Raw genomic sequence first — 49,408 nt, forward strand, 5'->3', positions numbered from 1 at the left:
CGCATTTATCGTAATGAACAAATAATCGTCTTTAATTGTTTTATGAAATGGCGAAGAAAATTTCATCTAAGGAATACTTCGCCTTTCCTTATGCCTATAATTGAAGGGCAAAATTCCTTTAGAATTTACATCTTACTAAGATTCCAATCATAAATGATTTGAACTCTAAGCTCTTGAAGGGAGTGAAACAATCGTGTTTTTAGACTATCTATCACTAGGTGAAGCAGCTCATGTTGGCGTGAACTGGGGAGATATCCTGGTTACATTAATAGTTTTCATCGTCCTAATGCTTCTTTTGAAAAAATTCGCATGGGGTCCATTGATGGGAATTATGCAACAACGTGAAGAACAAGTTGCTGGTGACTTAGACGCAGCTGAAAAAAGCCGTCAAGAAACTAAACAATTATTAGAAGAACAACGTAGCCTTCTTAAAGAAGCTCGTGTAGAAGCGCAAGCGATTGTTGAAAACGCTAAGAAACAAGCAGATCTTCAAAAAGAAGAGATTGTTTCAGCTGCTCGTAATGAAGCAGTGCGTTTACAAGAATCAGCAAAACGTGACATCGAGACTGAAAAAGAAAAAGCAATCGCCGCTGTTCGCGAAGAAGTGGTTTCACTTTCTGTCCTTGCAGCATCTAAAGTACTTAATAAAGAAGTCTCAGAAGAAGATAATCGTTCTCTAATTGAAGAAACGATTGCGAAGGCAGGGGAAAATCGATGAGTCAATCGACTGCAGCGAATCGCTATGCTAAAGCTTTGTTTCAATTAGCACAAGAACATAATCTTCTAAATGAAGTAACAGAAGATTTACGTGAAGTAAAAATCGCATTTGAAGAAAACCAAGAACTATTTAAGTTACTTGATTCTCCAAAAATCGATGCAGAACAAAAGAAAGCAAACCTTTCTGAATTGTTCGCTTCTGTACAACCAATCATTGTGAATGCATTAAAACTTTTAGTTGATAAAAAACGCATTCATGAAGTAGTTAATGTAATTGATGCATTCGTTACTCAAGCTAACAATGCTCAAGGTGTTGCAGATGCAATTGTTTTCTCAACACGTGCACTAACAGAAGATGAAACACAACGCATTTCTACTGTATTTGCTCAAAAAGTAGGAAAAAATGCGCTTCATATTACAAACGAAATCGATGCAACACTACTTGGTGGAATTCGAGTTCAAATCGGAAACCAAATTTACGATAACTCAGTCGCAACAAAACTTGCTGGCTTACAACGTGAATTGATCGGTTAATCCAATAATCATTTGAGAGGTGACAAACGTGGGCATCAAAGCTGAAGAAATCAGTGGACTTATTAAAAAACAGATGGAAAATTACCAATCTGAAATGCAAGTTAGCGAAGTTGGTACAATCATCACTGTTGGTGACGGTATCGCTCGTGCTCACGGCCTAGACAACGTCATGGCTGGAGAATTACTTGAATTCTCTACTGGTGTTCTTGGTATGGCACAAAACCTAGAAGAAAATAACGTTGGTATCGTTATCCTAGGCCCTGCTAAAGGCATCAAAGAAGGCGATGAAGTTCGTCGTACAGGTCGTATTATGGAAGTACCAGTTGGTGAAGAACTAATTGGTCGTGTTGTAAACCCACTAGGTTTACCAGTTGATGGACAAGGTCCAATCAATACTACAAAAACTCGTCCTATCGAAAGCCCTGCTTTCGGTGTAATGGCTCGTAAATCAGTTGATACACCACTACAAACAGGTATTAAAGCAATCGATGCTTTAGTTCCAATTGGTCGTGGTCAACGTGAATTAATCATTGGTGACCGTCAAACAGGTAAAACATCTGTTGCAGTCGATGCAATCTTAAACCAAGCTGACCAAAACGTAACATGTATCTATGTTGCAATCGGTCAAAAAGAATCAACTGTACGTAGCTTAGTTGAAACTTTACGTAAAAACGGTGCATTAGACTACACAATCGTTATTACTGCAGCAGCTTCTTCTCCAGCTCCATTATTATACTTAGCTCCTTACGCTGGTGTATCAATGGGTGAAGAATTAATGCTTCAAGGTAAAGACGTATTAATCGTATATGATGATCTTTCTAAACAAGCAGCTGCTTATCGTGAACTGTCATTATTATTACGTCGTCCTCCAGGTCGTGAAGCTTACCCTGGTGATGTATTCTACCTACACAGTCGTTTACTAGAACGTGCTGCTAAATTGAACGAATCTTACGGCGGCGGTTCAATTACTGCTCTTCCATTCGTTGAAACTCAAGCAGGCGATATCGGTGCTTACATTCCAACAAACGTAATTTCAATCACTGATGGTCAAATCTTCTTACAATCTGACTTATTCAACTCAGGTGTTCGTCCAGCGATCAACGCAGGTCTTTCTGTATCTCGTGTTGGTGGTGCTGCACAAATCAAAGCAATGAAAAAAGTTGCCGGTACACTACGTCTTGACTTAGCTGCTTTCCGTGAACTTGAATCATTTGCTGCATTTGGTTCTGATCTTGATGCCGCTACTAAAGCAAAACTTGAACGTGGTAAACGTACAGTAGAAGTACTTAAACAAGATCTTAACAAACCTATTAAAGTTGAAAAACAAGTTGTAATTCTATATGCATTGACTAAAGGATTCTTAGATGATATCCCAGTTCAAGACATCGTTCGTTTCGAACAAGAATTATATGCTTGGTTAGATGTTAATGATGAAAACGGCGCCGGCGTTTTAAATCAAATTCGCACTACTAAAGGCCTTCCATCTGATGAAGATATGGCTTCAACAATCAATGCATTCAAAAAAACTTTCGCTCCTTCAGCTGAGTAAGATTGCATAAATGTGAATTTTAAAATAAAACGGTAAGGTGGTGAAATACCAGTGGCATCATTACGCGAAGTAAAACAACGTATTAAATCTACAACTAGTACAAGTAAAATTACGAACGCAATGCAACTCGTGTCATCTTCAAAAATGTCACGTGCTGAAGCAAATGCTAAAGCATACGTTCCATATATGAATAAGATTCAAGATGTTGTTGCAGCAATCGCTTCAGGAACTCAAGATGGCGCACATCCAATGTTAGTCTCTCGTCCTGTAAAAAAATCTGCTTACCTTGTGATCGCTTCAGATCGTGGTTTAGCAGGTGCATACAACTCAAATGTTATTCGTAAAGCACTTGATGGAATGGAAAGTCGTAACCAATCAAAAGATGACGTCGTTATTTTTGCGGTTGGTCGAGTTGTTCGTGATTTCTTTAAAAAACAAGGTTTTAACGTAGTTGATGAAGAAATTGGTTTACCTGACCAACCTTCATTTTCAGATATTAAACAAATTGCTCGTAAAGCTGTTGGTATGTTCACAGATGGTACTTATGATGAACTTTATATGTACTACAGTCACTTTATCAGTGCAATTTCTAACGAACCAACGGAGAAAAAAGTACTTCCAATTACTGATATTACTCCAACAAGCACAACATCAGCTTCTTATGAATTTGAGCCATCTGGCGAAGCAATTCTAGAAGTATTGTTACCACAATATGCGGAAAGCTTGATTTATGGTGCGTTATTAGACGGTAAAGCGAGTGAACATGCTTCACGTATGACAGCAATGAAGAGCGCTACAGATAACGCTCATGACTTAATAAATGACTTAACAATTCTGTATAACCGTGCACGTCAAGCGGCTATTACACAAGAAATTACCGAAATCGTTGGTGGAGCTGCGGCCTTAGAATAGGCCACTCCCTAACCTTTCTGTAATTAGTTTGATAGGAGGGAAATACAAGTATGAACACAGGACACGTTCTTCAAGTAATGGGTCCAGTTGTCGACGTACAATTCGATAACAACACATTACCAGAAATCAATAACGCGCTAACTGTAGAAATTAAACGTCCTAACGAAGACGCTGTAACACTTACTTTAGAAGTAGCTCTTCACTTAGGCGATAACGCTGTTCGTACCATCGCAATGTCATCAACAGATGGCTTACAACGTGGCGCAGTAGTAACTGACAAAGGTGCTGCAATCTCAGTACCAGTTGGTGAAGTAACATTAGGTCGTGTATTCAACGTATTAGGTGATACAATCGACTTAGCAGATCCAATTCCAGCAGAAGCTCGCCGTGATCCAATTCACCGTGAAGCTCCTACTTTCGAAGAACTTTCAACAAATGTTGAAGTACTTGAAACAGGTATTAAAGTAGTTGACTTATTAGCACCATATATCAAAGGTGGTAAAGTCGGACTATTCGGTGGTGCTGGTGTAGGTAAAACCGTATTAATCCAAGAACTTATCAATAACATCGCTCAAGGACACGGTGGTATTTCCGTATTCTCTGGTGTAGGTGAACGTACTCGTGAAGGGAACGACCTATTCTATGAAATGAGCGATTCAGGCGTTATTTCAAAAACAGCAATGGTATTCGGTCAAATGAATGAGCCACCAGGTGCTCGTATGCGTGTAGCATTAACTGGTCTTACAATGGCTGAATATTTCCGTGATGAAATGGGACAAGACGTTCTATTATTCATCGATAACATTTTCCGTTTCACTCAAGCAGGTTCTGAAGTATCTGCATTATTAGGTCGTATGCCTTCTGCCGTAGGTTACCAACCAACACTTGCAACTGAAATGGGTCGTTTACAAGAACGTATCACATCAACAAACAAAGGTTCTGTAACATCTATCCAAGCGGTATATGTACCAGCCGATGACTATACTGACCCGGCTCCAGCTACAACTTTCGCTCACTTAGACGCTACAACAAACCTTGAACGTAAACTTTCTGAAATGGGTATCTACCCTGCCGTTGACCCATTGGCTTCAACTTCTCGTGCATTGTCACCTGAAATTGTTGGTAAAGAACATTATGATGTTGCTCGTCAAGTACAAGCTACATTACAACGTTACAACGAATTACAAGATATTATCGCTATCTTAGGTATGGATGAATTATCTGATGAAGATAAATTGACTGTAGCACGTGCTCGTCGTATTCAATTCTTCTTATCTCAAAACTTCCACGTAGCTGAACAATTTACAGGTCAAAAAGGATCTTACGTACACGTAAAAGATACAGTTCGTGGCTTCAAAGAAATTCTTGAAGGTAAGTATGATAAATTACCTGAAGATGCATTCCGTCTTGTAGGTTCTATCGAAGAAGTTGTTGCTAAAGCAAAAGATATGGGCGTAGAACTTTAATACTAGGGACTTGGAGGAAAAAATATGAAGACGACTGTAGTCAACATTGTCACTCCCGACGGCCCAGTATACGATTCAGAAGTTAGCATGGTTATTGTGAAAACTGTAACTGGTGAAATGGGAATTCTGCCTGGACATATTCCAACAGTTGCTCCATTAGCAGTTAGTGCTGTTCGTCTTAAAAAAGACAATAACACTGAAGTTGTAGCAGTAAGCGGTGGCTTTGTTGAGATTCGTCCCGATAAAGTTACAATTTTAACTCCTTCTGCAGAAATTGCCGATGATATCGACATTGCTCGCGCAAAAGAAGCTGTTAAACGTGCAGAACAACGACTTCAAAGTAAGCAAGATAACATTGATTTCAAACGTGCAGAATTATCTTTAAAACGCGCGATGAATCGTATCAACGTTAAAGAGGGTAACATCTAAGTAATAGATGAATTTTAAAGCGAGCAGAATTTTATTTCTGCTCGCTTTTTTAAAAGAAAAAAGGGAGGACTCTATGGATTCAATAACAGCTTCTTTAGGACAAAATGCGTTAATTGGAATTTGTTCGCATATTTTCTTTATTGCAATAACATTTTATGCATTACAAGCAATCATGTATGAAAAAGTTTTTAAGAAAAATCATGTCTTTCAAATTCAGCTACTGTTAATTTTAGTAAGTATTGCTATCGGATCAACTGTGTCGAATTTCTTTATTGCCATTTCAACGTGGTCTAAACAATTACCATATTTATTTAATTAAATGTATTCTGTATGCAAAAGAAATAATGGCACAAACTTATTGTAGAAATTATTTCAGTATTAATCCATTTTATATTACAATAAAGTTATGTGCGTTTTTTGGTCGCATTATGTGTTTACATTATTCCTTTTGCATATAGAGTAACTAATTACCCAGGAAATATTTTGTTGAAACATGTTTAAATTTCTCAAGTATTGTTTTTCTTTAAGCGCAAATGGAAATTTATTAACACACTTCTAGTTTTTTAACGTAATATAGTATTACTATAGTTATTTATTTGTAGAAATCTAAAATAGTGTAATCGGTTCTTGTCAACAACATGAAAAAAAGGTATTATGAAAGTTGCTTTGTTACTAATTATTTACATTGAACAACTTAAAAAAAGAATTTTATGAGCTGAAATATAAGAAAGTTTATTTAGAATAAGTTCGGAGGGACATATTGTGGAGAAAATTGTTGTAAAAGGCGGCAAGGTTTTACACGGAAATGTAAAAGTAGAAGGAGCAAAAAATGCAGTTCTACCAATACTTGCAGCATCATTATTAGCATCTGAAGGAAAAAATATTATAAATAATGTACCGAACTTGGCAGACGTTTATACAATCGATGAGGTATTAAAAAGCTTAAATGTGGACCTTTCGTTTTCAAGCGCTGAAAATATTGTCGAAATCGACGCATCTGGACAGATTTCGTCAGAAGCTCAATTTGAATATGTACGTAAAATGCGTGCATCTATTTTAGTAATGGGACCACTTTTAGCACGTAATGGTTATGCACGTGTTGCAATGCCAGGTGGATGTGCAATTGGTTCACGACCAATTGATATTCATTTGAAAGGCTTTGAGTTAATGGGAGCGAAAATTTCTACAGGACATGGATATGTAGAAGCTTCAACAGAAGGCCGCTTAAAAGGTGCTAAAATTTATCTCGACTTTCCTAGTGTAGGTGCTACTGAGAATATTCTTACTGGTGCAGCATTAGCAGAAGGCACAACAATCATTGAAAATGCCGCAAAAGAACCTGAAATAGTGGATTTAGCAAACTTTATCAATGAAATGGGTGGTAAAGTAGTTGGTGCTGGAACAGATACGATTCGTATTGAAGGTGTCGAAAAATTACATGGTACAACACACTCAATTATCCCTGATCGAATCGAAGCTGGAACATTTATGATTGCTGCAGCGATTACAGGTGGCGATGTATTAATCGAAAATGCAGTTCCTGAGCATTTAACTGCGCTTGTTTCAAAAATGCGCGAAATGGGCGTCGAAATTGAAGAAGAAGCTGAAGGTTTACGTATCCGTGCAACTCATCCTTTGAAAGCAGTAGATATTAAAACTATGCCTCATCCTGGATTCCCTACAGATATGCAATCACAAATGATGGCACTAATGCTAGTAGCACAAGGTGCAAGCGTCATTACAGAAACTGTTTTTGAAAATCGATTTATGCATGTTGAAGAATTCCGTCGTATGAATGCAAATGCGAAAATTGACGGACGTTCTGTTATTATTGATGGACCATGTAAGTTACAAGGTGCCGAAGTTGCGGCAACCGACTTACGTGCAGCTGCTGCATTAATTCTCGCTGGATTAGTTGCAGAAGGCGTTACACGTGTTTCAGAGCTAAGACATTTAGATCGTGGATATGTTAATTTCCACAAAAAGCTAGCTTCACTAGGTGCAGAAATTGAACGAATTTCATCAGAAGAAGTATTTGAAAAAGAACTTCAAACAAACTGATTTTTCGTTAATATGGGACCCACTACATACATATGCATGTAGTGGGTTTTTATATGCTTAAAAAGAAAATCTTTTCAAAAAAATCATAAAAAGCAATGCAATCTCATATTCATAGATTATGAAAAAAATACATCTCTATATTCTACTTATTATCGCCGTTTTATTCATATTGCCAACTTTTTTAAACAAGGACAAGGAGACCAAATCCATTCCATCCTCAGAAGCTGCAGGAAAACAGACTCAGGGGAAGGAAAATACAGTAAAGGACGATGAATGTAATATTCAAATTCAGATTCAAGGAAAAAAAGAAACGTATTCACTTGAAGAGTACCTAGTAGGGGTTTTAGCTGCAGAAATGCCTGCTTCTTTCCCTCTTGAAGCCTTAAAGGCACAAGCTATCGCCTCCCGAACGTTCGCTTTAAAACGTACCAATTTTGGTGAAAATGCGATAGAGCCAAATGTATCAGCTCAAGCATTTGCCAACAAAGAGCAAAGAAAAAAGGGCTGGGGAAAAACTTTTAAGAAAAATGAAAAGAAAATAAGAAAAGCAGTAAAAGAAACAAAAGGACAAGTATTAGTTTATGAAGATGAACTAATTACAGCTATGTTCTTTTCAACAAGTAATGGACAAACAGAAAGTGCAAAAAGTTATAGTGGTCACGCCATTCCTTATCTTCAATCGGTCTCTGTTCCTACAAATGAAAAAGAATCACCAAGATATCACACAACTTATAATTTCACACTTCAACAATGGAATGCAGCCTTCAATGAGACATGGACAAAATCACAAATACAAAATATGAAAATCTCTCATAATAGTTCTGGAAGAGTTGAAACCATTAAATCTGGAGACTATAAGTGGTCTGGTAGAGAAGTACGCCAAAAACTGCAATTAGCGTCAACAGACTTCACGATTAAATGGAATACGGACAAAAATACGATTCAAGTAAAAACAACCGGATACGGCCACGGAGTAGGGATGAGTCAATATGGTGCCAAGGCACTCGCAGAAAAGGGGGCAGGTGTAAAAGAGATCCTTCATCATTTCTATCAACACGTAAAAATAGAAAAACTAAAAAAATCTTCTTCTCTATGTTTAAACTCTCAAGCTATTGACAACAATAGCAAATGAGGTGATGAAAATGAGAGAGGAAAATAAGAATAAACCTACTCCAAAAAAAGGAAATGTTACAAAACAGCGCTGGTTTTGGCCGGTAATTTACGCAAGCTTTTCGATTCTACTAGTCGCAGGTGTTTGGGGTTATTCGGCATTAACGAACTCTTCAAATGAGACAGGCACTAAGAAAATAACAGTTTCAAAAGAAGAGACTCCATCTGTAGAGACAAACGCAAAAGCCGAATCTATGAAGTATCCATTTAAAGAAGCACTCTTAAAAGATGCAAAAGTAATTCAGGACTACTACGATGTTGAGGCAAGTGAAGAATCTAGAGAAGGTGCCCTACTTGTATTTAACCAAACGTTTACAACAAGTGATGGTATTGCCATCTCAGTTAACGGTGAGGGCTTCGATGTTCTTGCTGCACTTAGCGGAACAGTAGAAGAAGTAAAAGACGACTCGTTTATTGGAAATGAAGTTACAATATCCCATTCTAATGGTATGACTACAAAGTACAGTTCTGTTGGTGATATCAAAGTTAAAAAAGGGGATAAAGTAGAACAAGGACAAACACTTGGTAAAGCAATTTCCAACGAATACAATCCAACTGCTGGAACACATCTTTACTTTGAAGTAATGCAAGAAGGTAAACTTATCAATCCAAAAAGCTTACTTGCTTTTTAGATAATTCTGACGACTAGGTTCTAAGTATAAGGTTTTAGACATAAGGTGAAGAAACGTTCGTACATTGTGGAAAGGAAGAGAATGTGCACGAACATATTCGCAATCGATGTCTAAAACTTGGTTTAATGCTTAAAGAGTCGCAACAGACTGTGAGAGCCTTAGCGCAAAAAACAGGTTACTCCAAGAGTACCATCCATAAGGATCTTACAGAAAGATTGTCACAAGTAAACGAGGAGTTAGCAAAAGAGGTAAGTGAAATACTGGCTTACCACAAATCCATCCGTCATATTCGCGGAGGAGAGGCAACACGCCAAAAATGGCTTTCTCGTAATGCAGAAAAAAAGACACCCTCGCATTTAGAATAGTGAGGGTGTCTTTTTTGTCTTTTATTTAAAAAGAAGATTGCTAACTACAGTACTGAAATATCATATGTATGGGAATAATAAGTAAAAAGGCATATTTTATATATATAAATGCCTATATATTAAGGAAATATTAGATGTAATTAAATCAATGCTATGTTAAAATATTCTAGATACATATCGAATTTTTTAAGTAAGAATTGATAAGGAATGAAAGGGGAAAAAACATGTTTTCTAAAGATATTGGGATCGATTTAGGAACAGCAAATGTATTGATCCATTTAAAAGGTAAAGGAATCGTGTTAAACGAACCATCTGTTGTTGCAATCGATAAAAATACAAACAAAGTACTAGCTGTTGGAGAAGAAGCACGTAAGATGGTCGGTAGAACACCTGGGAACATAATCGCTATTCGCCCATTAAAAGATGGCGTTATTGCCGATTTTGACGTAACAGAATCCATGTTAAGATACTTTATCAATAAATTAAATATCTCTGGTATTATGTCAAAGCCACGTATATTAATATGTTGCCCAACTAATATCACAAGTGTAGAGCAAAAAGCTATTCGTGAAGCAGCTGAAAAGTCAGGCGGACGTAATGTCTTCTTAGAAGAAGAGCCAAAGGTAGCAGCGATTGGCGCAGGAATGGATATATTCCAACCAAGCGGAAATATGGTAATCGATATTGGTGGTGGTACTACTGACGTAGCGGTACTATCAATGGGTGATATCGTAACATCTGAATCCATCAAAGTAGCGGGTGACTTATTTGATAATGATATTTTGCAGTATATTAAAAAAGAGTACAAGCTCTTAATAGGCGAACGTACTGCAGAGAATATCAAAATTCAAATTGGTACCGTCTATCCTGAAGAACGAGATGAAAGCATGGAAATTCGCGGACGTGATCTCGTTACAGGATTACCACGTATAATCGAAATTCATTCGCATGAAATTGAAAAAGCATTACATGAATCTGTTTCACTTATCGTGCAATCTGCAAAAAATGTTCTTGAAAAGACCCCACCAGAATTATCAGCGGATATTATTGATCGCGGTGTAATGGTTACAGGTGGTGGTGCTTTACTTCATGGCTTAGATCATTTATTAACAGATGAACTAAAAGTACCTGTCTTTATCGCAGAAAATCCTATGAACTGTGTAGCTGTTGGAACAGGCGTATTGTTAGAAAATATTGATAAAACACCAAAGAGTCGAAAAAAATAACCGAAATAAAATAAGAATATAAATCTTATTTTATTGAAAGGATGAAAGCGATGTTTCGTGGATTTTATACAGTTGCTTCAGGAATGATTGCACAACAGCGTCGTACTGAACTTTTATCAAACAATATCGCAAATGCAAACACACCTGGTTATAAAGCAGATCAATCTACCATCCGCTCATTTCCCAATATGTTATTATCGCGTATTACAAAAAGTGGAACTGCTAATGTAGAAAACGGCTTTGAAGGTAGTTCATCTAAACAAATTGGTGCACTTGGAACAGGTGTTTATATGCAAGAAACATTACCAGATTATTCACAAGGACAAATTACTGAAACAGAGCTTCCAACAGATGTAGCACTAGTAAATGGTAACTTACCAGTGAACGGTGAAACAGGAAAGCCTGGCGCTGTTTTTTACCGTCTTCAAAATCCAACAGGCGGAGAAGCGTACACCCGTAATGGCAACTTCACAATTGATGCTGCAGGTAATTTAGTGAATGCTCAAGGGTATTATGTACTGTCAGATCAAGGCAAGAAAATTACACTACAAAGTGAAGATTTCCAAATTACAGAAGACGGCTCAATTATGGAAAATGGGCAACAGGTAGCACGCTTAGGCGTATCTTATTCAGCACAACCAGATACATTGGCAAAGCGTGATACTGGATTATACTACACAAGTGATGGACAACCACTTCCATCCGCTTATAACGTAAATAATGTTAGCTTTTCTGTAAAACAAGGTTACACAGAACGTTCGAACGTTGATGCAGCTCGTACAATGACCGATATGATGACCGCTTATAGGGCCTTTGAAGCAAACCAAAAAATACTACAAGCGTACGATAAAAGTATGGATAAAGCTGCAAACGAAATTGGCAAAGTATAATATCTACTCTGCTAAAACAGCAAGCTAGTACCGTAGATTTAGTATTTTGGGTTACTTAGGAGGTTTACGTAAATGATACGTACAATGATTTCGGCTTCAAATACAATGTCACAACTACAACAACAGTTGGATACAATCGGTAACAATATGGCAAATAGCAATACACATGGCTTCAAAGCAAAGGAAGCTAAATTTGGCGAATTGCTATACCAAGAATTTAAAAACGATGAAGAAGACAAAACAAAGCGACAATCACCAGTCGGTATTCGTATAGGTGTGGGAGCTCGTTTAGCTCAGGCACAATTGAATACAAAACAAGGTGGCCTTCAACAAACAAATCGTGCACTCGACTTTGCATTTACAAAAGAAAACCAATATTTTAATGTGTTGATGCCAGATGGTAAAAATGGCACAAAAACAGCTTATACAAGACAAGGCGACTTTTATCTTTCGCCTATAAAAAACGGTAATGTAATGCTAGTCAATACAGATGGCTATCCAGTAACAGATGCCAATGGTAATGCCATCGTGTTGAAAGATGGGGCAAAAGACTTTGCTGTTTCGGAGGACGGAACGCTAAATGTTCAGTATAATAATAATACAAGCGTCAAAATTGAAATGGGTATCACACAGATTAAAAAGCCTCAATTGATGGAACATATATCTGATACATATATTGGATTGCCTAATAATTTTAATCAATTGGGTGTTACAAGAGCTGATGTTTTGCAAAACTTACAAGGTGCAAATCGTACACAAATAGGTATGCAAAATGGTAGCCTTGAAATGTCTAACGTAGATATTTCAAAAGAAATGACAGAACTTATTAATACTCAACGCTCTTATCAATTCAACGCTCGAACGATAACGATGGCCGATCAAATGATGGGACTAGTTAACGGAATAAGATAAGTAATTGTTTATAGAGGAGATTATGTAATGACAAATAATTCAACTGAACAGAGAACTGAAAAACCAACACCGCAACCGCGTACTCGCAGAGAAGCAAAGCAAAATAAAGAACTTGCTGATGAACGTATAGGTGGAAAATGGATCTCATCAAGCCTTTTTTCAATCAGTCTCCGAATCATCATTGTAGTTGTATTACTTGTCATTGCAGCATTTGCTGGTTCGGCGATTGGTTATGGTGTCATTGGTGATGGGAATCCGCTAAGCGTACTAAACCCAGCAACATGGCAACATATGCTTGATATTATGAATGGCAAACAATCCTAATAAGCAATAGGGGGAAGAAAATGCTAACTGTAGATCAAATTCAAAAAATACTTCCGCATCGTTATCCTTTTCTTTTAGTGGACCGTATTATTGAAATCGAAGAGGGGAAACGAGCTGTAGGTATTAAAAACGTTTCTATAAACGAACCATTTTTCACTGGCCATTTCCCTGGATATCCAGTAATGCCAGGTGTACTAATTATTGAGGCAATGGCGCAAGTTGGTGGGGTAGCACTACTAAAATCGGAAAAATTCCAAGGCCATTTAGCGTTTCTAACAGGTGTTGATAACGCACGCTTTAAACGCCAAGTAACACCAGGAGATCAACTTCATATTGAAGTTGAGTTTACAAAACTTCGCGGTGTTATGGGAAAAGGTCATGGTAAAGTAACAGTAGATGGTGAGCTTGTGAGCGAAGCAGATATTCTTTTTGCAATTGGACCAGCTCAACAAAACGAAGACTAATAAATGATACCGTTTCGAACATACTAAGTTTGAAGCGGTTTTTTATTTGGCAAGATTAAATGTTGAAATTTGTTCTTATAATGATGCCCATAATAACTAAAATCATTTATCAATTTTCAGGATAGTTTCATTTTTTTCGCGCATCCTATTTTTGAATCGCACACAGCGTGTAGTGATTTAAAAAATATGATGGAAGGAGGAAATAAAAATGTGGAAGCAGTCAGCTGCGATCTTACTTTTTTCCGGACTTTTATTGGTAGGATGTAACAATAAAGCCGTCGAGGATACTCGTACAGAAACACCTATGGAAGATACAAATAGAGGTGTTAACGAAGGTGTTACTGATGATGGCATCACTAATGATGGTGTAAATGATAGTGTGAATCATCCTGTTGAACGAGGTATCAACGAAGGTGTCAATGACATTGAAAATGGCGTCAATGATGTAACAGATGACGTTAAACGTGGTGTCAATGATGTTACTGATAATAACGGTGTAATGGATAATAACAAAAGATAAAAAAACTTAGCATATCCAATCTAGGATATGCTAAGTTTTTATTTTTTGGTTTGAGTCGAACTCTTTAATCGCGGTCTCGTTCGCATATCGGATTTGAATTTTTCAAGAAGCTCATTTCCCTTTAATCCTTGTTCAACAAGTTCTAAAAGTAATTGTTCGGCGTATTGACGTCGACCTGAATTTAAAGTTCCCTTTAATAATACCGAAACATGCTTATGATCTGGCATTTCGATGATGTCTTGAACAACTACTCGAAAAGTTGCAGGCTCATTATCTGGATAAGAAATTACAGCACGTACATTTAAAATAGTATCTGTCCCTTTATAAGGGGCAAAGTCAGTGGCATATTGTCGATCTATATACATCTCTAAAATCCAAGATTTATGACTACTCTCTTGATTAATAATGATTCCATCGGTTAGTGGGTAGGATTGTAATTTTTCATCTTTCAATAGTTCCAACGACAACATTTTAAATGTCTTCACTGAATGAACTCACCTAGCTTTCGACCAATTTTTTTAATAATTATAACATATAAAAAATTAGCTAAAATAGTATTTTGCATAGTTTTTGTAAATTAAGAAACCTAATAATGGCGCAATTTACAACAAAATGTGTGCTTTTAAAACGCAATTTTGTACATAAAAAGAAGTACAAAATCATTATTTCGCCATTTTGCGCAAAATACGCAATGTCATTATGATATGGATAAGTTAGAAGAAAGGAGGTGACAGCTTGAACCAAGTTGCCCTTGTTGGACGGATTACAAAAGATCCGGAATTACGACAATTATCAGAAGGGAGGGTGCAAACCAGTTTTATCATAGCAGTCAATCGAAATTACAAAAATGCTCATGGAGAGATTGATGCAGATTTCGTCCCATGCTCTGTTTGGGGTAAACTAGCTACAAATGTAGTGAAGTATTGCGGTAAAGGCTCACTAATTGGGGTTGGAGGCCGACTGCAAACAAGGTCCTACGAGCGTGATGATGGAAAAAGAGTCTTTGTCGTTGAAGTAGTTGCTGAAGAGATACGCTTTTTAGCATTAAAAGAACGTGAGGATAAAGGTGTTCAAAAAACATCAGAACAAAAAGAACAGACAACTTTGCAAACAACATCTGGGCAATCTCAAGAAATTCCAGAAGGTTTTGTATTACCAAAAGAAGAAGCAAGTTTACCAATAGGATAAAGTAATCATATCCTATCAAATTCTAATGTTTGTCAGAAACATAGTTAGTACAGCAAATCCTACTGGAAAGACCGCGCCAATAGGTTTGATGAATTGATCCAAATAAATTAACCAATCGATCATCCTATGGAACAATTCAAAAATTGCTGTATAAATAACAAAATTCGTTATGTACAGCATACATAACGAAAATATGTAGTTGTAATATAAGAGAATAGTATATTTGGGGATATACTATTCAAGATGAAAAGGCGTTTTAAAACTTTGTCTATGGGGTAACAAGCGGATGAAGTCATCATAGCATGACTTTATCTGTACATAATCGCTTAATCAATGATGATAGAAGAGTGTTTTAAATGTGGCTATAAACAATCTCTTTAAACAAAAAAGTAGTTGAATAAGGAATATGATTCCCATTCAACTACTTTCCTTCTAAAAGTTAAAAGATAACAAATCCATAATTTCTTCGTCTTTTAATTCTGTGATCCATTGACTGGATTGAATTAGTTCTTCTGATAGTGCTTGTTTTTCAGACAGCAAAGTATCAATTTTCTCTTCGATAGTTCCTGTCGTAATAAATTTATGAACATGGACAAATTGCGTTTGCCCAATACGGTATGCACGGTCAGTTGCCTGGTTTTCAACAGCTGGATTCCACCAACGATCGGCATGAAGGACATGGTTTGCCGCAGTTAAGTTCAGACCAGTACCTCCAGCTTTTAATGATAGGATGAATATAGGGAATTCTCCTTTTTGGAATGATTCCACGAAATAATCACGCTGCTGTTTCGGCATACTACCTGTCAAAAATGGTACATCAATATCATATAGCTCAGATAAACAATGTTGTAGTAGATGACCCATTCCAATATATTGTGTGAAGATTAAACACTGTTCTTGATTGTTGGCGATATCAGATGCAAGTGAGACAATTCGCTCTAGTTTCTCTGAACGGCTAAGCATCTCTTTAGCCCCTTCGAATGGTTCTTTTAAATAGAGGGCAGGGTGATTACAAAGCTGTTTTAACTTACTAAGCATTTTCAAGATAAGACCTTTTCGTTCAAACCCAGATAATGTCTGCAACTTTTGCATCGTTTCTTGTATAAAACTTTCATAAAGAACAGCCTGTTCCTCAGTTAGTGGACAATACTCTCTTTGCTCAAGTTTGTCAGGTAAATTCAACATAAGAGCAGGATCTCGTTTTGTACGACGCAATAAGAACGGTTGAATTTTCTTTCGTAATCGTTCTTTATGGCTTTCTGATTCATCGCGTTCAATTGGAGCAATATATTCTTCTTGGAAGCGAGAAAAACTACCTAAATAACCTCTATAGATAAAGTCGAAAATAGCCCAAAGCTCTGATAATCGGTTCTCAACAGGTGTTCCTGTTAAAGCTATATTATGTCGGCCATGAAGCCTTCTGATAGCCTTAGATTGTTTCGTATGCATATTTTTAATATTTTGGGCCTCATCAAGAGTAATATTCGTCCAATCATGATTTTCAAGCATATCGACATCTTGTGTAATCGTCCCGTACGTAGACAAGACAACTTGAGGTCGTTCTTTATCTATAAATTTATCAAAAGCGACATCCTTTAAACGGTTTGAACCATAATGTAAATATACCTTTAAAGAAGGAGCAAAACGCTCTAATTCCTTTTGCCAGTTTCCAAGTACAGATGTAGGGCAAATGATAAGCGTAGGCGGCGCATCATTTTCATGATCATATACATGAAGTAAATAAGATATCAGCTGAACGGTTTTGCCAAGCCCCATATCATCAGCTAAGCAAGCTCCAAAGTTTTGATCACGCATAAAGACTAACCATTCAAATCCTTCTTGTTGATAAGGACGCAAAGAAGCTTGTAAATGATCAGAAACTTTAATAGCAGGCATACCCTTCTTATCAACCAACGTTTGTACATAGTCACGAAGAGATTGTTGCATTTCAAATTGGAAGAAAGGATCATCTCGGTCATCATCTTCCTCTTCTTCATCTGGAATAGTAAGCTCCTCTGGTAACTCTTGGAATAATAAATCTTTCACTGTCCAATTTTCATTTTCTGCTCGATCCATCAATTTTTGAATTTCTTGCATCCAAGCAGCGTCGACTTTTACCCATTCAGTACCAGCCCGTATAAACTCACGATTATCATTCACCATTTGTTGGAACTGTTCAACTGAAATCTCTTGACCATTTAACGAAAGCTTCCAATCAAACGTTAAAATCTCTTGTAAACCAGCAGCAGACTTATAATTAGAGGCAGTATTTGCACTGGCACGAACTTTAATACGAGAATCTTTGAGATCCTTGAGCCATCCGGGAAGTACAATCTCAAAGCCTAGAGCTTGTAGACGAGCAAAATCTATGCGCAAAAATTCTCGTACTTCAGGATCTTTCAAGTTTACAGAAAGAAAATATTCTGCACTGACGTCTTTCATATAATCATGACTACGCAATAACCCAATTACTTGTTGTTGAAGTTGCTTAATCCCTTCTGCTTGTTGGACCCATTTTTCGGGTAATGCATTTTCAATTGGGAGTCTTCTTTTTCGCATAGGTGGAGCCCAATAGTTAGCACTTTTTTTATTTCGAATAACGGTCTCAAGGAACCACTCTTCTTGATTTTCTCCGGGTTCCCGTAAACGTAAGCCAACAAACACTGCATCATCAACTTTTTTCGGCTTAATCGGCCAACCGCCATTGCGGAAGAAAGGAAGGAGAGAAGGTAAATCATGTATAGTTAATCCTGCTCCTAATAGCTTTTGAATAATCGCCATTTGCAGTAGTTCTTTCACCTGATCATCGATTGATAAATCGATTGTAAAATCATCTTCTCCAACAGAGATATTTTTCCACAGATCTTTGCTATACCAATATTTAGAAGCATTAGCAGAAGCGTTTAACCAATTATTTGAGTTTTCATCAATGCCAACGTACGAAATGAATGGATGTTTATTTTCATCTGAAAACAATTCCACCATTTCAAGTGGTGAAAGGCTAATAGTATACGATGTATGATTTGCTGTAAGACCATAAAAAGCAGGTTCGTATTGAAAGAAAAGAAAGGATAGCCATTCAGTTGCAAGTAATGGCGAACCATTCTGATCGTGTGCTTGCAAAGAAAAGGATTGTCCGGATTCAGTTTCTACACTAAGAGAGATTGTTTTTAAAAAAGTATCCGGTACTGTTGCATTCATAGTCATAGCTTCAAGTTTCCTTTCTCAATTTCTTCTTGTAATGCACGAAGACGTTTATATTGTTGACGTGTTTGATCGACATAATCATTCCAAAACTCCGTTTTACCACTTTTCTTTGCAGCAGCCTTCATCTTCTTCCAAACACGTACAGCTTGTTTATAATGTTGACGTGATTTTTGATTTAACTCATTCATAGCAAGTGCATGATAAAGCGGCAGAAGTACCTCAGGTTTTTCTTCTAATACCGTTTTTAATCCACACAGCTCCAAATAGGCAAGCGAAGAAGGAAAACGATGATGAAGTGCGGTCCATTCAGTAAAGCGACCACGTTCTATTAAAAACAGAGAATAAGGTTGCATACCGTACATACCTGAAGCTGAAAATAAAACTTCTGCTTCTTCGTCATTAAGATGAACTTTTGAACATAATTTATTGAAAGCATTCACAAATGCTGAGCGATATCGGGTTGATAGCCAACTATTGATGAATGAGTTTAAATAAGGAAGCATTGCACGTACAATCATGGAAAGCGCTTGGTCATCTTCGTTGCGGTCTGCAAATCTTGCTAAATCCATCCATATAAGCATATCCGCTTCATTTAAATCGATAAGCTTTTGTTCAAGTTGATCGTATTTTTTTAACATGATTAAGAACATCGATTCAATACTTTCAACTTTAACATCATCAGCAATATGTCGATCATTCTTGATCAAAGCTAGTTCTGTTTCTCGACGGGATTTCTCATTAAACATAGATTCCCAGAAAAACGTATAGATGTATAACCTTTGTTCAAAGTAGCCTTTTTGGTGTAACAAAAAATAATTGACTATTTTTTGCAATGTATCATAGAAAGGGTCTGTCGCAAAAAGACGAGGTTTTGAAGAAGTTAAGCGAATAAAATCCTTCACTTTTTCTGCTTCATGTTCTATAAAATTATTGTAATATGTTTTATAAGATTCGTTTGTCGGATGCAGATGTTTCCATGTGTGAGATAACAAAGCAATATGCGTAAATAATTTATATAAGCTTTGCCATTCACGCTCAAGCGGAGTATGCTGGAAAATTTGTCGTTGCATATCAGCGAAAATACTCTCAACTAAATATGGATTCATAACAGGTTGACTGTACAAATTGCTCTTATAAACATTCTGAACTAAACGCAACCAAGCTTCTGGAGATCGCTCATCTTTTAACAAATTCATCTGAGCTGATTTTTTCGCCCGAAATCCTTCAAGCCATGTTGATAAAGAATCAATATATTGATATAGAACAAACAAAGCCGCCAGTTTATGACGGCACCAATGTTCTTTTGGACAATCACAAGTTAGACTGTCAGAATTTATTTGAAATGTCACGTTCGTCGGTGTTGCGTCTTGAACTACAAAAGAAATGACATTACGTTCTTCACTATAAGTAGTAATCTTTACATAGTTATGACGAGCTAAAAAAGCAGCACGTCTGACTAACTCGTCATCTTCACTATTTGTTGTATGAAGATCTAAACTAATTTGAGCCATTTGATTACGAATAAAATCCTCGTAACGTTTGGCAATATCAGAAATATTCGTATTCATATCATCGCTCCTGCAAAAAAACTTTCCTTTCATTATAAATCTTTTTCATACTATTCGTAAATGTAAAAGGAAGTTTTTCAATACAAAGTCATGTAACGTTGTTTTAATTTGCTGAAAACAGCAGAAAAGTTCTGAAAAGACGACAAATATTTTAGTGTCATTTAAGAGTGTTTAATGATACTATATTAATAATCAGAATATTCCTTCGAAGGAGGGGGCCTATGTTAGAAGTAAAAAGAATGGAACCTTTCTACACGAAACGAGATGGTGCTCGCCTGAAAATGGTCTTTGCTTACCAATACTTCTCTATTATTAAGGATGAGGAATTATTCCATTTCATCCCTGTAGAAGGAAAGGAAATAGTGATTAATCTATCATCATTACAAATTGAAAACCTATCTGAAGTTTTCGTATTCCAAAAGGGCAGTCGTTTCATACGTCTACCTTTGTATCAATTATTACTTGTTTCAAATATTCACGATCACCTAGAACTAATTTTAGATGAACTGCAATTGAAACGTGGTGAACAGCTTTTAGAGGCACCATCAGAATTGGATATACTCATAAAAGAACTGGAAGATTCCAATCGCTTACGGTTGATCGATGAAGCTTTAGAACAACGCGATGAAGAGTTATTTTACACACTTGCAAAAGATTTAAAACCTATGGAGGACTTAAGAAATTGAATACGCAACACTCTTAAAAAGCACCTATTCATTGCTAAATGACTAGGTGCTTTTGACGTGCAGCTAGATAATTCGATAATCCCATCGCACAATAAAGATAACATGCACCTTCCACAACAAATTATCCCTCTTATATAAAATTTTCACTTAGAAATTAATGAGAAAACGCATTAATCTAACGAATCCAGAAAAAAACAAATAGCACGAGAAACAAAACCGCCATACTTCCTCCATAAATCCAAATCACCGCATCAAAAAAATCCAGCCCTAAGCGTCTCCATAACCTCCTCATCATCATCCCCCAATTTCTTTTCATCCTTACCCAAACATATGCAAGGCTAAACATTAATGACAGTAAATAGATGAATCTAAGGAAGATTATGTACTCTAATCCAAACTTTTTACGAATCAAACCCATAACTAAATGACTAAATCTAATTTAACTGTTTGGCACTTATTTTAAATTGAGACATATAGACACAAGTACATACAAAAGTACATATATAGAAAATTCATCCTATAAATAAGAAAATTTATAACACATAAATGGACCTATGCGGATAAAAAGAGTAGATATTCAATTTTTATATGGAAATAAATAACTAAATACAATTAGAGCTTGATATATAACAAATACCAAATCAAGAAAAATAACTTTATTGTCTAATAGCTAGAAATTGTTATAGTTATTTTTTACTGATTAGTAATTAAAATTTAAATATCCAAATGACATGCTTTTATCCTTTTTGGGTGTAATTATGCATTTTTTATTTTATGAATTATAAGGTTATTATATTTATCACTTTTAAAATCCTCATGAAACCAGTAATAACAGGCACTTTTAGTAGTTAGATTCGGTTTTCAATCCTCTAAATTAAATACTAAAGTCCCCCATGTGATTAGTAGAAAACGATTAATTTTGAAAATTCTAAAAACTTTCGACATAGACTAACAAAATTTTTGATTTTGTTAATATATAGTAACTTTAACAACTAGAGAATGTATCCACACCTTTGAATCTATTTACCTAAATGCCATTTGGGAAAGGGGGGAAAGGTGTTTTCTTTTTCTTTGGACTTATTAAGTTATCTTAAATTTTCTTACATCTAGAAAACGAGTAACACCCAAAAAATAGAGGGAGGAATGCGAATGGAAAGGAAAGGACGTTATGCTAAAGCATTGAGTCTTGCTACATCAGCACTTATGGCATTTTCGATGCTAACGCCCAACATTGCAGGAGCGAAAACAAATGAGATTCACTCATCATTCAGTGAGTCCAATCAAAATTCAATTGTTGTAAAAAACAAAGTAAGTAATAGTTTACTAGAGGATTTCAAAGATGATGAAAAACTAACTTTCTTGATTAAATTTAAAGACAAATCATCTGTCAACAAAGTAGCTACACAAGCTAGAAAAAGTGCAGAGAAGGACAACCTATCAGCACAACAAACGAAATTTGTGCAACGCTCTGCAGTAGTATCGGATTTAAAGGCGACATCTCTTGAATCACAAGAATCCGTAAAGCAATATCTTGAGAAAGAAGTTAAAAAGGGCAATGCAAAAGACATTGAGTCTTACTATATCGTAAATGGTATGGCTGTTACGGCTACAAAAGAGGTAGCAGAGAAGGTTGCAACTTTTGAGGAAGTAGAAAAAGTACTACCAAATGAAACACGCCAACTTTATACGACCAAGGTAAGTTCTGAAGAAGATCCATCATTTTTGAAAGTGAAGGATCTACCTAAAACGAAAAAAACTGCTGAAACAAAAGCAAAAAATGCAGTTGAAGAAAAAGCTAAAACTTCAAGTATTGAGTGGAATGTTGAACGTGTAAAAGCTCCAGAAGCTTGGGAGATGGGTATTGATGGTAGCGGTACGGTAGTCGCAAGTATTGATACTGGTGTTCAATGGGACCACCCTGCATTGAAAGAAAAGTATCGTGGGTACAATAAGGCTACTGGGCAAGTATCAAACGATTTTAACTGGTTTGATGCAACCTCAGCTGGACGAGCTACACCATACGATGATCTTGGACATGGAACACATGTAACGGGAACAATGGTCGGTAGCGAACCGAATGGCACCAACCAAATCGGTGTAGCACCCGGTGCAAAATTCATCTCCGTTAAAGCATTTACTTCTAATGGAGGAACAGATACAGACCTTTTAGAAGCAGCAGAATGGATTTTGGCGCCAACAGACTCAAGCGGTAACGCACGAGTAGATATGGCACCTGACGTAGTAAACAATTCATGGGGCGGCGGTCCTGGACTTGATGAATGGTACCGTGACGTTGTACGAAATTGGCGTGCAGCTGAAATTTTCCCAGAGTTCTCTGCAGGAAACACAACACTCACAAATCCAGGTGGAGCTGGTTCAGTAGCCGCACCAGCAAACTATCCTGAAAGTTTTGCAACAGGCGCAATTGATATCAATAACAAAGTAGCAAGCTTCTCATTACGTGGACCATCACCGTATGACAAGATAAAACCAGATATCTCTGCTCCAGGAGTTAATATCCGTTCATCTGTACCAGGTAGCGTGTATGAAGGCGGATGGAATGGAACATCTATGGCTGGTCCAGCTGTTTCTGGTGTAGCAGCACTTCTTCGTCAAGTAAGTGCAAATTTAACTGTTGATGAGATGGAAGATATCTTACTCGAAACAGCAACACCATTAACAGACTCACAATATCCACAAACGCCAAACCATGGTTATGGATATGGATTAGTTGACGCTTACCAAGCAGTATCATCCATCGCTACTGGTCTAGGAACTATAGATGGACAAGTAACGAAGCAAGGTGAAGATGATGAAGCACCAGTCCTAAAACATACTGCACCAAAAGAAACTTATGCGGGTATGGATTTAGAGCTAACTGCAAGTGCGTCGGATAATATTAGCGTTGCATCTGTTGTTTTAAAATATAAAGATGCCAACGGTGATTGGAAAAATATCGAAGCACTCCGTAAATCTGGCGACTATAAATCAGGCGAATTCAGTGTGAAAGTCCCTGGCGAAAATGTTCCAGTTGGTGACTTCAAATATAAATGGGTTGTCAATGACTTTGGTAACAATGAAGTTGTAAGTGATGAGTACACTGTAAAAGTCAAACCAGGCATTACAGTAGGTTATTCTGAAGACTTAGAATCCCAACCAGTTGGATGGACATCATTTGGTAACCAAAATAGCTGGGAATGGGGTAAACCAACTTCTGGCCCAGGAAATGCTGCATCTGGCGAAAAAGTTTATGCTACTAACTTAGCAGGAAACTATGCGAACAGTATGAATGCAACATTAGTGATGCCACCAATCGATCTTCCAGAAGGAAATGCATTTTTACAATTTAAACAATGGTTTAATTTTGAAAAGTCTACTTCTGGTAGGGAATATGATTATGGCACAGTTTTCGTCTCAACAAACAATGAAGACTGGACACAACTAATGAGAGTTTCTGGCGCGTCGAATGGTTGGCTAGATGCTGAAGTAGACCTATCTGCATATGCTGGTCAACGTATTTATATTGGCTTTAATGGATTCTCAGATTCAAGTGTTCAAAAAGAAGGCTGGTATATTGATGACATAGCATTAACAGACAGTTCTCAAGCTAGTAAAGTATCAAAAGGTAAAGATAAGAAAACAGGTGTGATTGTTGTAAGTGGTAAAGGAAAAGACAAGAATTCTAAAAAAGAAGCGATTGATCCTAAAACTATTAAACCAACAAAACCTGAAAAAGAATCAGTTCCTGTTGAAGAAAAAGTTGTCAATCCAACACTTCTACCATTAGGAGCACAAGTAAGCATTTTAGAATCTAATCGTTCTGTATATTCAGATCCTGCTACAGGTTCATATTCATTGAAACATAGTACAGGAACATTTACAGCAAAAGCGGAAGCTTATGGATTCACATCTAAACAGCAATCTGTAACAGTTGAAGCAGATGAAACATCAACGGCTAACTTCACATTACAAGAAATCGCTCAAAACACAGTAAGCGGTAAGATTACTGATGAGTCAACAGGTGAAGGAATCGAAGGCGCAACACTTCTGCTTAAAGAAGATGCAAATATTGCACCTGTAACAACAGATGCTGAAGGTAATTACTCTATTAAAGCTTATCATGGGGACTATACATTAAAAGTAGTTGCTCGTGGATACAATAGCCAAGAGTTTACTGTTTCAATCGGTGAAGAAGCAAAATCGAAGGATATTCAATTAAAACCATTCTACACTTACCCTGGTGGAGAAATTGGATACGATGATGGAACGGCTGAAAATGCACGTGCATTCAATGCAGCAGGTAATGCATGGGCAGTGAAAATGTCACTCCCAGAAAACGAAAAGCAAGGGATTGTAACAGATGGCGTATTCCGTTTCTGGGATACAACATGGCCAAACCCTGGTGGCACAGCATTTGAAGTAGAAGTATGGGATGCAACTGGTGCTGAAGGTACTCCAGGTAAAAAACTTGCAGGTCCAATTAATGCAACTGCTCTACGTAATGGCGAATGGACTGTTGTTGACTTAAGTGAGCACAATATCATTGTTAACGGCGACTTCTATATGGTATATCGCCAAACAAATGCAAATCCAAATGCTCCTGGCCTTGCAACAGATGAAGATGGCAAAAATGCGGAAAGAAGTTATCAAGCTGTTTCTGGCACATGGTCTAAATCACCAGCAGAAGAGGGTAACTATATGATTCGCGCACGCGTTAGCTATGAGGTGAATGCACCAGTTATCACTTCACCAGTAGCAGAGTCGGTAACAAGTGAATCTGCGGTTCAAGTTGAAGGGAAGGCTTCACCAACAACAGAAATCACCCTAAAACAAAATGGCAAAGAAGCTGGTAAAGTAGTTGTTGGCTCTGACGGTAAATTCTCAATCCCAGCTACACTAGTAGAAGGGGAGAACACGTTATCAGCAGTATCTAAACTGGCTGGTAAAGTAACTGGAGAATCTGAAGCGATTAAAGTAACTTTAGATACAGAAAATCCTACTTTGACTATCGACAGTCCACAAGATAGCTCAAAAACAAATCGTGAAACTGTAACAGTTGAAGGAACAATTGCTGATGCTAACCTTGACTGGGTTAAAGTAAATGGCAAAGAAGCCAAAGTATCAAACGGTAAATACTCTCTTCGTATCCTTTTAGATGAAGGTACTAATGAGATCAAAGTAGTTGCACAAGACAAAGCAAAAAATAAAGTAACGAAAAAAGTAACTGTAACTGCAGATTACACTGCACCAGTAATTGAAAACTTAACACCAGCAAAAGATCTTACATTGACAACTGGTAAAACAGTTAAAATCGTCTTTGATAGTGAGCCGGATGTGAAAGCAACATTCCTCATCCACATGCCATTAACAAACGTAAATGATACTGTATCAAACGCTACAGAACTCCCACTGACTGAAGAATCAGATGGTCATTATGTAGGATACTGGACTGTACCAGATGGAACTGTAGCAGACGGAGCAGTGATCGAAGTTAAAGCGGTCGACAGCTTCAAAAACGAAACACGTCAAAAAGCTGCTGGTAAACTGTATATTAATCTATCGAAATAACATAAAACTAACCCCTTTTAAATAATAGGAGATGTCATCTGTATTTTCAGATGGCATCTTTTTTTATGGCATAGCCCCATTCGTGCAAGAGAAAAAAAGGAATGTTTCAAAAGCTAACTTACCTCCAAATATAAAAGTACAGCATGTTACCCAACTATTCCCCATTCCCAAGTAAGCATACACTACTATGAGAGGGTGGGGAGACATGGATGAAATCGAACAGTTGTTGGAAAATATTTTACCACCGACAGCCACTATTCTAAAATTACAAAACAACAGACCGGCCATTTTGTTGGCAGATATAGATGGAGACCGCTTAAAAGAGCTAATCGTTGCTTATCAATTTAGAGGAGAAAATTATCTTCTTTTATTAAAAAAAACAATAGACTATTGGTACCCCGTTATGGAGATCAAAGGAAAAGGATATGCAATCACTGAGCTAATGGCAGTTCAAATAACCCCCAATGGCGTAAAATCACTAATCGTAGGTTGGCAAATTGGAAGCATATGGTCAGAACTAATCATCTTACAGTGGAAGGGCTATGGATTCACCAATTTGCTTCCGAACAATACGGTTTATAGTAAATTATTTGTGGAAGATATGCCCGGACGATACGGAAAAGATGGTCAATACGAATTGGCAATTTGGAGTCATGATACAGGAGATGCCTATATGGTTGACGTATATCGATACGATGGCAAAGAGTTTGTACTAGCCAAAGATGTTTATCCCTATTATTTTAAAAAAGTTGTTTCTTTTTATAAACAATTAGTTCAAATCTACAATTACTCATACTACTGGTATTATTTAGCGGATGCGCAACTAAAGGCAAAAGAACTTGATGATGCTCTAATTTCCATCGACAAAGCTCTAAACTCAACATTCCTCTATCCATCCAAAGAAAAAATGATTGATCTAAAACAAAAAATACTCAAGAAACAATTATCGTCAGATGGATGAGTTATATATCCGTTCACATAAAAGATAAAAGCTCGAACTGTGAAAAACGGAATCGAGCTTTATTCCACGCTTGAAGTTGATGTGTGAAGTTGATGTAAGACTTAAATTGTCCGGAACGTGGATTCAATTTAAAACTGCGTGGATTGGAACACGAAATGCGTGGATTGACTCCCATAAGAAGGTAGGATTAATAGACACGAAGATCTGCCAGAACTGAAAGGAGACTTAAATTGTCCGGAACGTGGATTCAATTTCTATATCCGCGGGAGGAGAGCTTGAAACCGCGTGACTGACGCCCAAAACTGCGGGAGGAGAGCCCAAAATCGCGTGACTGACACCCAAAACCGCGTGACCACCCCAAAAATCTCATGTCTGAATCCACTTGATATCGCAAATGTACGATTATGACTTTCTGAAAAGAGGGATACATATATGAGTAAAGGACCGTGGGTGATGGAACAGGAATGGCAGGATGTGTATTTTCTTCATTGGCCGATACTAGCAGAGGACTTGCAAGATTATGTGCCACAAGAATTGGAGATTGATACATTCGATGGAATGGCTTGGATTGGAGTTGTGTACTTTCAGATGAAACAAAAGAGTTTTAGGTTTATACCACCTATTCCAGGGACAAGCTCTTTTTTGGAGCTAAACGTACGAACTTATGTGAAATATAAGGGAAAGTCTGGTGTATATTTTTTTAGCATAAACGTAAATAATCCAATTGTTTCGAAGCTAGCGAGTGTAGGGGACATACTCCCTTTTCAGTTTGCAAAAATTTATGAGAAAAGAGACAAAGGTACTTTAACATTTCAAAATAGAAGGGAAGAAAATGGTCATACACCAGAAACATTAATAGCCACTGTTAAACCAATATCTGAGCCAATCATGCGGACACCACTAGAATTTTGGCTAACAGAACGGCATTATCTATGGACAAAAACAACGGGGACACTGATCCGACAATATAATGGCCATACGCAATGGGTATTACAGCGTGCACATGGAGTCGTTCATGAAAATACAATAGCGCCATATTTAATGGGCCAAGTACAAGAGAACAAACCGATTGTCCATTATTCAAAATATAAAAAAGCTTTCCTTTACTTGCCGATAAAAGAAAGCCAGACAGAAAAATAATAAAATTGTAGCCACATTAACAATGTTTCACACCTTAATACCGGCACTGAAAATATTGATAGAACTGCATCACAACAGCATTTGAAAGCATATCAGCCATCATTAAAACTTCCATAACAATCTGATCAAATGTTTCAATATCATCTTTATATTTTTTCTGAATCATCGTAACGGCTTCTTTTTTCGTTAAATCCAAATGAGTATAGAACATCTTCTTCACATCTTCTTGTTGTAAATATGGATTAATCTTGCTCCAAAATAGGGAAATGTCATCTGCATTCTTATACCATTCTATCTCTTTGGCATTTGCGGTAGTTGTATCACCTTTAACAGCCGCTGTAACAAGTTCAGCTGCAATCGTAAGATGATCATGGATAAGCTTTGTGTAATGATCCGCCACTTGATCACCGTAGAAAGGACGAAGACAATTTCCTAAATCTGTCGCATTTCTTAAAAGACGTTCTTCAACAAATTGTACATCGGGTAAGTTAAAAACGATACTCGTAATTACCATACGAGTCCAGTTTACATGCTCCATCCAAAGAAGCCGATTCATACTAACATAATCTGTTTCGGCCTTGCTTTTACAGCGATAATCATATATTGACGGAGGTTGCACTAGAAAGAATCGAACAGGAGCAGTGTATTGAGAATAAGGTGGTTGATACATTTGTGTTAGCGAATACGAAATAACACCATTTGAATAAGGATTCAATTTATTATATCCTCCCACGTTTGTTTATCTGGCCAAAGTACTTTGGACTATGACCCATAAACTAGATTATGCAGATATATGTGAGGTTGTTAAATAATTATATAAACAATATTAAATGAAAGTAAGTGCTCACTTTTTGAGCACACCTAAAAATAATCTAAGCAAGGTTAAAATATCTATTGAATGCATTAGAATCTATTGGGGAAGTTTTGGTGACATCAATATTTTCTGCTTTACAATCTATTATCATCCTGACAGCTATTCTTCTAAGAATTTCATCTTCTAACAAACGAATAAAATCCGAATTTAATTGAAATGTCTTTGCTTCGTTGTAAGCCTCGATTAATAATTCGTCCGATAGTGTATCCATTTTTTCATTCACCTCCAATTGAAAATTTCATGTTCTAATTTATATAAAAGAGGAATATATTGATAGTTGCTAAGTTGTACATTTAATTTATCAGATTGTTCATTGATAAACAACTGGCCTATTATCCACAACTATAAGTGGATAAGTTGTGATTAAACTGTGTGGATAAATAACGAAATGTACGTACAACTATGTGGGGAATGTGTATAAACTTATCCACAATTTACTGAATTGGGGAAATTTGTCGAAAAGTTTTTAAGGGATTTTTGCTTACATTGGTTATTTCGATAAAATTCCACACTTTAAAAGTTGAACATGATTGAACTTCATACTTCATTCTTATATAAAAATGGAAAATGAGAGTAGTAGATATGAAGTTATAAGCAATACGTTGAACGTTGTTGAAAGGGCGATGTAAGTAGAACATACTGTAGAAATGTGCTACAATATTCCCGATGTGGCGAAAGGATATTAATACTATAGAATGAAGAAAAGTCCAAATTCGAATTTTAAAAATTGAAATAATAAATTAATAGATATTTAACTTATAAGGGGTGCTGATACATGATTTATGCTGGTATATTAGCAGGAGGAAAGGGCACGCGTATGGGAAATGTCCCAATGCCTAAACAATTTTTACATTTGAACGACAAACCAATTATTGTACATACTATTGAAAAATTTATATTGAACAAGAGAATTGATTTGATCATCGTTGCAACACCAAAAGAATGGATCAGACATACAAATGATATTCTCGAAAAATACGGAGTAAATATCCCTACCGTAAAGGTTATTGAAGGTGGAGCTGATCGTAATGGGACAATTATGAATATCATCCACTATATAGAAAGTTTTGCTCCAGTTGACGATAATGACATTATTATTACACATGATGCTGTTCGACCTTTCTTAACACATCGAATCATTGAGCAAAATATTGAAGAAGGGTTGTTGCACGATGCTGTTGATACAGTTATTAGTGCAATTGATACAATCGTTGAATCGACAGATGGTGAAATGATTTCATCTATTCCTGTGAGAAGCCATATGTATCAAGGGCAAACACCACAAACATTTAAAATTACAAAGTTAAAAGAACTTTACAATACGTTAACTGATGAAGAAAAAGAAATTTTAACAGATGCTTGTAAAATTTTTGCGATAAAAGGGCATCAAGTTAAATTAGTTCGTGGGGAAACATTTAACATTAAAGTAACAACCCCTTATGATTTGAGTGTTTCAAATGCCATTTTGAAAGGAAGTATGGATAAGTGATTAACCAAGTTTATCGACTAGTATCACCAAGACAAATTGAAGTCACATACAAGGACAGTTCTATATCAGCCGATAAAGTCGTTATCCGTCCAACAAACCTATCAATTTGCGCTGCTGATCAGCGTTATTATACAGGTACTCGTGGCGAAGAAGCGATGAAGAAAAAACTACCAATGGCTCTTATTCACGAAGGTGTGGGAGAGGTAGCTTATGATCCGCAAAATGAAATCCCTGTCGGTACAAAAGTAGTGATGGTACCAAACAAACCAGTTGAAGATGATCCATATATTGCTGAAAATTATTTAAGAACGAGTCATTTTAGATCAAGTGGCTATGATGGCTTTATGCAAGACTATATTTTTATCCGAAGAGATCGTCTTGTTATTCTACCAGAAGAAATCGATATGCATGTAGCTGCTTATACAGAGCTTGTTTCAGTAGCAGTACATGCCATTAGCCGATTTGAACAAAAAGCCATTAAACGTAGAGGTTCGTTTGGTGTTTGGGGAGACGGAAATCTAGGATTTATAACTAGCCTGTTCTTAAAAACATTGTATCCTGATTGCAAAGTAACAATTTTCGGTAAAACAGATTATAAGTTAAATCATTTCTCATTCTGCGATGAAGCTATATTTATCAACGATATTCCAGAAGGATATGAAATTGACCATGCTTTTGAATGTGCGGGTGGAAAAGGCAGTCAATATGCTATTGACCAAATTATAGATGTGATTAAACCGGAAGGATCTATTGCCTTACTAGGTGTTAGTGAATATCCAGTAGAAATCAATACGCGTATGGTTCTTGAAAAAGGTCTTACATTGATAGGAAGTAGTCGTAGTGGTTTAGCTGATTTCCAAAGAACAGTGAGTATATATAAAGAACATCCAGAGATTGTTGATTCCTTATCAACATTAATTGGACAAGTAGTAGATGTCACTTCTGTTCAAGACGCTCTAAAAGCTTTTGAATCTGATTTGTCCAGTTCATGGGGAAAAACTGTTATGAATTGGAGAATTTAGTTATGAGTATCCTTAAAAAGATACAATATAAAATTCAATGGTTTTATAAAGTAATCTTTCAATGTTGTTATAAAGCTACGACCATATTCCGTCCGATTCAACAAAACAAGGTAGTTATTCCTTTATATCGTCACAAAAAACTTGAAGGTAATATAAAGGCTGTATATGAAGAGTTAAAAAAAACTCAGCCACAATTAGAGTTCCAATTCATCATACCAAATAATAAGATGAATCTTAGACAGTTTAAAGAAATTGCGTATATTAGTAATGCAAAGTACATATTGCTAGATGATTATTATTTACCTGTATATTTAATAAAGCCGAGAAAAGGTACGAGTATCGTACAATTATGGCATGCTGCAGGCGCTTTTAAAAAATTTGGCTATAGTACGGTAGATACCAAATTTGGACCTAGTAGTAGTTATTTGAAAATCATACCGATTCATTCTCATTATACGCATGTTTTCGTATCTTCTAAGAACATGATTCCCTATTATGCAGAAGCTTTTCACATGTCAGAAGAACGTATTTATCCAATAGGCGTTCCACGTATTGATTTTTTTGCAGATGAAAAATATGTAAAAGAAACAAATAAAAAAGTTTTAAAGTCATTGACTAAAGAACAGCAGCAAATGGTGAAGATTCTGGTTGCTCCTACATACCGCGCAGCAAACAATTATAGAGAATCTGGTTTGGATATGGTCGAAGAAATACTAGCTATTTCAAAACAAATCGAAAAGGATAAACTTATTATATTTGCAGGACATCCATATATGGAGGAGAGCAAATTTGAAAGGTTGCAAAAACAAAGCAATATTATTATGAATAGTCAATTCTCTGCAAATGATTGGATGCCATTAGCGGATGCTTTTATAACAGATTATTCTTCTGCAATATTTGAATTTGGGCTTCTTCAAAAACCACTAGCACATTATGTTCCGGATTTAGAGGAATACAAAAAAAGTCGAGGCCTTTACAACGAAATAGAGACTATATCAGACGGTCCCGTTTTACAAAAAAGAACTCAACTTATTGAATGGATTAATGAGAGAAAAGCTAGCGAACATTTTGATACGAGCAGAATGGTACGCTATAACTTTTCTAAAACAAAAGGAATTGCAAAAGAGATTGTGGAGCAGTTATTAAAATGTGAATAAGGTCAATATGATCGTTTAATAGACAGAAAAATCAAAGAGCACATGAAATTTCTTTGAATTTTCTGTCTTTTTATTTTAAACTTATGTTTTATAGCATCTATTTCTAAAATAAGCAATAAAATATTTCATTTTTCAGATTTATGAGTATAATAAATACAATAACTAAATTTAAACATAACGAAAGAAGGATTTTCACATGTCTTTATCAATGAATCCAAAAATGGATCAACTAGGTTTACCTGGAATTCGTAAATTTTCAAATCAATTAGTTAACTATCCAGATGCGATTAATTTAACAATTGGCCAACCCGACTTCCCAACACCAGCATCAGTAAAACAAGCCGGAATACGAGCGATTGAAAATAACTTAACAACTTACTCCGCAAATCCAGGATTAATCGAATTACGTAAAGCAGTGGCCGCCTTCTTCGCCGAAAAATATAATTGTCACTACAAACCGGAAGATGAAATCCTTGTTACAAACGGTGCAACACAAGCTATTGACTCTGTTTTCCGTACAATCTTAGCACCTGGGGACGAAATCATTTTACCAGCACCAATATATTCTGGATATGAACCAGTCATTACGTATTGCGGTGCAAAAGTAGTTTACCTAGACACAACAGATACAGACTTCCAACCATCTGCCGAACGCCTAGCAAAACTAATCACACCAAAAACAAAAGCCGTTTTATTTAACTTCCCATCTAACCCAACAGGTGCAACAATTTCCCATGAACAAATGGATGCACTTGCAAATGTATTGAAGGATGAAGATCTTTACATTATTTCAGATGAAATCTATAGCGAAAACACATTTGTTGGAGAACATCGCTCATTCGGTTCCTATGCCGAGCTAAAAGATCGCCTATTCCTTATCCATGGTCTATCTAAATCTCACTCCATGACAGGATGGCGCATAGGCTTTTTAATGGCAGATGCTCGATTAATTGCTGAAGTAGCGAAAATTCATTCATTCAATGCAATCTGCGCAGCGCTGCCAAGCCAATATGCAGCAATCGAAGCACTAACCAATTGCAAAGATACGCCGCAAGAGATGAACATAAGCTATATTAAACGACGCGATTATGTCTATGATCGCCTTGTTAAAATGGGCATTGAAGTAAATAAACCAAACGGTGCATTCTACATCTTCCCATCTATCAAGAAATTCGGACTAACATCTGAACAATTCGCGATTCGCCTCATGCAACGAAAAGAAGGCGGTGTCGGTGTTATCCCAGGATCAGTTTTTACTCCATACGGAGAAGGCTACCTACGTATCACCTACGCATACTCTGACGAAGAACTTAAAGAAGGTATGGACCGCCTAGAAGCATTCGTTCATTCGCTATAAAAAACTATGCTTAGTACATTCTCTAAAAGCTCCGATTTAAGTTACCAAGTTGAATCGGAGCTTTTAGTATGTATTTTTTAATGTTCTTGCAACTTAAGTGGAGAAGTGTTAAAAATGTCCTAGATTATAATTAGGCAATTTAAAGAGGAGAGAATGAAAATTTGAAAGTTACTGTAGCAATCCCAGCATATAATGCAGAAGATTATATAAAACGGTGTTTAGATTCTGTCGTACATCAATCGCTTTGCCATGCCGATTATGAAATTATCGTAGTGGATGATTGTTCTACAGATAATACAAAAACAATCCTTACATCTTATCAATTGCAATATCCAGAATTCATACAAATCGTCAGTCGAACTGAAAATTCTGGGGGAGCAAGTATGCCACGAAATGACGCTTTAGCTTTAGCAAAAGGCGAATATATATTTTTTGTCGATGCGGATGATTACTTGGCTGAAGAAACCTTAGAGAGAATGTATGAATACGGTAAACATAACAATGCAGATATTATCATTGGAAAGTATGTCGGGATGAATGGCAGAAAGGTACCGAAAGCTGTTTTTGAAAACGGAAATATACCTAAAGCTGAAATTATTGAAAATAGCCTTTTCTACGCTCTATCTGTTCTTAAAATGTACAAGCTCGAAAAAATCAAGCAACTAGATTTGACCTTTTTAAAAGATGCTATAGTTGCCGAAGATCAAGCTTTTTCTGTAACAATGTTATGTAATACAAATCACATTTCAGTATTAGCAGACTATGACTGTTATTTCATCACAAAACATGATCATGGACATTTATCGGATGTTCAACTAAATGGGTCATTATATTTTGAGATAATGACTAAAATAATTGAGAGTATTTACCAAGGTTCCATTGGAGATTTAGAGTACAAACATCGATTAACAGGGAAATTTGTAACGAGAATGTTCAGACACGGCCAATTTCGCTCCTTTTATAAAGATAAAAAAATAACAGAAGATAAAAAAGAGCACTTGTTGTCTTTGTATGCAGCATTTTTAAATAAGCATGTTCCTATACAGGCCGACCAATATGTAACAGATATATTTAGCGGAAGAGTAAAGTATATTCGAGAAAATGATTTGTATAAATTATCAATTGCTGAAAAACTAAGAGAGTTGACTAATGATATGACAAAGCTGAAAAAGGAAAATCACCTATTAAAAAAGGAGATTAAAAAGTTAAAAAGGAAACAAAAAAGTAATTTGAAAGACAATGAAAAACTATGAATTTCACATATTTTGTGAAAAGAACAAGTATTTTGTCGGTATTTCGAGAGGATTTCCTGGAAGGAAAGCTAAAAAGAATTTATAATGTAAAGGCATACGCATTGCAATATGAGGATACGGACCCATAATAGTAAACCTATCAGTAGTTTACAAGAGTTCAATGTGCATTAGGATCAGGATTTGAACTTGGTGTTAGAAGATAACGTTGACTTTTTGAATCCACAAGGTCGCTTACTTATAATAATACATGGTAAAAGAGGTACAACATTGAAAAAGTTAGTCAAAATGAAAAAGAAATTGCGAAAAAAACTAGATCGTAAATTTAAAAAAGAAATTTTCCAAATGCTATACAAGTGCTTTTGCATACTACCCATTAATCACAACAAAATTTCCATTCTATCAGATAGTCGAAAAACATTAAGTGATAATTTTAGATTCGTCTATAATGAGTTAGAAAAAAGACATAATTACGAATATTATTTTCTATTAAAAGAAAGTGTAAAAACACGTAAAAGATATTTAGAAATTATAAAATTGGCTTACAATATGGCTACTTCAAAAGTTATTATGTTAGATGACTTCTATCCGATGGTTTATCCTCTGAAAATCCGCAAAAATGCTGATTTAGTACAAATTTGGCATGCAGTAGGTGCTTTTAAAACTTTCGGTTATAGTCGTGTAGGAAAGGTTGGCGGTCCAAATCCTAATTCTAAAAACCATAAAAACTATACAAAGGTTATTGTAAGTTCATCGAAAGTAGTGCCTTTTTATGCAGAAGGTTTTGGTGTTTCCGAAGATAAGGTTATTCCTACTGGGGTTCCACGTACAGATATTTTCTTTGACGACAATTATAAAAAAGAAAAAAGACAACAATTATATGCTAAACACCCAGAGTTCGAAGGGAAGAAAATTTTCTTATATGCACCGACTTTCCGTGGTAACGGCCAATCAAGTGCTCATTTTCCGATGGAGATGCTCAATTTAGATCGAGTATATGAAAAATTAGATGATGACAGCATCTTACTGATTAAACTCCATCCATTTGTTAAGAAAAGAATGCATATACCAGCCGAATACCAAGACAAGATTAAAGACTTTACAAAATATCCAAGCGTCAATGACCTACTGTTTATTACAGATGTCTTAATCACTGACTATTCGTCTGTATGTTTTGAATATGCGTTATTGAACAAACCAATGATTTTCTATTGCTTCGATTTGGAAGAATATATTGAAACACGGGATTTCTATATTCCATATCAAGATTTCACACCAGGTCCAATTGTCCGTACATGTGATGATATGATTGATAAAGTAATAGAACTAAAAGATATTGAACAAGTGGATTATAAGAAATTTACAGATAAATTCTTTGAAAACTTAGATGGCAAATCTACTGAGCGTGTTGCTGACTTAATCGATTCTTGTATGGCATCTAAATCTAGCACGAGACAATAAGGAGTGTTACATAAAATGAAAAAGTATTTAATACGATCGGGAATTACCCCGTTACAAACATTTACTCCTGCAGAAATGATTGTAAGAAACTCAATCGGCGGAAACGTAGGAAACCTAGTTTATGCTTATAGTGTATATAGAACATTGATGACTGATGATGATGTTACATTTGATGCAGACAATTATCATATCAATCCTGATAGAGCTGATTATATCAACGAAAACTATGATGCATATATTATCCCATTAGCGGACGCTTTTCGAAGTGACTTTATATCTTCAATGAAAAAATACACCAAGCTGATAAAAAAACTGAAAATCCCTGTATATATTATTGGGGTTGGATTACGTACAACATTCGAACCAAAACCAGATGATAAATTTGAATTTGACGATGTTGTTCGTGATTTTATCAAAGCAGTATTAGAGAAATCTACAATGGTTGGTGTACGTGGACAGATAACTGCAGATTACCTTTCAAGATTAGGATTCCGTGAAGGTAAAGATCATATGGCTATTGGTTGCCCATCTATGTATTCATTTGGACGGGAACTAACAATCCGAGATACAACGATCACACCAGAATCTATGGTAACTGTCAATTCATCACGTCTATCACCTAAAAACGTACTAGATTTTATAACGAGAAGTATGGATGAATTTCCTGATCATTACTTCATACCACAATGGTTAAAGGAAATGAGATTGACATACATTGGGTTCCCTAACATTCCAAAAATCGAACATAACAACTATCCAGGGAAAATTACCGATGATGTATATGTCAATAATCGTGTTCGCTATTTCTTAAATGTTCCAACATGGTTAGATTTCTTAAAACAAGCGGACTTTTCATTTGGAGCTCGATTACATGGGAATATTGCAGCGACTATTGCAGGAACACCAAGTCTTCTAATACCTAAAGATGGTCGTATGCGAGAACTAACAGAATACCATCACTTAACACATATATGGGCGAAAGACATTGATGACAATACGAATATATGGGATGTTATTGAAAAGTTAGATTTCCATGAAGTATCAAAATACCAAGGTGCTAATTTTGATCGCTATATAGATTTCCTAAATACAAATAAGATTGATCATATTTATAAGAATGGCAATGATCCAGCTCGTGTCCCATTAGACGATGCTATAGCCAAAGTAAATTTACAGCCACCTATCCAATCAATTGCAAGTTGCGATGTCCAAGAAGCTATTAAACGTTTTGAAACGCTTACAACCCTTGAGCAGCAAGCAAAAGCTAAAAAAGGGAATAGTAAAGATAAAGAACAATACCACAACATATTAGCTGAAAAAGATAAGCAAATAAAGTATTTACAAGGTACTTTAAACCGCAAATCAGTTCGTACAGCGCTGAAAGTTGCTAATATGTTTGCATCAAAAAAATAATTAAAAAGGGCTAACGGAAATTTCCGTTAGCCCTTTTATCATTAATTGGTGGGAAGTAAAATTTTGCATCCCATCACAATTAGCTTCACTGTTATTCAAAGAATTTATTTTTTCATTAAATCTTTTTTTATTTTTGTAGTTGAAATACCTTCTGTACGTGGAAGATAAATGACTTCACAATAGTCTTTTAGGAAATCGAATTTTCCTTCCCAATCATGTCCCATTACGAAAGTATCGATGTTATGATCCTTCACATCTTGGATTTTTTGTTCCCAAGTATTTTCTGGAATAACTTCATCTACATATTTGATGGCTTCTAAAATAGTTTTGCGATCTTCATAGCTGTAATATGCTTTTTTGCCTTTTAATGCATTGAATTCATCAGTCGAAATTGCCACAACTAGGTAGTCGCCAAGTGCTTTGGCACGTCGTAAAATATTTACATGTCCAACATGTAACAAATCGAACGTACCATACGTAATTACTCTTTTCATAATGTGCCTCCATAGATATACTATTGCGTATTATATTACAATTTATTTAAAAATGAAAGAACTCTTGAGACTCGCTCTTATCTTAAATTTTTCAACAAATAATCCACTAATTTACTACTTGCATGGCCATCCGAGAACATATTCCATGTATCAGAAAATGTCTTAACTTGCTCCATATCAAACTCATCTTTTTTCAACACGAATACAAGTTCATCATCTGTTGATACTACTGGTCCGGGGACTAATTTACTGTAATCTGTCCAAAAGCCACGTTCCATTTCATATTTTTCAATATCATAAGGATAGAAAATTTGTGGCTTGCCCAACAAAGAAAACTCAAATGGTATAGAAGAATAGTCACTAATAACATAATCCGTTACACATAAAAGTTTATTGATAGGTACATCATTCTCTACTGAGACGATTAACGGATGGCTAAAGTTCCCTAAATTGTGTGCCACCGCTGGATGTAATTTAATCATCATAATGTAGTTTTCACCAAGTTGCTCTATAATATCCTCAAAATTTAGAGGGATACTTTGCGCATCGAGTTGTTGATCTCGGAAAGTAGGCGCATATAAAATAACCTTTTTGCCATTAAGCATCGGATATTTTGTAAGCATCTCTCGTCTTGCAGCTTCTACCGCATCTTCATCATAAAAGAAATCTGTACGTGGAATCCCTGTTCGCAATATTTGCTGATCCTGCATGTCAAAAGCAGCCTTGAAAATAGGAACCATCTCATCAGAACCGACGACCACTTTATTCATCTGACTGTAAACTCGTTTGAAACGTTTAATAGCCCTAGGTGAACGAAATAAAACACTAGGATCTTGCATACCAAATTTCTTCACCGCACCTGCAGCATGCCATAATTGAATACATTCAACATCCGGACGAAAGCTCATGGCACTTAGTAGGGCAAAATAGTTATCGATTAAAATAGTCTTAGCAGTTGCCAAATGATAAAGACCACGCAAATAGTCAAGTACACTAGATATCCTAAAGGATAAAACAGATTCTACATCCGATCTTATGAAACTTTCTTTACATTTACTAGTACGTAAAACCACAATATTTTTAAAATTTCGCTTCACAAGTTCATCAACAACAAAACGTGCATTATCACCAAAATCACATAGAAAAACAATTTTCTTCTTCAATGGAAACATATTAAAAATGAAGAAAATACATCTATTTATAAACAAAAACAGTGTTTTCAACCATTCTTTTCTCATTTATTCACCCAATCTAGAAATTCTTTTCTACAGGTACAAATTATATCATAGTTCATATTTCATTTTCTAAAAAGAAACAAAACGATTGTCGAATTTTGTCGAATCCCACATTAAAGGGAATTAAAGGAAATGATTCAATCCCTTTTGAATACTACATTTTTATAAATATAATAAGTCTTCTCAGCAAAATTTAATTTTGGAATGGTATAATGCAAGTGAAGACAGATAAAAGTACAGAAATAAAATATGCGACACCTTTTAAAAGTAATAGTCTTCTCGATTTCAGTTATTTTACTTGAATGTAAAATGTGAAGATGATTCATAATAAAACATCTTATGAAATTAGTACAACAAGGTAAAGAGGGGTATCCAATATTTATGAACAAAAAAGTAAGTGTAATAGTACCCGTATACAACACTGAAGAATTCTTACAAGAATGTTTGCAATCTATAGCAGTTCAATCATATATAGATTTACAAGTTATTGTTATTAACGATGCATCAACAGACCATTCCGGTAAACTGATAGACCAATTTGTAACTCAAGATCATCGATTTGAATGTATGACAAACAGCAAAAGAATGGGCGTTGGCTACTGCCGCAACCTAGCCATCCAACAAGCAACAGGAGAATATGTATACTTCGTTGATAGCGATGATATGCTTCACGAAAAAGCAATCGAATACCTCTTACAGGGGGATGAACCTGATACCATTTATACAGGTCATGTTGTGAAAATAGATAAAAAAGAAGGCATAGAAGCTTCGATAAAAGAGCAGGAAGAAGAATTTCTAAGTACAAAACCTCTTCCGGATTTTAGATTTTATAAACGTATGTCAGTATCAAGTGTACTTTTCCCACTCCATGTGATTAAGTCCTTACATTTAAAATTTGATGAAAAAGTTGATAGCTATTCCGAATTATCTTTTTTAATGCCGATTTATAAGCAGTACAAAATCGTAATGAGCAAGAATTCATACTATTATCGTCGACTTCGTAATGACCCCATTACCAATCCATCATTAGGCCAACGTGATCGCGATGTATTACTTCATGATTTTGCGGATATTTTCAGTCGACTAAAAAAGGAATATGAAAATAACGTAGAAGTCAGCAAATATCTAGATATCCAATTAATCAGATTATATCGTTCAAAGTTCATCTTATTGATGAAAGAAGATGACAAGAAGAAACCTGCATTTGACACGCTTTCAACAATCATGAATTTAGTATCTGAAAACCAAGTAAAAAAACAAAATGTTGTCATTCGTGAGGAACTTAGGGCTTTACAAAAAGTACAATATAAGAAATACTTACGCATCCTAGGTATCCATTATTTTGTGAGAGATACGAAGAAATCTTTGACCAGTCTTAACAAGTTCTATCGTCAAATTTATCGTGACATCTTTATGAAAATGCCATTAGACGACAAGAAAATCGTTTTTGGAAGTTTCCTTGGAAAACAGTATGCAGACAGTCCAAAAGCCATTTATGAATATATGGTCGAACACTACCCAGAATACAAATTTGTTTGGGTGTTTAATGAAACAGGCAGAAAGCTCCCAGGCGAAGCAAAACAAGTGAAACGACTGAGTCTTGCCTACTATTATCACTTAGCAACAGCAAAATATTGGGTAAGCAATATGCGCCAACCACTCCATTTGAAAAAACGAGAAGGTAACATCTTTCTAGAAACCTGGCATGGAACACCATTAAAACGACTTGTTTTTGATATGGATGAAGTCTATTCAGCGAACCCAAAATACAAAAAGGATTTTTACCAACAATCGCGCCTATGGGATTATCTGATTGCAGCAAACCCATATTCATCCGAAATTTTCAAATCTGCTTTTAAATTTGATAAGAAAATGCTTGAATACGGCTATCCAAGAAATGATACATTATATCAAAATAACAATGAAGACTATATTACGAAAGTAAAAAAATCACTCAATATGCCACTTGATAAGAAAGTTGTATTATATGCACCAACATGGCGAGATGATGAATTTTACGAAGCTGGAAAATACAAGTTTGACTTAAAATTCGATCTTCAGAAGCTACGTGAAAAGCTTGGTGACGACTATATTATCATCTTACGTATGCATTATTTTATAGCTGATAATTTGAATATCGATGGCTATGAAGGATTCGTCTATAATATGTCAAAACACGATGATATCGCAGACCTATATCTAATCTCAGATATTTTGATCACCGATTACTCATCTGTATTCTTCGACTATTCAAATTTACGAAGACCCATCCTTTACTACGCATATGATTTGGAAAAATACCGAGATCAGTTGCGTGGTTTCTACCTAGATTATGAAAACCAAATGCCTGGACCTATATTAAAAACAACGGACGAAATCATAAATGCCATTCAACATATCGACCAAATCGAAGAAGATTACAAAGAAAAATACGATGAATTCTACGAAAAAATATGTTGCTGGGAAACGGGACACGCAACAGAAAAAATCGTGCAGGAAGTATTTCAGAAATAACCAAATGAGTACGGAAATCATATATAATGTATATTGTTCATGTGTATAAAAAATTAAATAGCTCAATTGAAGCTAAATGCTCATTAAAGAAACGAGGAAGATTACTTTGCATGATAAAAGTATTTTAGTAACTGGAGCAGCTGGCTATATAGGCTCACATACATGTATAGAGTTATTAGAATCTGGCTACAACATTATTGCACTTGATAATTTATCTAATAGCAGTGAAGCTTCCCTTAAGAAAGTAAAAGAGATTACAAAAATAGATTTTCCTTTTGTCAAAGGAGATATCCGAGATAGAAATTTATTAGATCAGTTATTTATGGATTATTCAATTGATGGCGTTCTCCACTTTGCTGGCTTAAAGGCAGTAGGAGAATCTGTTGAAAAACCATTAATGTATTATCAAAATAATGTACAGGGGTCTATTGAATTATTATCAGCTATGCAACGTCATCACGTGAAAAAAATAGTGTTCAGTTCATCCGCTACTGTTTATGGCATTCCAAAAGTGGTTCCTATTAAAGAGACCTTCCCATTGAGTGCTATTAATCCTTACGGTCAAACAAAGTTGATGATAGAACAAGTGTTACAAGATGTTGGTCATACTGATCCAGAAATACGTGTCGCATTATTACGATATTTTAATCCAATCGGTGCCCATGAAAGTGGAAGTATTGGGGAAAATCCATCCGGCATTCCCAATAATTTAATGCCATATATTACACAGGTTGCAGTAGGAAAACGTGAGATGCTTTCTGTCTTTGGCAATGATTATGATACACCGGATGGTACAGGTGTACGAGATTATATTCATGTAGTTGACTTAGCAAAAGGGCATGTAAGAGCATTGGAGTATTTATCACATCACAGTGGCGTAGAAACTTTTAATTTGGGAACAGGAAATGGCTATAGTGTTCTTGAAGTAATCGCTGCATTTGAAAAAGTATCAGGTAAGAAAATCCCTTATCAAATCGTAAATCGTCGTCCAGGAGATAGTGCCGTTTGCTATGCTGACACAACAAAAGCCGAACAACAGCTAAACTGGAAAGCACAATATGGAATAGAGCAGATGTGCGAAGACGCATGGCGTTGGCAATCGAATAATCCTAATGGGTTTGAATAATAGAGAGAACCACGAAAACCACCCAGAATCACCGTCTAAAGATCCAATAAAACCAGCAAAAGAACAAATAAGAATGCCTGCTCGTAAAATCGGTTTTTGCCGACTTCACGGACAGGCATTCTTCTAGCTATAGCCAAATGAATAAAAATAACCCTTTCTTCTTCAACTAGTCATTAATTTCACGATAGAAGTTTTCAATTGCATGTTGGTTGTATGAAAGATAATCGAATTCCTTGAAACTTAAATCAGGCTCTAGATAGATTTTTTTCATAGCGTCATAAATACTTTCTACAGAAGTATCCTCTGTTAGTAAACCATAGTCGCCGTTCGCTAAGGCGGCACGATTTGCAACAATATTTGTTGCTACGATTTTCATCTTCAACGTTAATGCTTCAAGAAGTACCATCGGCTGTCCTTCATATATTGAAGACAATACGAATGCATCGCATTGCTTCATAAAGGAGAAGGGGTTATCTAATTGACCTGTTAAGAAGACAGAATCCTTTAAATTTAATTTTTTCACTAAAGAATTCAGTGATTTTCTTAGCTGCCCATCACCCACTAAATACAGCTTTGTATTTGGATATTCCTCATGGATTTGTGCAAATGCTTTGATAAGCTTATCTTGGGCTTTTTCTGGGGATAAGCGCCCCATTGTCACAAATTTAAAGGAATCATCATCTAACGTAATGACATTATTGTGAATATCATTCCAACATTTATAAGGTGTTACAACTTTTTTATCAACCCAACCAATTTTTTTGTCTCCATCATATAGTAAAAGAGAGCGGCCGTGTCCTGTACGCATTTCTTTTTTAACAAGAAGAGGTTTTAAGTGGAGATCATCATGTAATATAAAATCTGCAACTTCCGCTGTTGTTGGAAGCTCTTTATATACCTCAATTGAATCCCCTTCAACAGTGGCGGGATATGAAATCTCTTTTTCATCGATAAAAACGGAGTAGTCAGGTGGAACCAATCGAATATAGCGACTGTCTATCCATCCTTCAATGTAAGAATTTTTTTTAATATAGTAGTAGACATGATCTTCAATTATTTGCTTTTTATGAACAAAAATTAGCTTACCACGTAAATCTTTTTTATGTTTGACGATTTCACTTTCTGGATTTGTTGGGGGTTTTGTGAATAGTTTGTAGCCATCAATATCTTCTAAAATATATCCATATTGTTTTACGTTTTCCTCTAAAGTTGCCAGACGATTCACATAACCAATCATGTCTTTATGATTGAAATAGTGCATTTTCAAATAGGCACTTGCAATTATACGAAATAGAGGATTGCTCTTTTCAATAAATCCAATTTTATCGATTAAAGTAACGGAATTGCTATTAATCCAGCCCAGTTCATGACGATTGATAGAAATTAGATAATAAGTGTCTTGTTGTGTTTTGACCACCTTAGAGATATAGACCATCAAATCTTTGAAAGATGTGACGTCTGATTTTTTGTGAGCGCCTGGTGCACCAAAAGGTAAATTCCATACATAATAATTTGATGAAACATTCGTTAGCTTTCCAAACATTTTCAAGTCCTGATACTGAATAGTTTCATCTTCATAGGAATCCACAATTTCTATTTCTAATAAGGATTCTTTACACCATCCAACATAAATATCATTAATCGCGATTTTACAATAATTTTCATCTTGCCAATGATACTGAGCGAAAATATGAATTTCATCGTCTGCTTGAACACTATGCTGCATAGTAGGGCTCTCTTCCTTAATTTCAGCAAGTGTTCGGTAAATTGAAACCGTTTCAGATGAAGTTTGCCATTTATCGATTTCATCCATCAATGTTATATGAGTCTCTTCTTTGTTTTGTGTCATGCCCGTTTTAGGTGGATTTAAAATGCGGTCTGGGTCAATTGTATTGATACAGTATCCAAATTGTTCATCATTTGTAAATCTCGTCAGCTTCGACTGATTCAATTCCATTGTCGCTTCTGATACCGCCAGCAACTTGTCAAATTTATAATAGATCGAGAACATGGTGAGTAAATTTTGATAGTGAGGTTTCTTACCATTTACTTTACGATTACGATCAGCTTGCATATCACTGTGTAAGAAACAAATCTTGCGTGTACTATTTGCAGCCAATATCAGTTTTGACCAGTAATAACTATAGCCACTAAAGTCAATCGCATAGTCAAAATGTACGCCACCTGTCAATCTACGTATTTCTCGTTCATAAGCCTTTGTTGGATAGTGGGGCTTTAACTTAGGTGTTAGTCCATGTGAACGTATTAACCGGTCAAGAAAGGCTTCTTTAAACGTATAGACAGGTACGCCGGGCTTAAAAAGAAAGCGCACTTTTTTATGAATACGATTTTGGTTATAAAGGACTTCTTCTCTTCTTGAGGCAGCTACAAAAGCAGTGACATCATATTTGTCATAGTCAATATTATTCGTTAAGTTGATAAAACTATTGGTAATCCCGTTATTGATCAAACCACCAGGATAGATGAAAATCTTTTTCTTCTTATTTTCGTAACGTACAATTTTCACATCATTCAATGTTTCCTTGCAAAAAACAAGGTGATACAAACGTTCTGTAACCTTGCCATCATCATAATGGACAAAACGTTTTTTGGCAGCTTGATAAACGTCTTTATATTTGCTTTTCACATCTTCAATATGGAGGATAGCATTTCCTACTTCATCGATATGCTCCAAAATAGGACCGGGTAATTCTTTTTCCTCTAAATACATGCCACGATTTTGGGCATATAAATCTTTATCCCAAGAATAGAACAAGATCGGTTTGTCTGTAACTAAATAGTCAAAGAATACACTGGAATAATCGGTGATTAAAACATCCACAACACTGAGTAATTCATTCATATCCATTAGGTCTGATACGAGTCGACTTTTAGCTTCTGGATAATTTGTTGCTACATGATATAAGAATGGATGAACCTTCAATAGCACATGATAAGAAGGACCTATTTGTTGGGCTAAATCATCCATCTCTTTAATAATTTGCTTCATATGATCATTCGCATTATTTGTATCTGTTCCTTTCCAAGTAGGAGAGTACAGTACAATCTTCTGATCAGAAGAAACTGCAAGACCTTGTTGATGTAATTTTTCAATAATATCTTCACGTTTTGAATGGAATGTTAAATCATTACGAGGATAGCCCATTTCTAAAATAGACCCTTCGTAGATTCCATCTAATCGGAAGGCATTAGAAAAAATATCTGTCGTATGTGCATTCGGACTGATAATATAATCTGCACTTAAAAAGTTACGGACAACATTTTGACTTCCAGATGGATTTCCTGGAATATCGTAGCCCATATATTTTAACGGTGTTCCATGCCATGTATTAATATAGGTTTGTTCTGGACGCGGCACAAAAAAAGATTGAAATGTAGAATTATTCAACAAATAGTGGGCTTGTACAAGCCATTTTAAATAGTCATCGCTCGTACGATCCACAAATGTGACGTTGGATTTCTCACGATAAGGGGCGATTGCCTTTTCTAATTCTTCAGAAGGCTGAATAGCCCATATATGCTGATACGTCTTTTCTGTGTCATGTTCTAGGATATATTTAAAAATGGCCAAAGGAGAGTCTGTCATACTTTGTCCTTCTCTTGCTTCATATAAAATAGAGTGATTGATGGTAGGTAATGTATCATAATATTTTGCATATAACTGATTTCTTCGATGTTGTTCTTTATGGGAACGGTCATCTAAAACTTCTTTAAAATTCCCAGAAAGTTCTTGTAAAATCACTAGAGGTCACCTCATTAAATTTTAAAACTAAGCTCTTAGTATCGTATCATTTTTTTTGACGGAGAAAAAACAAAATGAATGATTTTTTTGCGTAAAAATTTTTTTGCTTATTATAAGAAAAATAACGAGCTCAAAAATTCACATGAAAATGCCAGGTAGAGAGTTGTTATACCTTCTTCTGATTATTGATGGACGTTTCTATCTGTGATATGATAATGGGCAGGCTAAATTTTTACATAAAATTAATATTCAATTCACATTTTATAAAAGTTTGATTAGAATTTGCTGAGAGAGTTGGACTTTCTCCGACGGATATTTGAAAAAATCGAGCTTATAGAGATCTTATGACGAACCTTAGAGATAAGATTTAGTGCCGTTCTAATACAACCTTTTTAATACCACATGAAAGAGTGAATAAAATGATGTTCAATAACAAAACATTTAAGAAGTACTTTGCTAAGGCATTTCGTTTTATCGGATGTAAAACACCACGAATTAAAAATCTGGTAATTTTCGAAAGCTTTCACGGTAAACGCTATAGTGACAACCCAAGAGCAATTTACGAATATATGAAAGAACATAATCCTGAATACAAACTAATCTGGAGTGTCGACAAAAATAGCATCCCATTATTCGAAGAAATGGGTGTTCCTTATATGAAGCGCTTCACTTTAAAATGGTTATTCACTTTTCCACGTGCCCAATACTGGGTCAACAATGTACGTTACCCAAAATGGATGACACGTCCAAAAGACACCACATATGTTCAAACTTGGCATGGTACACCACTTAAAAAACTAGGTACAGATATCGAAGAAGTTCATATGCCTGGTACAAAAACAAAAAATTACCGCAAGAATATTAAAGCAGAATCTAAAAACTGGAGCTATCTTGTAGCACCAAACCCATATACACATGAAATTCTTGCTCGTGCATTCCATTTCAATGGACCAATGATCGATTCGGGTTACCCACGTAACGATGCACTACAAAATGAAGATCCAGCAAAAATTGCGGAAATCCGCAAATCATTGAACATTCCAGATAACAAGAAAATTGTTCTTTACGCACCAACATGGCGTGATGACCAATTCTTTGAACGAGGAAAATATAAATTTAAATTCCAATTTGATATTCAAAAATTGAAAGAACAATATGGAGACGATTTTGTATTACTAGCTCGCATGCACTATCTAGTATCCGAAAACTTCGATTTCACCCAATACGGTGATTTCATCAAAGATGTTTCAAATTACTATGATATCGCAGACTTATATCTTATCAGTGACCTATTAATCACGGATTACTCATCCGTATTCTTTGACTATGCGATCCTAAATCGCCCAATCATCTTCTACATGTACGATTTAGAAGACTACCGAGATCGACTACGCGGTTTCTACATCGACATCGAAGCAGATGCACCAGGCAAAATCGTTCAAAACGAAGCAGACCTATTCGAAGAAATCGGGCGTGCCCTAAAAGATGGCCACTACTCACAAGAACAATTCGACCGCTTCAACGAAAAATTCTGCGTATGGGAAGACGGCAAAGCCACAGAACGTGTAGTAAATCAAGTATTCAAAAAATAACAGTTTAACGCCCTACCGGCAAAACGGTAGGGATTTTTTTATCCAAATACCCCATTGTCCGCGACAAAAAAATTATGCCCAACCAAGCACCCCAACCGCGATAAATGCCCTTGGGTAATCAGAAACAAGCCTTCATCTTCAATCCACGGAAAACCGGGTTTAATCCACGCAA

Annotated in this window: 41 protein-coding genes (1 of these 41 running past the window's edge); 33 read left to right on the forward strand and 8 right to left on the reverse strand. The window is 35.9% G+C overall.

What is annotated here, in order from left to right; genetic code table 11:
• From atpE to CW357_RS05125, 18 genes are all read left to right on the forward strand, one after another.
• On the forward strand, positions 1-25 hold the 3' end of the coding sequence (atpE, locus tag CW357_RS05040; RefSeq protein WP_066791746.1) for a F0F1 ATP synthase subunit C. It extends 188 nt beyond the left edge of the window; 25 of the gene's 213 nt are visible here — the last part of the coding sequence; the start codon falls outside the window, past its left edge; it ends in the stop codon at positions 23-25.
• A 168-nt stretch (positions 26-193) separates the two neighbouring features.
• Entirely contained in the window at positions 194-718 is a 525-nt protein-coding gene (atpF, locus tag CW357_RS05045) for a F0F1 ATP synthase subunit B (protein WP_119414103.1), read from the forward strand.
• A complete protein-coding gene (locus CW357_RS05050; RefSeq protein WP_119414104.1) occupies positions 715-1,251 on the forward strand; it encodes a F0F1 ATP synthase subunit delta in 537 nt (178 codons plus the stop codon). Before atpF ends, CW357_RS05050 begins: the two co-directional genes overlap by 4 nt.
• A 28-nt stretch (positions 1,252-1,279) precedes the next feature.
• On the forward strand, positions 1,280-2,800 hold the full coding sequence (gene atpA / locus CW357_RS05055; RefSeq protein WP_119414105.1) for a F0F1 ATP synthase subunit alpha: 1,521 nt from the start codon (positions 1,280-1,282) through the stop codon (positions 2,798-2,800).
• Between the two features lie 51 nt (positions 2,801-2,851).
• A complete protein-coding gene (gene atpG, locus CW357_RS05060) occupies positions 2,852-3,712 on the forward strand; it encodes an ATP synthase F1 subunit gamma (RefSeq protein ID WP_119414106.1) in 861 nt (286 codons plus the stop codon).
• A 50-nt stretch (positions 3,713-3,762) separates the two neighbouring features.
• Positions 3,763-5,178 (forward strand): F0F1 ATP synthase subunit beta, encoded by a 1,416-nt coding sequence (gene atpD, locus CW357_RS05065; protein ID WP_119414107.1) that lies wholly within the window; start codon positions 3,763-3,765, stop codon positions 5,176-5,178.
• A 24-nt stretch (positions 5,179-5,202) separates the two neighbouring features.
• Positions 5,203-5,607 (forward strand): F0F1 ATP synthase subunit epsilon, encoded by a 405-nt coding sequence (locus CW357_RS05070; protein WP_119414108.1) that lies wholly within the window; start codon positions 5,203-5,205, stop codon positions 5,605-5,607.
• Positions 5,608-5,680: 73 nt separating this feature from the next.
• A complete protein-coding gene (locus CW357_RS05075; protein ID WP_119414109.1) occupies positions 5,681-5,926 on the forward strand; it encodes a DUF1146 family protein in 246 nt (81 codons plus the stop codon).
• 443 nt (positions 5,927-6,369) lie between these two features.
• Positions 6,370-7,668 (forward strand): UDP-N-acetylglucosamine 1-carboxyvinyltransferase, encoded by a 1,299-nt coding sequence (gene murA, locus CW357_RS05080; RefSeq protein WP_119414110.1) that lies wholly within the window; start codon positions 6,370-6,372, stop codon positions 7,666-7,668.
• Positions 7,669-7,786: 118 nt separating this feature from the next.
• Complete coding sequence (gene spoIID / locus CW357_RS05085) at positions 7,787-8,800, forward strand: stage II sporulation protein D (protein WP_119414111.1); 1,014 nt, start codon at positions 7,787-7,789, stop codon at positions 8,798-8,800.
• A 10-nt stretch (positions 8,801-8,810) separates the two neighbouring features.
• The gene (locus CW357_RS05090; protein ID WP_119414112.1) at positions 8,811-9,470 is read left to right on the forward strand and encodes a M23 family metallopeptidase; all 660 of its coding nucleotides are present in this window, start codon (positions 8,811-8,813) and stop codon (positions 9,468-9,470) included.
• Between the two features lie 83 nt (positions 9,471-9,553).
• Positions 9,554-9,835, forward strand: a complete 282-nt coding sequence (locus CW357_RS05095; protein ID WP_119414113.1) for a sporulation transcriptional regulator SpoIIID — start codon at positions 9,554-9,556, stop codon at positions 9,833-9,835.
• A gap of 224 nt (positions 9,836-10,059) precedes the next feature.
• Positions 10,060-11,061, forward strand: coding sequence for a rod shape-determining protein (locus CW357_RS05100; RefSeq protein WP_124217489.1), 1,002 nt, complete (start codon positions 10,060-10,062; stop codon positions 11,059-11,061).
• Positions 11,062-11,111: 50 nt separating this feature from the next.
• The gene (locus CW357_RS05105; RefSeq protein WP_124217490.1) at positions 11,112-11,951 is read left to right on the forward strand and encodes a flagellar hook-basal body protein; all 840 of its coding nucleotides are present in this window, start codon (positions 11,112-11,114) and stop codon (positions 11,949-11,951) included.
• Between the two features lie 72 nt (positions 11,952-12,023).
• Positions 12,024-12,863 carry a flagellar hook-basal body protein gene (locus CW357_RS05110; protein ID WP_119414116.1) on the forward strand — a complete coding sequence of 280 codons (840 nt, stop codon included), beginning with the start codon at positions 12,024-12,026 and terminating at the stop codon, positions 12,861-12,863.
• A 27-nt stretch (positions 12,864-12,890) separates the two neighbouring features.
• A complete protein-coding gene (locus CW357_RS05115; RefSeq protein WP_119414117.1) occupies positions 12,891-13,187 on the forward strand; it encodes a DNA-directed RNA polymerase subunit beta in 297 nt (98 codons plus the stop codon).
• A gap of 20 nt (positions 13,188-13,207) precedes the next feature.
• Positions 13,208-13,651 (forward strand): 3-hydroxyacyl-ACP dehydratase FabZ, encoded by a 444-nt coding sequence (gene fabZ / locus CW357_RS05120; RefSeq protein ID WP_119414118.1) that lies wholly within the window; start codon positions 13,208-13,210, stop codon positions 13,649-13,651.
• 208 nt (positions 13,652-13,859) lie between these two features.
• Positions 13,860-14,171 (forward strand): hypothetical protein, encoded by a 312-nt coding sequence (locus CW357_RS05125; protein WP_119414119.1) that lies wholly within the window; start codon positions 13,860-13,862, stop codon positions 14,169-14,171.
• Between the two features lie 38 nt (positions 14,172-14,209).
• Here CW357_RS05125 and CW357_RS05130 read toward each other — a convergent pair whose 3' ends face one another.
• A complete protein-coding gene (locus CW357_RS05130; protein ID WP_119414120.1) occupies positions 14,210-14,656 on the reverse strand; it encodes a YwpF family protein in 447 nt (148 codons plus the stop codon).
• 250 nt (positions 14,657-14,906) lie between these two features.
• On the opposite strand from CW357_RS05130, the gene CW357_RS05135 reads away from it, so the two are divergent.
• Positions 14,907-15,359, forward strand: a complete 453-nt coding sequence (locus CW357_RS05135) for a single-stranded DNA-binding protein (RefSeq protein ID WP_119414121.1) — start codon at positions 14,907-14,909, stop codon at positions 15,357-15,359.
• Positions 15,360-15,791: 432 nt separating this feature from the next.
• On the opposite strand, the gene CW357_RS05140 is transcribed toward CW357_RS05135, so the two are convergent.
• Both CW357_RS05140 and CW357_RS05145 read right to left on the reverse strand, forming a co-directional pair.
• On the reverse strand, positions 15,792-18,566 hold the full coding sequence (locus CW357_RS05140) for a DEAD/DEAH box helicase (protein ID WP_199670626.1): 2,775 nt from the start codon (positions 18,564-18,566) through the stop codon (positions 15,792-15,794).
• Positions 18,563-20,134 carry a hypothetical protein gene (locus CW357_RS05145; RefSeq protein WP_119414122.1) on the reverse strand — a complete coding sequence of 524 codons (1,572 nt, stop codon included), beginning with the start codon at positions 20,132-20,134 and terminating at the stop codon, positions 18,563-18,565. The genes CW357_RS05140 and CW357_RS05145 overlap by 4 nt, the downstream gene beginning before the upstream one ends.
• A 221-nt stretch (positions 20,135-20,355) precedes the next feature.
• Here CW357_RS05145 and CW357_RS05150 point away from each other — a divergent pair, with 221 nt between their 5' ends.
• The 4 genes from CW357_RS05150 (at position 20,356) to CW357_RS05165 (ending at position 28,489) form a co-directional block, all read left to right on the forward strand.
• Positions 20,356-20,820, forward strand: coding sequence for an IDEAL domain-containing protein (locus tag CW357_RS05150; RefSeq protein WP_119414123.1), 465 nt, complete (start codon positions 20,356-20,358; stop codon positions 20,818-20,820).
• 1,149 nt (positions 20,821-21,969) lie between these two features.
• Positions 21,970-26,388, forward strand: coding sequence for a S8 family peptidase (locus CW357_RS05155; RefSeq protein ID WP_206426810.1), 4,419 nt, complete (start codon positions 21,970-21,972; stop codon positions 26,386-26,388).
• A gap of 205 nt (positions 26,389-26,593) precedes the next feature.
• Positions 26,594-27,349, forward strand: coding sequence for a hypothetical protein (locus tag CW357_RS05160; RefSeq protein ID WP_119414125.1), 756 nt, complete (start codon positions 26,594-26,596; stop codon positions 27,347-27,349).
• A 432-nt stretch (positions 27,350-27,781) separates the two neighbouring features.
• On the forward strand, positions 27,782-28,489 hold the full coding sequence (locus CW357_RS05165; RefSeq protein ID WP_124217492.1) for a YqjF family protein: 708 nt from the start codon (positions 27,782-27,784) through the stop codon (positions 28,487-28,489).
• Positions 28,490-28,523: 34 nt separating this feature from the next.
• Here CW357_RS05165 and CW357_RS05170 read toward each other — a convergent pair whose 3' ends face one another.
• The gene (locus tag CW357_RS05170) at positions 28,524-29,204 is read right to left on the reverse strand and encodes a hypothetical protein (protein ID WP_119414127.1); all 681 of its coding nucleotides are present in this window, start codon (positions 29,202-29,204) and stop codon (positions 28,524-28,526) included.
• Between the two features lie 157 nt (positions 29,205-29,361).
• Complete coding sequence (locus CW357_RS18845; protein WP_119414128.1) at positions 29,362-29,574, reverse strand: sporulation histidine kinase inhibitor Sda; 213 nt, start codon at positions 29,572-29,574, stop codon at positions 29,362-29,364.
• A 564-nt stretch (positions 29,575-30,138) separates the two neighbouring features.
• Between CW357_RS18845 and CW357_RS05180 the strand changes: the two genes are divergently transcribed.
• From CW357_RS05180 to CW357_RS05210, 7 genes are all read left to right on the forward strand, one after another.
• Positions 30,139-30,852, forward strand: coding sequence for an IspD/TarI family cytidylyltransferase (locus CW357_RS05180; protein WP_119414129.1), 714 nt, complete (start codon positions 30,139-30,141; stop codon positions 30,850-30,852).
• Positions 30,849-31,874, forward strand: a complete 1,026-nt coding sequence (locus CW357_RS05185) for a ribitol-5-phosphate dehydrogenase (protein WP_119414130.1) — start codon at positions 30,849-30,851, stop codon at positions 31,872-31,874. The genes CW357_RS05180 and CW357_RS05185 overlap by 4 nt, the downstream gene beginning before the upstream one ends.
• A gap of 2 nt (positions 31,875-31,876) precedes the next feature.
• Positions 31,877-33,031, forward strand: a complete 1,155-nt coding sequence (locus tag CW357_RS05190) for a CDP-glycerol glycerophosphotransferase family protein (protein ID WP_124217493.1) — start codon at positions 31,877-31,879, stop codon at positions 33,029-33,031.
• Between the two features lie 196 nt (positions 33,032-33,227).
• Positions 33,228-34,388 carry an aminotransferase class I/II-fold pyridoxal phosphate-dependent enzyme gene (locus tag CW357_RS05195; RefSeq protein ID WP_124217494.1) on the forward strand — a complete coding sequence of 387 codons (1,161 nt, stop codon included), beginning with the start codon at positions 33,228-33,230 and terminating at the stop codon, positions 34,386-34,388.
• Between the two features lie 161 nt (positions 34,389-34,549).
• A complete protein-coding gene (locus CW357_RS05200; protein ID WP_119414133.1) occupies positions 34,550-35,641 on the forward strand; it encodes a glycosyltransferase family 2 protein in 1,092 nt (363 codons plus the stop codon).
• A 189-nt stretch (positions 35,642-35,830) separates the two neighbouring features.
• A complete protein-coding gene (locus CW357_RS05205) occupies positions 35,831-37,099 on the forward strand; it encodes a CDP-glycerol glycerophosphotransferase family protein (RefSeq protein WP_233547992.1) in 1,269 nt (422 codons plus the stop codon).
• Between the two features lie 15 nt (positions 37,100-37,114).
• Positions 37,115-38,512 carry a polysaccharide pyruvyl transferase family protein gene (locus CW357_RS05210; RefSeq protein ID WP_124217495.1) on the forward strand — a complete coding sequence of 466 codons (1,398 nt, stop codon included), beginning with the start codon at positions 37,115-37,117 and terminating at the stop codon, positions 38,510-38,512.
• Between the two features lie 104 nt (positions 38,513-38,616).
• Here CW357_RS05210 and tagD read toward each other — a convergent pair whose 3' ends face one another.
• The gene (gene tagD, locus CW357_RS05215; RefSeq protein WP_119414135.1) at positions 38,617-39,006 is read right to left on the reverse strand and encodes a glycerol-3-phosphate cytidylyltransferase; all 390 of its coding nucleotides are present in this window, start codon (positions 39,004-39,006) and stop codon (positions 38,617-38,619) included.
• A 77-nt stretch (positions 39,007-39,083) separates the two neighbouring features.
• The gene (locus tag CW357_RS05220) at positions 39,084-40,244 is read right to left on the reverse strand and encodes a CDP-glycerol glycerophosphotransferase family protein (protein ID WP_124217496.1); all 1,161 of its coding nucleotides are present in this window, start codon (positions 40,242-40,244) and stop codon (positions 39,084-39,086) included.
• Between the two features lie 378 nt (positions 40,245-40,622).
• Between CW357_RS05220 and CW357_RS05225 the strand changes: the two genes are divergently transcribed.
• Complete coding sequence (locus tag CW357_RS05225; protein ID WP_158582298.1) at positions 40,623-42,755, forward strand: bifunctional glycosyltransferase/CDP-glycerol:glycerophosphate glycerophosphotransferase; 2,133 nt, start codon at positions 40,623-40,625, stop codon at positions 42,753-42,755.
• Between the two features lie 106 nt (positions 42,756-42,861).
• Positions 42,862-43,881, forward strand: coding sequence for a UDP-glucose 4-epimerase GalE (gene galE / locus CW357_RS05230; RefSeq protein ID WP_233547993.1), 1,020 nt, complete (start codon positions 42,862-42,864; stop codon positions 43,879-43,881).
• A gap of 166 nt (positions 43,882-44,047) precedes the next feature.
• Here the strand turns inward: galE and CW357_RS05235 are convergent, their stop codons facing one another.
• Positions 44,048-47,644 carry a CDP-glycerol glycerophosphotransferase family protein gene (locus CW357_RS05235; protein ID WP_119414139.1) on the reverse strand — a complete coding sequence of 1,199 codons (3,597 nt, stop codon included), beginning with the start codon at positions 47,642-47,644 and terminating at the stop codon, positions 44,048-44,050.
• A 422-nt stretch (positions 47,645-48,066) separates the two neighbouring features.
• On the opposite strand from CW357_RS05235, the gene CW357_RS05240 reads away from it, so the two are divergent.
• On the forward strand, positions 48,067-49,236 hold the full coding sequence (locus CW357_RS05240) for a CDP-glycerol glycerophosphotransferase family protein (protein WP_119414146.1): 1,170 nt from the start codon (positions 48,067-48,069) through the stop codon (positions 49,234-49,236).
• Positions 49,237-49,408 lie beyond the last annotated feature (172 nt).

Source organism: Rummeliibacillus sp. TYF005, from assembly GCF_003844195.1.
Classification (GTDB): Bacteria; Bacillota; Bacilli; order Bacillales_A; family Planococcaceae; genus Rummeliibacillus.

Coding starts and splice junctions, on each gene's coding strand:
- CW357_RS05050 (WP_119414104.1), top strand. CDS start 715: ATGAGTCAATCGACTGCAGCGAATCGCTATGCTAAAGCTTTGTTTCAA.
- atpD (WP_119414107.1), top strand. CDS start 3,763: ATGAACACAGGACACGTTCTTCAAGTAATGGGTCCAGTTGTCGACGTA.
- CW357_RS05070 (WP_119414108.1), top strand. CDS start 5,203: ATGAAGACGACTGTAGTCAACATTGTCACTCCCGACGGCCCAGTATAC.
- CW357_RS05075 (WP_119414109.1), top strand. CDS start 5,681: ATGGATTCAATAACAGCTTCTTTAGGACAAAATGCGTTAATTGGAATT.
- spoIID (WP_119414111.1), top strand. CDS start 7,787: ATGAAAAAAATACATCTCTATATTCTACTTATTATCGCCGTTTTATTC.
- CW357_RS05090 (WP_119414112.1), top strand. CDS start 8,811: ATGAGAGAGGAAAATAAGAATAAACCTACTCCAAAAAAAGGAAATGTT.
- CW357_RS05100 (WP_124217489.1), top strand. CDS start 10,060: ATGTTTTCTAAAGATATTGGGATCGATTTAGGAACAGCAAATGTATTG.
- CW357_RS05105 (WP_124217490.1), top strand. CDS start 11,112: ATGTTTCGTGGATTTTATACAGTTGCTTCAGGAATGATTGCACAACAG.
- CW357_RS05110 (WP_119414116.1), top strand. CDS start 12,024: ATGATACGTACAATGATTTCGGCTTCAAATACAATGTCACAACTACAA.
- CW357_RS05115 (WP_119414117.1), top strand. CDS start 12,891: ATGACAAATAATTCAACTGAACAGAGAACTGAAAAACCAACACCGCAA.
- fabZ (WP_119414118.1), top strand. CDS start 13,208: ATGCTAACTGTAGATCAAATTCAAAAAATACTTCCGCATCGTTATCCT.
- CW357_RS05125 (WP_119414119.1), top strand. CDS start 13,860: ATGTGGAAGCAGTCAGCTGCGATCTTACTTTTTTCCGGACTTTTATTG.
- CW357_RS05140 (WP_199670626.1), bottom strand. CDS start 18,566: ATGACTATGAATGCAACAGTACCGGATACTTTTTTAAAAACAATCTCT.
- CW357_RS05145 (WP_119414122.1), bottom strand. CDS start 20,134: ATGAATACGAATATTTCTGATATTGCCAAACGTTACGAGGATTTTATT.
- CW357_RS05150 (WP_119414123.1), top strand. CDS start 20,356: ATGTTAGAAGTAAAAAGAATGGAACCTTTCTACACGAAACGAGATGGT.
- CW357_RS05155 (WP_206426810.1), top strand. CDS start 21,970: ATGGAAAGGAAAGGACGTTATGCTAAAGCATTGAGTCTTGCTACATCA.
- CW357_RS05160 (WP_119414125.1), top strand. CDS start 26,594: ATGGATGAAATCGAACAGTTGTTGGAAAATATTTTACCACCGACAGCC.
- CW357_RS05165 (WP_124217492.1), top strand. CDS start 27,782: ATGAGTAAAGGACCGTGGGTGATGGAACAGGAATGGCAGGATGTGTAT.
- CW357_RS18845 (WP_119414128.1), bottom strand. CDS start 29,574: ATGGATACACTATCGGACGAATTATTAATCGAGGCTTACAACGAAGCA.
- CW357_RS05180 (WP_119414129.1), top strand. CDS start 30,139: ATGATTTATGCTGGTATATTAGCAGGAGGAAAGGGCACGCGTATGGGA.
- CW357_RS05190 (WP_124217493.1), top strand. CDS start 31,877: ATGAGTATCCTTAAAAAGATACAATATAAAATTCAATGGTTTTATAAA.
- CW357_RS05195 (WP_124217494.1), top strand. CDS start 33,228: ATGTCTTTATCAATGAATCCAAAAATGGATCAACTAGGTTTACCTGGA.
- CW357_RS05210 (WP_124217495.1), top strand. CDS start 37,115: ATGAAAAAGTATTTAATACGATCGGGAATTACCCCGTTACAAACATTT.
- tagD (WP_119414135.1), bottom strand. CDS start 39,006: ATGAAAAGAGTAATTACGTATGGTACGTTCGATTTGTTACATGTTGGA.
- CW357_RS05220 (WP_124217496.1), bottom strand. CDS start 40,244: ATGAGAAAAGAATGGTTGAAAACACTGTTTTTGTTTATAAATAGATGT.
- CW357_RS05225 (WP_158582298.1), top strand. CDS start 40,623: ATGAACAAAAAAGTAAGTGTAATAGTACCCGTATACAACACTGAAGAA.
- CW357_RS05240 (WP_119414146.1), top strand. CDS start 48,067: ATGTTCAATAACAAAACATTTAAGAAGTACTTTGCTAAGGCATTTCGT.